The sequence below is a fragment of the Natrinema soli genome, from assembly GCF_028618695.1.
In genome coordinates this window covers 22,693-80,363 of the sequence record NZ_JAQIVI010000297.1, presented here as the reverse complement: position 1 = coordinate 80,363, position 57,671 = coordinate 22,693, and the positions used below count along the sequence as shown (strand labels likewise).

47 protein-coding genes and 10 pseudogenes (1 of these 57 running past the window's edge) are annotated in these 57,671 nt (G+C 58.5%); 23 read left to right on the top strand and 34 right to left on the bottom strand.

The features are described from left to right. The 5 genes and pseudogenes from PGX04_RS18080 to PGX04_RS18065 form a co-directional block, all read left to right on the top strand. Nucleotides 1-23, top strand: partial view of a DUF7519 family protein gene (locus PGX04_RS18080; protein ID WP_273739788.1) — the 3' portion only. 511 nt of this gene lie to the left of the window's left edge; the window shows 23 of its 534 coding nt (coding positions 512-534); its start codon lies beyond the left edge, outside the window; the stop codon is at nucleotides 21-23. Between the two features lie 54 nt (nucleotides 24-77). Beyond that, entirely contained in the window at nucleotides 78-1,040 is a 963-nt protein-coding gene (locus tag PGX04_RS18075; protein ID WP_273739787.1) for an AAA family ATPase, read from the top strand. Nucleotides 1,041-1,896: 856 nt separating this feature from the next. After that, nucleotides 1,897-2,721: an IS5 family transposase gene (locus tag PGX04_RS18070; RefSeq protein WP_273739786.1), complete on the top strand. Its 825-nt coding sequence runs from the start codon at nucleotides 1,897-1,899 to the stop codon at nucleotides 2,719-2,721. A 1,031-nt stretch (nucleotides 2,722-3,752) separates the two neighbouring features. Next, a pseudogene (locus PGX04_RS34715) lies at nucleotides 3,753-4,124 on the top strand (DUF7718 family protein); the annotation flags it as partial. A 93-nt stretch (nucleotides 4,125-4,217) separates the two neighbouring features. After that, nucleotides 4,218-4,376 (top strand): hypothetical protein, encoded by a 159-nt coding sequence (locus PGX04_RS18065; RefSeq protein WP_273739785.1) that lies wholly within the window; start codon nucleotides 4,218-4,220, stop codon nucleotides 4,374-4,376. 57 nt (nucleotides 4,377-4,433) lie between these two features. On the opposite strand, the gene PGX04_RS18060 is transcribed toward PGX04_RS18065, so the two are convergent. The 5 genes and pseudogenes from PGX04_RS18060 to PGX04_RS18040 all read right to left on the bottom strand — a co-directional run bounded on the left by PGX04_RS18060 (nucleotide 4,434) and on the right by PGX04_RS18040 (nucleotide 8,471). Further along, complete coding sequence (locus PGX04_RS18060; RefSeq protein ID WP_273739784.1) at nucleotides 4,434-5,426, bottom strand: transposase; 993 nt, start codon at nucleotides 5,424-5,426, stop codon at nucleotides 4,434-4,436. Nucleotides 5,427-5,478: 52 nt separating this feature from the next. After that, nucleotides 5,479-6,154 (bottom strand): annotated as a pseudogene (locus PGX04_RS18055) (RNA-guided endonuclease TnpB family protein); the annotation flags it as partial. After that, nucleotides 6,058-6,344 (bottom strand): annotated as a pseudogene (locus PGX04_RS18050) (P-type ATPase actuator domain-containing protein). The pseudogenes PGX04_RS18050 and PGX04_RS18055, both read right to left, overlap by 97 nt. 490 nt (nucleotides 6,345-6,834) lie before the next feature. Further along, nucleotides 6,835-7,854 carry a polyprenyl synthetase family protein gene (locus PGX04_RS18045; protein ID WP_273739783.1) on the bottom strand — a complete coding sequence of 340 codons (1,020 nt, stop codon included), beginning with the start codon at nucleotides 7,852-7,854 and terminating at the stop codon, nucleotides 6,835-6,837. An 11-nt stretch (nucleotides 7,855-7,865) separates the two neighbouring features. Then, the gene (locus tag PGX04_RS18040) at nucleotides 7,866-8,471 is read right to left on the bottom strand and encodes a TetR/AcrR family transcriptional regulator (protein ID WP_273739782.1); all 606 of its coding nucleotides are present in this window, start codon (nucleotides 8,469-8,471) and stop codon (nucleotides 7,866-7,868) included. A 159-nt stretch (nucleotides 8,472-8,630) separates the two neighbouring features. On the opposite strand from PGX04_RS18040, the gene PGX04_RS18035 reads away from it, so the two are divergent. Next, on the top strand, nucleotides 8,631-8,951 hold the full coding sequence (locus PGX04_RS18035; protein WP_273739781.1) for a TetR/AcrR family transcriptional regulator: 321 nt from the start codon (nucleotides 8,631-8,633) through the stop codon (nucleotides 8,949-8,951). Between the two features lie 584 nt (nucleotides 8,952-9,535). After that, nucleotides 9,536-10,213, top strand: a complete 678-nt coding sequence (locus PGX04_RS18030) for an IS6 family transposase (RefSeq protein ID WP_273739780.1) — start codon at nucleotides 9,536-9,538, stop codon at nucleotides 10,211-10,213. A gap of 6 nt (nucleotides 10,214-10,219) precedes the next feature. Here PGX04_RS18030 and PGX04_RS34710 read toward each other — a convergent pair. Next, nucleotides 10,220-10,315, bottom strand: a pseudogene (locus PGX04_RS34710) (PadR family transcriptional regulator); the annotation flags it as partial. Nucleotides 10,316-10,608: 293 nt separating this feature from the next. Here PGX04_RS34710 and PGX04_RS18020 point away from each other — a divergent pair. Beyond that, entirely contained in the window at nucleotides 10,609-11,280 is a 672-nt protein-coding gene (locus PGX04_RS18020; RefSeq protein ID WP_273739779.1) for an IS6 family transposase, read from the top strand. 29 nt (nucleotides 11,281-11,309) lie between these two features. Here PGX04_RS18020 and PGX04_RS18015 read toward each other — a convergent pair whose 3' ends face one another. The 10 genes and pseudogenes from PGX04_RS18015 to PGX04_RS17970 all read right to left on the bottom strand — a co-directional run. Further along, nucleotides 11,310-11,771 carry a DUF4383 domain-containing protein gene (locus PGX04_RS18015; protein WP_273739778.1) on the bottom strand — a complete coding sequence of 154 codons (462 nt, stop codon included), beginning with the start codon at nucleotides 11,769-11,771 and terminating at the stop codon, nucleotides 11,310-11,312. 617 nt (nucleotides 11,772-12,388) lie between these two features. Then, nucleotides 12,389-12,697, bottom strand: a complete 309-nt coding sequence (locus tag PGX04_RS18010) for a transposase (RefSeq protein ID WP_273739777.1) — start codon at nucleotides 12,695-12,697, stop codon at nucleotides 12,389-12,391. Between the two features lie 32 nt (nucleotides 12,698-12,729). Continuing rightward, nucleotides 12,730-13,050, bottom strand: a complete 321-nt coding sequence (locus tag PGX04_RS18005; protein WP_273739776.1) for a hypothetical protein — start codon at nucleotides 13,048-13,050, stop codon at nucleotides 12,730-12,732. 422 nt (nucleotides 13,051-13,472) lie between these two features. Next, entirely contained in the window at nucleotides 13,473-13,838 is a 366-nt protein-coding gene (locus tag PGX04_RS18000) for a TetR/AcrR family transcriptional regulator (protein WP_273739775.1), read from the bottom strand. Nucleotides 13,839-13,925: 87 nt separating this feature from the next. Beyond that, nucleotides 13,926-14,285 carry a gas vesicle protein GvpJ gene (gene gvpJ / locus PGX04_RS17995; RefSeq protein ID WP_273739774.1) on the bottom strand — a complete coding sequence of 120 codons (360 nt, stop codon included), beginning with the start codon at nucleotides 14,283-14,285 and terminating at the stop codon, nucleotides 13,926-13,928. Further along, nucleotides 14,275-15,042, bottom strand: coding sequence for a gas vesicle protein GvpL (gene gvpL / locus PGX04_RS17990; protein WP_273739773.1), 768 nt, complete (start codon nucleotides 15,040-15,042; stop codon nucleotides 14,275-14,277). Before gvpL ends, gvpJ begins: the two co-directional genes overlap by 11 nt. Next, nucleotides 15,035-15,439, bottom strand: a complete 405-nt coding sequence (gene gvpK / locus PGX04_RS17985; protein WP_273739772.1) for a gas vesicle protein GvpK — start codon at nucleotides 15,437-15,439, stop codon at nucleotides 15,035-15,037. Before gvpK ends, gvpL begins: the two co-directional genes overlap by 8 nt. After that, entirely contained in the window at nucleotides 15,436-16,011 is a 576-nt protein-coding gene (locus tag PGX04_RS17980) for an aldehyde dehydrogenase family protein (RefSeq protein ID WP_273739771.1), read from the bottom strand. Before PGX04_RS17980 ends, gvpK begins: the two co-directional genes overlap by 4 nt. Nucleotides 16,012-16,044: 33 nt before the next feature. Next, nucleotides 16,045-16,485, bottom strand: coding sequence for a gas vesicle protein (locus tag PGX04_RS17975; RefSeq protein ID WP_273739770.1), 441 nt, complete (start codon nucleotides 16,483-16,485; stop codon nucleotides 16,045-16,047). A gap of 374 nt (nucleotides 16,486-16,859) precedes the next feature. Beyond that, nucleotides 16,860-17,027 (bottom strand): annotated as a pseudogene (locus tag PGX04_RS17970) (ISH3 family transposase); the annotation flags it as partial. Nucleotides 17,028-17,091: 64 nt separating this feature from the next. On the opposite strand from PGX04_RS17970, the gene PGX04_RS17965 reads away from it, so the two are divergent. The 5 genes and pseudogenes from PGX04_RS17965 to PGX04_RS17945 all read left to right on the top strand — a co-directional run bounded on the left by PGX04_RS17965 (nucleotide 17,092) and on the right by PGX04_RS17945 (nucleotide 22,689). Then, nucleotides 17,092-17,496, top strand: coding sequence for a zinc ribbon domain-containing protein (locus tag PGX04_RS17965; RefSeq protein WP_273739769.1), 405 nt, complete (start codon nucleotides 17,092-17,094; stop codon nucleotides 17,494-17,496). 184 nt (nucleotides 17,497-17,680) lie between these two features. Continuing rightward, nucleotides 17,681-19,550: pseudogene (locus PGX04_RS17960) on the top strand (cation:proton antiporter domain-containing protein). A 169-nt stretch (nucleotides 19,551-19,719) separates the two neighbouring features. Next, entirely contained in the window at nucleotides 19,720-20,592 is an 873-nt protein-coding gene (locus PGX04_RS17955) for a transcription initiation factor IIB family protein (RefSeq protein ID WP_273739767.1), read from the top strand. After that, nucleotides 20,589-20,903, top strand: a pseudogene (locus PGX04_RS17950) (prephenate dehydratase domain-containing protein); the annotation flags it as partial. The gene PGX04_RS17955 and the pseudogene PGX04_RS17950, both read left to right, overlap by 4 nt. A gap of 949 nt (nucleotides 20,904-21,852) precedes the next feature. Next, nucleotides 21,853-22,689, top strand: coding sequence for a DUF92 domain-containing protein (locus tag PGX04_RS17945; protein ID WP_273739766.1), 837 nt, complete (start codon nucleotides 21,853-21,855; stop codon nucleotides 22,687-22,689). 94 nt (nucleotides 22,690-22,783) lie between these two features. Here PGX04_RS17945 and PGX04_RS17940 read toward each other — a convergent pair whose 3' ends face one another. Continuing rightward, nucleotides 22,784-23,305 carry a universal stress protein gene (locus PGX04_RS17940; RefSeq protein WP_273739765.1) on the bottom strand — a complete coding sequence of 174 codons (522 nt, stop codon included), beginning with the start codon at nucleotides 23,303-23,305 and terminating at the stop codon, nucleotides 22,784-22,786. A gap of 252 nt (nucleotides 23,306-23,557) precedes the next feature. Here PGX04_RS17940 and PGX04_RS17935 point away from each other — a divergent pair. Next, a pseudogene (locus PGX04_RS17935) lies at nucleotides 23,558-24,748 on the top strand (RNA-guided endonuclease InsQ/TnpB family protein). A gap of 152 nt (nucleotides 24,749-24,900) precedes the next feature. Here PGX04_RS17935 and PGX04_RS17930 read toward each other — a convergent pair. Both PGX04_RS17930 and PGX04_RS17925 read right to left on the bottom strand, forming a co-directional pair. Further along, nucleotides 24,901-25,911, bottom strand: a complete 1,011-nt coding sequence (locus PGX04_RS17930; RefSeq protein WP_273739764.1) for an MBL fold metallo-hydrolase — start codon at nucleotides 25,909-25,911, stop codon at nucleotides 24,901-24,903. Nucleotides 25,912-26,415: 504 nt separating this feature from the next. Next, nucleotides 26,416-27,409 (bottom strand): annotated as a pseudogene (locus PGX04_RS17925) (IS630 family transposase). 138 nt (nucleotides 27,410-27,547) lie between these two features. Between PGX04_RS17925 and PGX04_RS34705 the strand changes: the two are divergent. Then, the gene (locus PGX04_RS34705) at nucleotides 27,548-27,823 is read left to right on the top strand and encodes a DUF7344 domain-containing protein (protein WP_425498449.1); all 276 of its coding nucleotides are present in this window, start codon (nucleotides 27,548-27,550) and stop codon (nucleotides 27,821-27,823) included. A gap of 717 nt (nucleotides 27,824-28,540) precedes the next feature. Here PGX04_RS34705 and panD read toward each other — a convergent pair. Beyond that, complete coding sequence (panD, locus tag PGX04_RS17915; RefSeq protein WP_273739762.1) at nucleotides 28,541-28,894, bottom strand: aspartate 1-decarboxylase; 354 nt, start codon at nucleotides 28,892-28,894, stop codon at nucleotides 28,541-28,543. 125 nt (nucleotides 28,895-29,019) lie between these two features. After that, nucleotides 29,020-29,985 carry an MBL fold metallo-hydrolase gene (locus PGX04_RS17910; protein ID WP_273739790.1) on the bottom strand — a complete coding sequence of 322 codons (966 nt, stop codon included), beginning with the start codon at nucleotides 29,983-29,985 and terminating at the stop codon, nucleotides 29,020-29,022. Nucleotides 29,986-30,249: 264 nt separating this feature from the next. Between PGX04_RS17910 and PGX04_RS17905 the strand changes: the two genes are divergently transcribed. From PGX04_RS17905 to PGX04_RS17895, 3 genes are all read left to right on the top strand, one after another. Beyond that, on the top strand, nucleotides 30,250-30,651 hold the full coding sequence (locus PGX04_RS17905) for a cupin domain-containing protein (protein WP_273739761.1): 402 nt from the start codon (nucleotides 30,250-30,252) through the stop codon (nucleotides 30,649-30,651). Nucleotides 30,652-30,904: 253 nt separating this feature from the next. Continuing rightward, on the top strand, nucleotides 30,905-31,879 hold the full coding sequence (locus PGX04_RS17900) for a DUF4872 domain-containing protein (RefSeq protein ID WP_273739760.1): 975 nt from the start codon (nucleotides 30,905-30,907) through the stop codon (nucleotides 31,877-31,879). A 592-nt stretch (nucleotides 31,880-32,471) separates the two neighbouring features. Further along, nucleotides 32,472-33,971, top strand: a complete 1,500-nt coding sequence (locus tag PGX04_RS17895; protein WP_273739759.1) for a class I adenylate-forming enzyme family protein — start codon at nucleotides 32,472-32,474, stop codon at nucleotides 33,969-33,971. Nucleotides 33,972-34,129: 158 nt separating this feature from the next. Here the strand turns inward: PGX04_RS17895 and PGX04_RS17890 are convergent, their stop codons facing one another. From PGX04_RS17890 to PGX04_RS17860, 7 genes are all read right to left on the bottom strand, one after another. Continuing rightward, a complete protein-coding gene (locus tag PGX04_RS17890; protein WP_273739758.1) occupies nucleotides 34,130-35,734 on the bottom strand; it encodes an AMP-binding protein in 1,605 nt (534 codons plus the stop codon). A gap of 49 nt (nucleotides 35,735-35,783) precedes the next feature. Continuing rightward, nucleotides 35,784-36,989, bottom strand: coding sequence for an acyl-CoA dehydrogenase family protein (locus tag PGX04_RS17885; protein ID WP_273739757.1), 1,206 nt, complete (start codon nucleotides 36,987-36,989; stop codon nucleotides 35,784-35,786). Nucleotides 36,990-37,028: 39 nt separating this feature from the next. Beyond that, a complete protein-coding gene (locus tag PGX04_RS17880; RefSeq protein WP_273739756.1) occupies nucleotides 37,029-38,684 on the bottom strand; it encodes a long-chain-fatty-acid--CoA ligase in 1,656 nt (551 codons plus the stop codon). Between the two features lie 151 nt (nucleotides 38,685-38,835). Continuing rightward, nucleotides 38,836-40,008 (bottom strand): thiolase C-terminal domain-containing protein, encoded by a 1,173-nt coding sequence (locus tag PGX04_RS17875; RefSeq protein WP_273739755.1) that lies wholly within the window; start codon nucleotides 40,006-40,008, stop codon nucleotides 38,836-38,838. After that, nucleotides 40,005-40,439 carry a Zn-ribbon domain-containing OB-fold protein gene (locus PGX04_RS17870; RefSeq protein ID WP_273739754.1) on the bottom strand — a complete coding sequence of 145 codons (435 nt, stop codon included), beginning with the start codon at nucleotides 40,437-40,439 and terminating at the stop codon, nucleotides 40,005-40,007. Before PGX04_RS17870 ends, PGX04_RS17875 begins: the two co-directional genes overlap by 4 nt. Before the next feature lie 99 nt (nucleotides 40,440-40,538). Beyond that, complete coding sequence (locus tag PGX04_RS17865; RefSeq protein WP_273739753.1) at nucleotides 40,539-42,509, bottom strand: 3-hydroxyacyl-CoA dehydrogenase/enoyl-CoA hydratase family protein; 1,971 nt, start codon at nucleotides 42,507-42,509, stop codon at nucleotides 40,539-40,541. After that, entirely contained in the window at nucleotides 42,510-44,198 is a 1,689-nt protein-coding gene (locus tag PGX04_RS17860; protein WP_273739752.1) for a class I adenylate-forming enzyme family protein, read from the bottom strand. It abuts the gene before it with no gap. Nucleotides 44,199-44,345: 147 nt separating this feature from the next. On the opposite strand from PGX04_RS17860, the gene PGX04_RS17855 reads away from it, so the two are divergent. Then, complete coding sequence (locus tag PGX04_RS17855) at nucleotides 44,346-45,521, top strand: thiolase family protein (protein ID WP_273739751.1); 1,176 nt, start codon at nucleotides 44,346-44,348, stop codon at nucleotides 45,519-45,521. Nucleotides 45,522-45,601: 80 nt separating this feature from the next. Here PGX04_RS17855 and PGX04_RS17850 read toward each other — a convergent pair whose 3' ends face one another. From PGX04_RS17850 to PGX04_RS17835, 4 genes are all read right to left on the bottom strand, one after another. After that, entirely contained in the window at nucleotides 45,602-46,726 is a 1,125-nt protein-coding gene (locus tag PGX04_RS17850; protein ID WP_273739750.1) for a thiolase C-terminal domain-containing protein, read from the bottom strand. Nucleotides 46,727-46,767: 41 nt separating this feature from the next. Then, a complete protein-coding gene (locus PGX04_RS17845; protein WP_273739749.1) occupies nucleotides 46,768-47,214 on the bottom strand; it encodes a Zn-ribbon domain-containing OB-fold protein in 447 nt (148 codons plus the stop codon). 110 nt (nucleotides 47,215-47,324) lie between these two features. Further along, complete coding sequence (locus PGX04_RS17840; RefSeq protein WP_273739748.1) at nucleotides 47,325-47,651, bottom strand: AtuA-related protein; 327 nt, start codon at nucleotides 47,649-47,651, stop codon at nucleotides 47,325-47,327. Between the two features lies 1 nt (nucleotide 47,652). Continuing rightward, a complete protein-coding gene (locus PGX04_RS17835; RefSeq protein WP_273739747.1) occupies nucleotides 47,653-49,011 on the bottom strand; it encodes an acyclic terpene utilization AtuA family protein in 1,359 nt (452 codons plus the stop codon). A 160-nt stretch (nucleotides 49,012-49,171) separates the two neighbouring features. Here PGX04_RS17835 and PGX04_RS17830 point away from each other — a divergent pair. Next, nucleotides 49,172-49,498: pseudogene (locus tag PGX04_RS17830) on the top strand (transposase); the annotation flags it as partial. 277 nt (nucleotides 49,499-49,775) lie between these two features. Here the strand turns inward: PGX04_RS17830 and PGX04_RS17825 are convergent. Beyond that, nucleotides 49,776-51,386: a class I adenylate-forming enzyme family protein gene (locus PGX04_RS17825; RefSeq protein WP_273739746.1), complete on the bottom strand. Its 1,611-nt coding sequence runs from the start codon at nucleotides 51,384-51,386 to the stop codon at nucleotides 49,776-49,778. A gap of 50 nt (nucleotides 51,387-51,436) precedes the next feature. Between PGX04_RS17825 and PGX04_RS17820 the strand changes: the two genes are divergently transcribed. Continuing rightward, nucleotides 51,437-51,883 (top strand): transposase, encoded by a 447-nt coding sequence (locus tag PGX04_RS17820; RefSeq protein ID WP_273739745.1) that lies wholly within the window; start codon nucleotides 51,437-51,439, stop codon nucleotides 51,881-51,883. 457 nt (nucleotides 51,884-52,340) lie between these two features. Here the strand turns inward: PGX04_RS17820 and PGX04_RS17815 are convergent, their stop codons facing one another. Then, nucleotides 52,341-54,056: an acyl-CoA carboxylase subunit beta gene (locus tag PGX04_RS17815; protein ID WP_273739744.1), complete on the bottom strand. Its 1,716-nt coding sequence runs from the start codon at nucleotides 54,054-54,056 to the stop codon at nucleotides 52,341-52,343. A gap of 108 nt (nucleotides 54,057-54,164) precedes the next feature. On the opposite strand from PGX04_RS17815, the gene PGX04_RS17810 reads away from it, so the two are divergent. Both PGX04_RS17810 and PGX04_RS17805 read left to right on the top strand, forming a co-directional pair. Next, nucleotides 54,165-56,039: an acetyl-CoA carboxylase biotin carboxylase subunit gene (locus tag PGX04_RS17810; protein WP_273739743.1), complete on the top strand. Its 1,875-nt coding sequence runs from the start codon at nucleotides 54,165-54,167 to the stop codon at nucleotides 56,037-56,039. A gap of 291 nt (nucleotides 56,040-56,330) precedes the next feature. Next, entirely contained in the window at nucleotides 56,331-57,317 is a 987-nt protein-coding gene (locus PGX04_RS17805) for an LLM class flavin-dependent oxidoreductase (RefSeq protein ID WP_273739742.1), read from the top strand. The last annotated feature ends 354 nt before the right edge of the window (nucleotides 57,318-57,671 follow it).

The following is a 57,671-nucleotide window of genomic DNA, read 5'->3' as shown; positions in this document are numbered from 1 at the left end:
GGGAGCTACTTTCGATTGAGTAGCCCTCGTGAGGAGCGAGCAAAACTGATTTATCGCGTCACGCGGTGGCGATCCCCATGGACGTATCCCGAGCGAGCGAGTTGAGCGACACCATCTGTGACGCGGTCGGCGATGCGGTGATCTGCGACCGAGACGTCCTCGAGACGATCCTCCTCGGCGCCGTCGGCCGCGGCCACGTCCTGCTCGAGGACGTCCCCGGCACCGGAAAGACCCTCACTGCCCGCAGTCTCGCCGACGTGCTCGGGCTCTCGTTCTCGCGCATCCAGTTCACCCCCGACCTCCTGCCCGCCGACGTCACCGGCACCCACGTCTTCGACGAACGCGAGGGCACCTTCGAGTTCAACGAGGGCCCCATCTTCGCGAACGTCGTGCTCGCCGACGAGATCAACCGCGCGCCGCCGAAGACTCAGGCCGCCCTGCTCGAGGCCATGGAAGAAGGACAGGTGACGACCGACGGCGAGACCCGACAGCTTCCGGAGCCGTTCTTCGTCGTCGCGACCCAGAACCCGATCGACCAGGACGGCACCTTCCCGCTCCCAGAGGCGCAGCTCGATCGGTTCCTCGTCAAAACCTCGCTCGGCTATCCCGACGAAGACGGCGAAGCAGACCTCCTCCGCCGACGCGCCTCGCGCGAACGAACAACCCCCAGCGTCGAGACCGTCCTCGAGGGCGACCAGGTTACCGACCTCCGAGCCGTCCCCGAGCAGATCCACGTCGACGACGACGTCCTCCAGTACGCCGTCGCCATCGCCAGAGCCACGCGAACCGCAACCAACGTCGATACCGGCGTCTCCCCACGCGGCACCCAGCGACTGTTCGAAGCAGCCCGCGTCGCCGCGACGATCGCCGACCGCGAGTACGTCACCCCCGACGACATCAGACGCGTCGCCCACCCCGTACTGGCTCACCGCCTCGTCCTCACACCCAAGGCGACCGTCAACGACGTCGACACCGACCACGTGCTCGAGACCGTCCTCGAGGCCGTCCCCGTCCCGACACTCGAGCAGCAGGCCCACTGATGGTCGCGTATCGATAGACTACGTCTAATTGGTGCGAACATGGCTGAGTACGTCTGTTCACCCCACGACTGCCAGATGGTCGGCGAGATCCAGGTCGAATAATACCCCACCCGCGGTCCCATAGCCACCGGCCACCGACTTCTCACAGCAGCCCCACTCATTGTCCACCCAAGAGTTCGGAACTCTGCCGTTCCCACACTGGTCGATCGGCTTCCCCGTCCGAACTATAGCTATCGTTCTCGTCGTCAGACCCTCCTAAGTGAACGGTGCAAACGTCTACCCCTTCAATCGGGATTACCGGATTCTTGCACCGGCTTCCGTCCGTATTTGGATGGTTGCACTTCGGACGGTCACAATGCGCAGACGTCTCTGCTTGCTCGAACTCTCCTAACGTGGCCTGCTCTGCGCTCATGCTATCGCCCCCTTGGTTCCGTAACCGCTGTCTGTGATATAGACGGACCTATTGAGACAGTCGCCTCAGTATCAGGTTCACCAGTGCCGGTCAACCGAGCGGCCAACTTGATCCACTTTCCAAACTCATGATTATTCAATAAGGAGAACGGATCCTGTGGGTAGAACAATACGCCGCCTACGTCGTCGGGATCTCCCCATAGCACCCCGGTGGTAGCACAGTCTCGAGGAACGAATCAACCGCTTCGATGAACTCTGCATTGACGAACTCAGAGACGACTTGGTTACGGCGTTCCTCTGCCGTTTTGAACGAGATATTGAGCCGCCAGCCAAGCGGACCGATTGAGACAAGCGAGAGTCCTTCTAAGGCGGCCGTGTTCAATAGCGGTCTAATCAGCTGTTATCATGGAGTAGAAGGGCGAAGCCGAGGAAATCGGTTCTGTCTATGGAAGCCGATCTCCTCAACTTCGTTGAGCAGTGTCGTCGTCTAGTCAAACAAGCGTTGGGGAAGCACGCGGGCGAGCCCGCCAGCGGCGGGTTCGCCCGCTGTAAACACGTCGTGCTGCACTGTCTCCGGCTCGAAGACGACCACAGCTACCGCGAAACACCGAATCGGCTGAAGTACATGGCCGAGATTCGTGACGCACTCGGCTTAGACCGGGACGACCTCCCGGACTACAGCACAATCTACAAATCGTTCGACCGGCTGAAAATGTGGGTGTGGCGGGCGCTGCTGCGCGGAAACGCACAGCAGCACCCGCAGTCTGGCCACGCGCCACTCGACAGCACGTTCTTCGACCGCCGCTCGGCCTCGTCGTACTACCGCCAGCGGTCGGGAAGTAACGTCCAAACACTGAAAGTAACGACACTAACCGATAGAGAGTCTCTTGCTGTCCTCGACGTACACATATCTGCCCGGTGGAAACACGATACGAAGACCGGGCTGCAGGTCGTCCGCCGGAATGCGGACGACCTGCTATCTGTCGCCGCCGACAGAGCCTTCCACAACTGGGTCACGAAGTACGAGTTCTACGCGCTCGGTGTCGAACCACTCATTCTCCAGCGTGGGTCAAGGCCGTTGACGCTAGGACACAACGCACTCATCCGGGCAAAAGACTACTCTCAGCGCTGGATGGCCGAAACTTCGTATTCGACAACGAAGCGCTCGCTCGGCGATGCCGTGCGAGCACTGGGCTGGTATCGGCAGTTCCGTGAAATTGTCCTCATGTTCGCCCTCTCGAACATAGAACCACTCTGTGAGCCACTCTAACCGTGACTCAGCATCTATTCAACACGGCAGATAATGGGTAGCTGGGAGCGGTTCATCTCATCGATCGGTACTGGCCGCATTATCGTTGTTCTCGGTAGCCTGTATACTCTACTGGCAGTCACATTGAGGGCGTCATAGAACAGTTCGCATACCCCTGTCTCGAATTGATAGATACAGAGGAACGACTGAACGCTAACTACAGGTAGAAACCAATTAATAAGCCGTCTACTTATCTATTCTATGAAACGCCGTCGGTTTCTCGCTGCCTCCAGTTTTGCTCTCCTCCCGCTGTCAGGTTGTATCGCCAAACCGGGTGAGAATGGGGGACTACTAGAGATATTGGAGACACAGGCGCCGCCTGAGGCAACGATTACGCCATCTAGTGGCAAGCGGATTCGTACTGTAGAACCTATTCAGACGGCCCTTGACCGAGCAAGTGCAAGTGAGAGTGGGACAGCGGACCTGCAGGTTAATAAATCGGAATTTGATACCACTGCGACTGCACTTTCCTCGTTGCCGTGGTACGAACGCGAAGACGATTCCCCATCCGGGATATATCTTCGCCACGACGGTTCTACATACGTTGCATCGCTGTGGCCCTACTGCGTCAATTCAGTTCTCGGGAGCGCAGAGAGCGAACGAGGCGTCTACGGTCGGGGTGGTTGTCTAAATCCCGAAGAACGCCCCGGTAACTCCTGAACCCACGGCAACTCCTCGGATGTTAATCGTCTCCGTTTGATGTGTTTGCGATCTCTACAAGGAGTTGTTCCGGTAGATTCGCAACACCCACTGAGTAGAAGTCTTGTCCTCGATAGTCCTGAAATCAACCGCCTTGTGAACTCTTCTATAACACCCTCCAAAGGAGTACAATCCCTCGTCAAGGTCTGACTCACGCGAAATGCGCAAGCGGCTCGAAGAACTTGATCCAGATGATGTCGGGTGACCAGCGATGGTGGGACTTCAGGCACGCGAAGGAACATCGGCAGTGCGAATGAGTAAGACCCATCAAGCGGTTGTGAGTGCATTTTCCCATGACCGGCCCCACTCCCCCGACAGGATACGATGTTTCTAAGGCCGTTCAGGCTGGCCGACGCGACTGCCAGATCACCGTAGGGTTCGATCGGCAACAGGGGCATATCCCTCGCTTTCTCGTACAGCTCCACTACATCAAATCCACGAGCCCGCTCCGGTGGAAGGACATCGCCCGAATAGACCATAACGAAACGTCCACGACAGGCCACAACGTCTATCGAGAGGGACTACACGTTGACGTTGACCGACGCTCAAGCAAAGAAGTGCAGTTGAAGTTGCGACATGGCCCACTCCCACGGCTTTGTGGGACTGTTATCCGTGGCTGTGTGGACTATTTCAAACGTGAGGCTGCCTATTTCATCAACGTCTACGAAGAGCAGCAGGCACCCGGCGGTCCACCTGGCTGGCCCGATGGAGGAGAGCCGACACGCAACTTTATCCGTCCGGATACGGTAAGGAGAGATATGGATAGGAAGTCGAGTGCCGAAGAACCACTTTCGTCCAAGGAGCTTACTGAGCTACTGGCTCAGTCGGAGGACACGACGCCCGAAGAGATTGAACAGGGCGCTGCTAACCTCGAGATCGCCCCGCCGGAAGAGGCGATGGTCGTCGAGGACGAGTAACTTTGATTTGCTGCCGTGGTTTTCTGCTTGTGCCTTGAGGGAGTCATAGAACTCTTCTCACACCGTGATGATCGTGCTTCCCGGATTGTCTCCGCGTTCGTAGTTGGTGATTGCGACGACAAGGCGAAGGCACAGCGCGAGGAACACCTGCGCTCGTGCGTGGACGCGGCCTCGGGCGAACGCACGCCCGAGGCCGCAGTCCTTGACTGATTCGTTAGTTCGTTCAACTCCTGTGCGGCGATTGTACGTCTCGTCTAGCGTCGATTGCTTCAGTTGAACGTCTTCGCTGTGTTCGTCGATGCGGTCTGCGATTCTATACTCGATGTCTTTCGGCTCATCGGTGTTTCGCGCGTTGTACGGGGCGACTGGCACGACCCCTGCGGCCAGCAGGTGGTCGTGCCAGTCGAGCGTGTCGTAGGCGCTGTCACTGACCATCCAGATCGGCTTGGCGACGGTGAGCGCGTCACGTGTGACGCGCATCGCCGTCTCCTCTGGCGCTTGTTTACTCTCTGTGAACTCCGCCGTGATCGGGATCTTTTGCCCGGTCGAGACGATCGTATAGCCGTAGCCGTAGTAGTACTCGTCGTCGGTTGGATCGTAGCATTTTGAGGCGTCTTGATCGGCGGGCATCGCCCTCACGTCAGTTGAATCGATACAGTAGGTCACGTTGAGCAGGCCGCCCGCCGCGGCCTGCTCGACGAGTTGGTCGAAGACCTCGTCGACGACGTGTTCGAGGTCGGTGAGAAAGCGATCGACCGCGTCTCTCGACGGCAGTCGATCGAACCCACAGCTCAGCCAGACAACCGTGTTCCGAAGCTCTCGTTCAACGGGATGAATGCCGTAGATGTCGTGGTAGTAGCAATGGAGGAAACCACGCATCAACTCTGGTGGTTCGTGGTCTCGTGTTCGCCCCGTCTCCGCCGGGGCGAACACGTCGAACTCTTCGAGAAACTCGAAGGAAAGGTGTTCAAACAACGCTAACGTCTCGGTCTCCGCGACATTGAAGAACGACTCTACCGAAGGATCATCTTGCAGGGTCGCTGAACTCATCCACCTCAGCGTTCACCCTGCTCTTTGGTGTGCCACTCGTTCTATGACACCCTCAGCCGTTACTCCTATCCTCACCGTGAGGTCTCGGAGTTATCTTCTGGCGCATGTTCTCCGCCCCGTTACAATCGGCGTTCCCGACTAACTCACACGATGAGCAGACGTACAAGCCACGTTCGACACGGTTCGACTTCGTGTCATCACCACACCGTGAACACGTCTTCGAGGTGTCCCACTCGTTCTCCTTCAGCACTTCAACGCCACGTATCTCGCCCTTGTATGCGAGGTACTGGTAGATGCGGTCGAACGCCCAGGAGTGTAACTTCTTGTTCCCGTCTTGCCCCAGTCTGACGCACGTACGTCCTCAGGCCAACTCACCGCAAGCGTGCCAACACCGCGTTCGACACACTCGGTGATGATGGTGTCCGTGAGAACGTGGTAGAAGTGCGTCTCGCAGTCTGCGAGTTTCCGACGCGCCCACATCGACGTCTCTGACAGGCCATTTCACCCTCGGTGTCGTACTCTGCGCGGGTGAAGTAGTGCTTGTCCTGCTTGAGCGAGTTACCGGGATACAGAACGTATTCGTCGGGAAACGCGACCGTGGCGATGTTCGTGATGCCGAGGTCGACGCCTGCTACTCCATCGCCTGCGGAGTCGTAGGTTTCGAGTTCGACTTTACAGACGAAGTGCAGTTCCCACCCATCGCCGTTCCAGACGGCTCGAACTCGAGGACACCTTCCTGATTGACAGTACCGGCAAACACCTGGTCATCCTCTTGCTTATCGACGGTGGTGGATTCGCCGGTGACAGCTGCCTGATAACAGTGGAGCGACCATCGATGACCCGTCCGTAAGTCGGAATCGATTTACCGGGTTTGACGCGGAAGACGTCACCCACGTCAAGCTTCCGTGCGGGAACCATCTGTGTGCTTCCGTCTGTGATGAGCCGAGCCTATTCGAGATCGAGATCGAGTAGGCTTCGGATCGATGCTCGCGTTCACGTGAACGTGTATTCCTCGACGCCTTCTGCAGCGCCGTAGAGAATGACGAGGAACACTGCTTCCTCCCAGAGCCCGAGGAACGCTGCACCGGCGATCGTGGCTAACATCAGAATCTCGATATCAATCTCGAACTTACCAACCAGTTCCTCGATTCCTTCTTATGCCCAGTGGAATCCACCGAGCAGCATCGCTGTCACGTATAGCCCGTTCTCTGCCACCAATGGCAGGGAGGCGAAGTTGACTGGCACGATGTTTTATGAATATCCTGGCCGTCTGAAGACCTGGGACCGTGAATCAAGGCATCATCCGGTGGTACGGGTCACCTGCAGCACTTCGTAGTTGAGGCACGGTCCCCCTCTCTATTTGGCTTCTCTCCGCTTTGTTTGTCACTCGCGGGCGAATACTCGACGTTCAGGAGAGCGTTGAGCGAGCTCGATCCACGATCTCCGTAAGCATGAGTTGTGGCCGCGAATTTCCAATGTGCTCGACGTGAGCTCTCGCATCGTCTAACCGTCGATCGACACAATGCCGGAGGTTGTTTGCATCGACGCGACGAACCGGAATGTGAGCTGTAGACTTGAACACGGGTGTCCCAGCGAGCAATGCTTCGCCACCCCTAATGTCCCCGCCTTCACAAGTTCCAGCGGTATCATGAGCGTCACAGCGTGAATCTCCGGTGTCGCTACGGTGAGTTCCTCCCCGTATACTCCACGGGATATCTATATTCCCCCTATAGTCGTTAGTGGAGGATGAGTGGGCGAGACTGTTCGCGTCGACTGCTAATCGGATCGCTGCGCCGAGATTTCGACCGAATGACGCAAGATGTGTGAGCAGTTCGTCCTCGCCGTCACCAAGAAGTCCGCCGATTGTTGCACTCCCCCACCAGAGGGTAGCATCCGCTTCGATGAACCGGAGATAGTCGTCCAACTGGACGATGGGTTGCCCCGCCAGCTCCTGTCTAAGGGCGTTGCCTTCGCAGATCTGCCGGCTCACAGCGAGGAATCGTTGCAGGCACGATTGACGCCGGGTATGCGGCGTCTCGGTTTCGAGAAGGAGTTCGACCGCTCTGGTGTGGAGAAGATCGCCAGCCAAGATTTGATTCGATATCTGACAGTTATCGTCCGTGTCTGAATCGCGGACGTCACTCGTCTCTACTGTAATGATATTCCCGTGCGTACGGGCAAAGGCGGCGAGATATTCGACTGCGAGCGCGGCGGATGTCCACTGATCGTACTCGGTGGCGTCGGACGTACACGCTTCCGCAGCTGTCAGAAGCGTGACGCCGAGGAGATGGTTCGTCTGTTCGAGCCACTGTTGGGCGGTTGTATAGATTGATGGCGAAGAATTGGCAGTCGGCTGGTCGGCAAGCACGGACTGGATCGTAGCTCTCCGATCTGCAAGCGCATCGTCTGCAGGAATGTCACTCTCCATTTCTGGTGAGATTACTTGACCAGCTCTTGGTCGTCGACGAGGACCCGCTCGGCGAGATAGTCCTGGAGCTCCTCGTTGACCGTGGTCAGCACGTCGTCGTCATCAAGAACGATCCTCCGCGTTCGTGCGCCGTCGATCGTCGAGAGCAAATAGGTGGCTGTTCGATCCGGATCGACGTCCTGGAAGACGCCGTCTTCGATGCCGCGCTCGATGATTCCCGCGAGGAGGGCCGTGAGTTCTTCATCATTGGCCCGGAGCTGGGCCCGATACGCGTCACGATAGGGTGCTTGCGAGCGCAGCTCCAGCATCGCCGTCTGGAACTCCTTGTAGTCGTCCGGGCCGAAGACCAGTTTCTCCAGAATCGTGGTCAACTGTGCAGCCGGGTTCTCGTCGTCACGTAACTGGACTTTCTCGTGGAAACTCTCGAGGAGGTATTCGAGGAAGGCGACGAGCAGGTCTTGCTTCGTGTCGTAGTAATAGTGGAGGATCGCTTTGCTTTTTCCCGTCTCCTCGGCGATTGCCTTCATCGTGAGGTCAGCATATCCGTGCTTGCAGAGGGCCCGGTACGTCGCCTGCATGATCGCTTCGTGGGCCGCTTCGGTGTCGCCCTCGCTCATCTTAACTGACCAGTTAGTCAAGGATCCTCAAAGGCATTTCGGTTGTAGGGTGCGCAGTCTGTCGCCATCTTTTCCTGAAGCAACGGAAGGGTTCTAAAAACTGGGAGTGACCCCTCTAATGGACAAGAACTATCCCATTCTCCCTCTAAGATCGATGCCATGACGAGTTCTTTCCGTGAGAGAGTCTCCTCCGATACGGAAGCAGAATTCGCCGCGGCCACCTATCGCGCCCTTTGCAGGCATGGTCATGCGAATCTCACAATATTAGGGATAAATGGCGAATATTCGAAGAGTCCGTCTCTCATCTACCACCACTCCGACAGCAAAGATGAACTGGTTGCCACCAGTCTCGATGTACTCCTCGAATATGTCGAAACCACGTTCGAAGAGCACATGCAAGCCCGTAACAGCGGCGACGCTGGTAGTCGATTGGAACGGGCGTTAGACTGGCTTTTTCGAGAATGGTCCGCTGAGAAATGACTATTCACCGTCCTTCTGCTCTAACTTCGAGCCCAGGCACGACACGATGACCGACACCACGACCGCATCACGGACTCCGAACAGGTGTTCCACGAATATCTTGCGACAAGAATCCAGCAGGATACCGAGGTCGATGTGCTCTAATCCGCCGATCCTGATGCTACAGCCACCTTCATTTTGACGGCAACAAGCGAATTCCTTGTTCAGCAACGAAGAGATCCAACCAGCATCTGTGCGTACTGAACTCGAACGATATCTCGATACCGTCTCTCAGAGGTGAATCGCATCAGCTACGTTGGAGACCTTCTCCCTCGTTTGATGTATCCGATTTGTTCTGTACTCACTCGACGAAGACGTGTAGTCCGCTCGCGTTGTTTGAGAGATACTAGTTTTCCCAATACATTGCGCCTGAAACGTTCGTCGTGCCTGTGGCGTCAAAGTGTAGCTGTTCGTTCGGTCGTCGAGTTTTCCCTTTTCTAAGCCTTCCTCGACGAGACTATCAAGACTCGAATACAATCGATCGAGGGGCACTGTCTAGTTGAGCCAGTTTGAGAAGTGAGTAGGTCGTACTGTTGAGTTGGTTGATGCTCGCAGACCTGCTCAGCGGGAGCTACGAGGCGGATTTAGAAGAATCTTGGGAGAACGAGCGGACGGCGACGCCCGTCAGGGCGTTCGCCGTCCGCTTCCATCAGACCGGTTGTTCGCTTCGAGAGACAACAACGATTCTCGCTGAATTAGGCGTTGAACGCTCTCACGGTGCGGTTTGGAACTGGGTACATCGACTGGCTGACAGCGGACGCGACCCGCCGACGGCATCGCCGTCGCGGGTCGCTGTTGACGAGACTGCTGTCAAGATTAACGGCGAGTGGTCTTGGCTGTACGCTGCAATAGACATCGAGACAAAGTTGATTCTCGATGTCGCGTTATTTAGTCGGCACGGTACCGATCCGGCAGCTGCGTTTCTGCATGGACTCCGCGAGAAACACGATCTCTCAGATGCTGAGTTTCTCGTCGACCAATTCGGCTATCGGACTGCCCTTGCTCGATTAGGATTAAGCGGTCGGACCAACTATACCGAGCGAAACCTGATCGAAAAGTGGTTTCACACCCTCAAAATGCGGATCGACCGCTTCCATAATTCATGGGTGGGCAGTCGGACGAGCGTCCGAGAATGGCTTGAACAATTCGTGCATTACTACAACCACCAGAGACCGCATCAATCTCTCGGTGGAAAAACGCCGGTTGAGAAGGTGCAGAACTAGACAGTGACGATCGAGGTTTACTTTCGTTTCGTAATACGCGTCGAGTTCTTCCTTGATTGCAAGGCCGTATAGTTCATCAAGTCCTGCGTTCACGTACAGGATGTCACGCTAGAAGGCTGTCATCCCGTTCATCGTGTCTGACTGACAATCGGTCGTGAGGTAATTGTTACGCTATCGAAATCCATATCCTGCTGGAATTACAAGCCCCAATTGGTACGCTTGAAAACAGCGTGCCAACCCGACGCCAGTCAGAGGCACCCCCTTCGTTCACATCCCGTCGCAGTCGGCCCATTACCCTCACCCGACTGTCTTTACGAGCTTTGGTTTCCCTCTTCGGGCACCGTCTAGTTAGCGCAGTTTGAGGAATGAGCAGGTCATAGAGTTAGTTTGAATCCATGCTCACAGACCTGCTCAGAGAGAGCTACACGGCGGAATTTGATGAATGTTGGGAGCGTGAGCGGACGGCGACGCCCGTTAGGGCGTTCGCCGTCCGGCTCCACGCGACCGGTTGTTCGCTACGAGAGACACAAGCAATTCTTTGCTCACTCGGCGTTGAACGGTCTCACCAAGCAATCTGGCACTGGGTACATCGGCTGGCTGACAGCGTTCCAGACCCGCCGACGGCAAAGCCGTCGTGGGTCGCGGTTGATGAAACCGCTGTCAAGATTAACGGCAACCGATCTTGGATGTACGCTGCAATAGACCTTGACATGAAACTCATTCTCGACGTCGCGCTCTTTGGACGGCGAGGCACCGATCCAGCTGCTGCGTTTCTGCATGGACTTACCGAGAAACACGATCTCTCTGAGGTTGAGTTTCTCGTCGATGGTGCTGGCTATCTGACTGCCCTCTCGATTAGGATTGAGCGGTCATCTCAACTACATCGATCGAAACCACATCGAAAAGTGTTTCACACCCTCAAAATGCGGGTTGACCGCTTCCACAACTCGTGGGTCGGCAGTCGGGCAAGCGTCAGAGAGTGGCTTGAACAGTTCTCACACTACTATAACACGCAGCGACCACACCAGTCACTCAACGGACAGACGCCAGCGGAGGTGCTAAACTAGACAGTGCCCGCCGATCACTCGAGTGTCTGTTACTGAGAGTCTGACTGGATGACGGTAAGGAAGCTGAATGCAGAGAGCAAGATGTGGCCGAGATTCGCCCACCAATTCATGGCAACTCCTCCAATTATATGGATATCTCGATCAAACTTGACTTCCTTCCAAACGGCGGCAGAGAACAGACCGAAGAAGGCTGTACAGAATCCCATATACTGATAGGATGACTCAGCGTTGCGGCTCGCCTGCACACCGAGCACCCCAAACATAATATGAAGCAGATTATGTCCAGCATTGACCGCGACCAGACCTAAGAACAATCCAGGTTTCATGTTAATCAACCCCCGATCGTCGTTACCCTTCACTGCTGGACCAGCGAATCCAATTATCCCGATAAGGGCGTTCAGCACGCCGATTCCCCGAGCTCCAGTCTGAATGTCAGACAGTTCATCTTTCGTCTGTTGGTCTTCGCCAAGAAGGGTACGCTCGAAAGACATAGACCTCTGTATCGAGTATACAGGATCAGTTGTGAAGTACCTTCGGTCCTTCACTGAATTCGCCGTAAGTGAACTACCCCTGCTACTCGTCTGCGGTGACGCGTTCGCTCCTTGGGGCAGGGGCTTCTGTCGAGGGTCACCCATATCCGGGAGGCATATTCGGCGTGGGGTGTCCACAGTCCGCTCTACACTCTCATCGGACTCGAACAAGTCCAAATTGGACTTACCTGTAGCCTTTCGAGCCATGTTCCCCGCATCATTCACGTCGGCGTTATAGCGTATCACGTCTGACGCCTCGAACAGGCTAGACACGCTCGCCAACGTACTCGTCGTGATGTTCGACAGATTCCACGTCATAGAACGAGCATTTCGACGTGTAGGATTCGGCACTAACTCGAACGCAATGCCTCGGGCGTCGAGTTTGTGCTTCAGCTTCTGTTTCAACGTGTCGAACGGAATCTGGACAAAATTCTGGTTCGTCCTATCACCGAGGTTCCGTTCTGTTTCCACCCTTTCCCATCACCGACGTACACCGTCTCGATATGGTTATCGATACAGTAGTCGATGAGAGTACGAACCGTCTTGTTGAGGTAGTCGTTGACGACGTACCGACGCTTCTAGTATAATCGTTCGATACGACGAGTCGTGCTCTCGATACCTTGCTTGTCCTTGATGGACTGGTAGTGGGCGATACGTTTGTTGAACCACCGATTTTGAGATATAAGGTGCCGACCACCCACGATGAACGAGTGGCCTCGATGGTCAACGCACATCGCCAGATTGACAACGCCAAGGTCGATACTGAGCCACGACCCATCAATTGCCGCTACTTCCTCTACGTCCTGCTCGTACAGCACACGGTACTTGAAGTATTGCGTGTCGGCCTTCGGGGGAATTTGGACAGGCTTGATGTTCACGTCCTGCACCGCGTCGTAGGTGAACAGGATTTGAATCTCGGTCAGGTCGCAGTCGAACTCGTCGCGGTACGCTCGCGGAACTCCGAGCCGAATGTGGTCGTCGTTGACCTGAAACGACTGTGGGGGGTATCGAGCGTGTAGAACCCGTCTTTCGGCAGGTACGATGGGGGACTCACGTCGGCGTCGTACTTGTTCTCCCCAAGATTGAAGAACGACGTGAATCCCCTATCGACCTGCTTCATCGTCTGTTGAGCGACCTGACTCGGGAGTACCTCGTAATTCCAGGTGCTCTTCAACTGGTCGTAGGCGCCGTAGTAATTGAGGAACTCGCCGTTGTCGAAGTAGCTCTGTCGAACTTCCATCGAGAGGATGCCCACGAGTTAGAGCGTTTTGTTGGAGAGGTTTTCAAGAGATGGCTCAGACTCCGCAGTACCTTGTACTCGTCGGCGGACAGCCCACGAAGGTTCTGCTAGAGTGTCTGGACTAGTCTATTACGCTATTTGTTAAAACCAATGGTGACTGTTTAGATTCAGGGCGTTCGCTGGTTAATGACGGCGGAGAAGACCCCTTCCTCAAGGAGCAACGCAGGCCGAAGGCCGAGTAGCGCAGTAGGGCGGGGTCTTCTCCGCCTACATTTAGATAAACCGGCGACCGGTTCCGGATCGACGTTGCGGAAGACGCCGCTGTTGATGCCCTGTTGGATTATCCGAACGAGACGAGTCCGAATCATCTCGTCCTCACAAAGCAGTTCAGTTCAGAACGACTCGTCGTGAATTGCCTGCGCCTACAGTTCGACGAACACATCGGCCACCGCCATCTCGAGGGTGCTGTCCGTCGACGAATCGGCCCCTTCTGAATCGACTGAAAGGAGGTCAATAAGCCGCTGCAACTCCGCTCGTGGGTCCTCTGCAGTATCATCGAGCGGGGAATCGAGGTACCACTTGAGGAAACGGCTCAGAAAGTCCAGTAGCAGGTCGTTCTTGCCCTTGTAGTGATTGTAGAGCGCGGACTTGCTCAGGCCCGCTTCGTCCGCGATCTTCGCGATCGAGAGGTCCGCGTAGCCGTATTCCAGCAGAACCTGGTACGTCGACTGCATGATGACGTCGACGGTGTCCGTCGCTTCCGCACCGAACCGAGTGGAGTCAGCCATAGACTAGTACGTGTCGTAGACCTTGCTTAGGACCTTAAGAGACGGATCGACTTACGACAGGACATCGATTAGTCGAGCGGCACCGAGCTACTGTCGATTCCCTGTTTCAGGGGTCGATTCGACCGACTTCTCTCGAGTGTTGCGTTCATCGCCACCGTCAATCGGCTCGCCGTCCGCGTTGATTCCGTTGACCGTCTTGTCATCGGTTTCCAGCGTCTCGGCGAGATAGTCGTTATCGATGTGAGCCATCGCGGGCTCCCACTCGGTCATGATGCCGTACTCGATCATCGTCTCGACGTTGGCGATTGCCGCCTGCAGCCGTACGGCGACGAGGGGAACGTCGTTGACGGTGATTAGCAGATCGGCGTTCAAGATCGCCCCCTTGTTTAATGCACGATTCAGCAGTCCGGCGAGGCCCTCGTCGGCCGATTCGGTTTCAGGTTCCATGATTCTTGGTGGCGGTTCCGAGTGAGCCAACGAACGAGTACGGGTGCCACGGGCCGGTGAAAACCACGTCGACGCCCGGTTCGTCGTCAATCTCGCTCAGGACTCGTTTCAGGCCGTCGATCTCTCCGTCTGCGACGAGACACGATGCCGTGAGAACGTTTTGACCTCGGTCGTCTCCGCCACGATCGAGTTCCTCTTCCATGATCTCGTCGACGACCGCCTCGATTCGCGGGAAGTACGTCTGAAAGCGCTCCTTCGTGCGTTCGGCGCGCTCTCGTTGGCGCTGCTTCTCTCGTTTCTTCTGGTCAAAATACGCCATCCCGGAATCACGAGCCCCCGTCGAGTCGGGAGCTGGCTCGGTCTCCTCGAGCAGTACGTCTTCATCACAGTAGATCCGGACGCCGTACTCCTCCGTTCCGGCCAGAACATTCAATCTGTTCCTGATCTGGCTCCGATGCTCGGTGAGAAACGTTCGGAGGGACGCTTCGTCCTCGAAGATCGTATCGAACGTCATCGGGAGCGGCGTTCCGAGCGCGTCCGCCGCGCGTTCGATCGTTCTATTGTGCTGTTTGACCCACATTTCTGCCTGTGCTCGGTCGTCGGTATCGTACGCTTCCGATGGACAGTCGTTGACGACGGCACCGATGCCGTCCTGAACGAGGACGGACACCGGCTCCTCGTCGATTCCTGTCCCGAGTGTCTCTCGGTCCTCGTCCGTCGAATCGACGATACAATAGGTGTACTTGCTCTCAGTCATTCGTCTTCCCTTCGTTAGCCTCTGGTGGTGATCGCTCTCCCTCAGAGACACCGTCATCGACTGCTCGGACGGAGTCTCCCTCCTGTGCTTCGATCTCACGAGCCCACTCGGCTGGGTTGAGCGCCGTGTTGAGGACGTCGTCGACCGTTCGGTCGAGCTGGTCTTTCGTCTCTGAGGCCGTCTCCTCGATATTCTGTTCCTCCTCGATCTGCTGGATGGTCTCCTCGAGGTCCATCAGCGACTGGCCGAGCTGTTCGGCCGACTCGTCGTCGAGAACGCCCTTCTCGACCAATTCGAGCGCCTGCTGGTCGATTACCTCCTTGATTATTTCGACGAGCGCCATAATGAGCCCGAGCAGTCCCTGCTCGAGTTCCTCCTCATCGACTTCGATCGTCACGAAACAACCACCTTCTCGTCGCGGAGCGACTCGAGAGCGGAGTGATCCCTGGGTTCGCCAGTGAACCACCACTCGAACGTGACGACCGTACCGGTCCGGGAGTCGACCCCTCGCCGTTCGAACTCGAGTACCGACTCGTCGAGGGTTTTCTGCGCGACCGCATTGAGCTGCTCTCGGACCACGGTGAGTGTTTCCGTGTCGGTCACCGCGCTGATCAGCGTCGTCAGCTCCCGGATCGATGCGTGTTCGTTGTGCCAGCAGTACTCGAGAACGGCGAGACTGCGATCGTCGAGCGCTCGCAGGAATTCGTACACCGCCGCCTTCCGGGACACGCCGAGTGCGGATTGCAACGCGTCGACCGTTCTGGAGACTCGAGTAATCGTTCGTCTGGCGGACTCGGACTCGGCGTACGCTCGGGTGACGATTCGACGTCGCTCGTCCCGAGTAAGCGGTTCCGGCGCTCGATCCGGACCGATCGGCTCGCTCGCCGTCGTTCGGAGGTGGCGGCGATACTGTCGGAGCTCCGCTCGGGAGAGGACGCAAGAGACGCGGTCGAGTTCACTGCTGTTCATGGGTTCGGTGAGAGTGTGCGTTCGACCGGCGGTTCATCGGTCCGCCCCGTCGACACCGGTCGGTGGTCGTTCCGCCTCGATCGACTCCGTCGGCCGGTCGTCCCGCTCCGTGAGTTGTTCATCTTCCGTCTCCCGGCGCTTCGAGCGAGCGCTTCGCCAACCACACCACGGACACTCGTCATCGAGCAGGACCTCCTTCTCGACCCGTTTCGCACACTGCGGGCACGTCTCGTTTCGGGCTCGAGCTTCGGCGTAGGCTTTCGTCTCTTCTGTCCCAGCCGGAAACTCGAGGCCGTACTCTGCCGCTGTTTCGAACGACGCCAGCGCCGCCCGTACCTTAATCCCAAGGAGTTCTGTTCCGGCGACATCGATCGTGACGTCCGCATTGATGACCAGCCCCTTATCGAGGATGCGATCGACGGCACCGGCGAGTCCAGTCTCTGATTCGTGGGTGTTGGTGGCTTCGATGCTCATGAACGATCGTTCATTCACCAGTCCAGCACCAGCACGGAAAAGGTCAGAGCACTAATTTGCAAGGAGAGCGGACGGCCGTATTCGCTGATGGTGCTCCTGCCATGAGAAGTGGTACTCGGATCTGCATTGGTCAAGAGGACAACGAGGGGGGACACAACTTGCCAGACGCTCATCCAACAATGGTAGACGTTATAAGAATGAAGTTTCAGTGCTTCACAATGCGTCTTGGCTGACTACTTCTGAAGTATAAGTTCGGACGATCAAGGCGAGGAGGAGCTATTGCTACGGGGCCGCCACAGCAGGAGCAGCGAAGGGCGTCGCAGTCTGCGGCGTTTCGCCGCCGACGCGACAGCGATACCACTCACGAGGAGGGCTCACTCGGCCGGTGATTGCCGCTGGCATCGGTCATCCGGTGGCCGGTTCGCGGGGACAGCCCGACGCACTGCGAGAACCGTCTACGCTGCCCGCATCATCATCTCGATGAATTCCTCGAACGGCCAGTGCCAGAGGCGACGCCCGCCACGGCGGGGCGTCGCCACGTACTAGATAGGGTAGTACGAACCGGACAGGAAAAGGTTAATATTGACTGGCTGGTTAGTCAACGGTATGGGCACGGAAACGTCCGAACGGCGACCGTGGCTCGCGTTACTCCTCGGAGCACTCGTCACCGGGTTGGGGCACGTCTATCTCCGCCGCTGGCGGCGCGCAGCCGGGTGGGTTCTACTCGCAGTCGGTGTGGCGTGGGTATTCGTTCCTCCCGAAGCACTACAATCGATCCAGTCGAGCACGCTCTCCGCCCTGCTTGCTGTCGTCCCACTCCTCCTCGTGAGTGCCCTCAGTCTTCTTAACCTGTACGTGCTGACTCGAATCCAACAGCAGCCTACAGCTATGCAAGCCACCGAGGAACACGACGATACCCTGACGTGCCCGAACTGTGGCAAAGAGACCGATCCGGACCTACAGTTCTGCCAGTGGTGTACGACCCGCTTCAATCCTCCGGAGGAATCGTAGGGATGCGTCTGCTGGACACCGATACTAACTCGAACTCGTTTTACAGGGGTGTCCAGCACCGAGTTGACAGCGTGGCTGACAGGGGCGAGACCGAACCCCGACACCAGGCACGCCCAGGGAGGAATCAGTTAGTCTGCCGCACGCACGTCCACATAGCTGACCGACGAACGGATCGGCTAATACGATGAGTGGGTCAGCGTTGCTCCCGGTGGTCGCTATTCTCGGGGCGGGGGTTGCCGCTCAAGTCATCGCTGACCGAGTCCAGGTTCCGAGTGTGCTGTTCTTACTGCTTGCCGGCCTCATCATCGGACCGACGAGGCTCGGGCTCGTGACGCAGGCGACGTTCGGCGGTGCGTTACCGACAATCGTCGGCCTCAGTGTGGGCCTGATCGTATTCGAGGGCGCGTTCCATTTGACACTCGATAAACTCCGCGAGGCACCAACCGAAACGCTCCGCCTGGTGACTGTTGGAGCCGGACTCGCCTTCGTCGGGACCGCGCTCGTGGTTCGCGTCGCCCTCGGCGTCCCGCTGGATCTCGCGTTGCTCATCGGCGCCCTGCTCGTTGCGACTGGCCCGACCGTCATCACCCCTATTCTTGATGTGGTGCCAGTTCGAGATCGCGTAGCCGCTGCACTTGAAACGGAAGGGGTTCTCAACGATGTCACGGCCGCAATCCTCGCCGTCGTCATGTTCGAACTCGTCGTGACGCGAGATGGGAGTGCGGGCACCCTCGTGCAGAGCTTCGTCAGCCGGCTTGGTATCGGCATCCTCTGCGGCGTCCTTGTGGCCGGGATTGTCGGCTATCTACTCCGCCACGTCGACCTCTCGGCGGATAACGCTCCCCGGAACGCCAGACTCATTGTGCTCGTCGCCGCCTTCGCGGCCTATGGGGGTGCTGAAACCCTTGCCGGTGAGGCCGGGATCGCTGCCGCCGCCACGGCTGGCATCCTCCTCGGGAACATGGACCTGCCCTACGAGGACGAAATCGCGGCATTCAAAGGCGACATCACGCTTCTCGTCCTCACGTTCGTGTTCGTCGCGCTCGCAGCCCTCGTGTCGATCCGGGATCTCGCCACCCTCGGAATCGGCGGCCTCCTCGTCGTGGCAGCCGTCGTTCTCCTCATCCGGCCCGCGATCGTATTGCTTGCCACGCGAGGCGGCCGGTTCACGCGACGCGAACAGGTGTTTCTCAGCTTCGCCAACCCACGGGGAATCGTCCCTGCCAGCGTCGCCACACTATTTGCGATTGAACTCCAACCGACGGCGCCAGCCGCCGCGACGACCCTCGTCGGAACCGTCTTCCTCGTCATCGTCGCGACGGTCACCCTCGAAGGCGGGCTCGTCCGCCACCTTGCAGAACGACTCGACATCATACCCATACATGTACTCATCATCGGCGGCGGCCGAGTGGGCCGTGAACTCGCCACCCGCCTCAACGACCGTGGGGAGAACGTCGTCATCATCGACAAGGACGACGAAGCAATCGAACAGGCCCGCAAAGCCGGCTTCACCGTCGAGGCCGGCGATAGGGCCGATACGGACGTCCTGCGCTCGGCTGGTGCAGCCAACGCCAAGATCGTCGCTGCAGCCACGCGTGACGACGACGTGAACCTCCTCGTCACACAACTCGCAGAGACGACGTTCGGGGTCGACCAGATCGTCGCACGCGTCAATACTCCCGACAACGTCGATGCGTTCGAGAAGTTGGGCGTTCGGACGATTTCGGCCGGACTCGCGGTCGCGTGGGCGATGGATAACGTCATCGAACGACCGGCACTGACGACGTGGATGACCGGACTGGGCGAGGATGGCGACGTCCAGGAGGTCGAACTCACTGCTGACGACCTCGTCGGCAAAACAGTGGCCGAGGTCGCACGGGAACTCCCGCATAACTGCATGATCGCACTCGTCGGCCGCGACGGTGAGTCCAATCTTCCTGACTCCGATATGACTCTCGCGCACGGCGATCACCTGACGCTCATAGGACAGAAAAGACGCCGTGAGAACCGCCCTCGACCGCTGTCAACCTACCGCCACCGGCGAACTAGCATGACGCTCGACACCAGTTCCACTGTGACCGTGAGAAGCCACCCGGTATGGCGATGTCGCGGAAGCTGTCGATATACATGGCAGAGTCTGAACGGTGGTGATCCCGACGATAGCAGGGGCACACACCCACCACGTTCACGGGCAAATACACAACAGTTCGAGGTGTTCCACTGGTGTCACAACCAACGGACACACTACAGACGGCTCTCGAAGCGGTGACTGACCAGATAACGCGGATTGCGACGGCCCTCGGTCTCGGCAACCCAGTCCGGCAATCCGCAAAACTCCTTGCTGAGGAACTTGCTCAGCACGAGCTACGAATCCCCGCACCTCAACGCACCGCCGCCGCATGCCTGCTCATCGCGTGCCGGCTCCGGGGGGAACCGGTTCGAGTCACCGTCGTGGCTGAGCAGACGTCGGCGACGAAGGCGAACATACTCAACGAGATGCAGCGACTGTCGAACGAACTCGACATCGGGATTCCACTCGACGACCCGAAGGCAATTATTGAGGCGGCCTGCCGCGAGCTTGCCCTCCCCGCGACCGTTCGTAACCGGGCGATCCGCCTCGCCGACATCGGTGCCGAGGCCGGCGTCACGAGTTGGGTCTCTCCGTACACGTACGCGGCCGCCGTCCTGTATATCGTCTGCTCGCCGCTCGACGAGGAACTTTCCCAGGCTGAGATCGCAGCGCATCTCGACGTGTCGACTGCAACCCTTCGCGATCGTCGCGACGATCTGCTCGAAGCGACAGGCAACAAGCTATTCGACCTCCAATTCCCGGATGCGCCTGCTGGGGGCGCATCCGACGTGGACGACCTCCTGCACGTGGCCCGGACGGCCGACTGGGCAACCAACAAGCGGTTTCTAGGACTGCTCGCAGGCGCGTGGTTGTACGCCGCGCGAACGTACGATATCCCCACCAGTGCCGCGGACCTCGCAGCGCTCACCGGCGTCAGTGAATCCACGATTCAGGACCGATACGAACAGTTCGGCGAGCACATCGACACGACTTCCACGAGCGCGACCGAACTTGATCGACCATGACCGCTGGCACACTCGGCCCAGCCGGGACGTGTTCACATCGCGCCACACAGGCGATTGCAGACGAGATCGAGTTCCATGCGCCGGTCACGCAGATCGTCGAGACAGTCACGACCAGCACCCACGACCGAGGTATCATCCCCATCGAAAACCGTATCGAAGGCAATGTAACCGAGAGCCTGGACGCGCTCCATGACGTCGTCATCGCAATCGTCCGTGAGCTCGGGACACCAATTCGGCATGGCCTCCTCGCCCACACGCCCGAGTTCACCACGGTCGCCAGCCATCCGCAGGCAATCGCACAGTGTCGAGCGTTGGGAGACGACGTGTTCTATCTCGATATCGAAGCTGGCCTCTCCGAAGATCGCCTCCAGGCCGCCCTTGATACCGTCGACGACCGCATCTCCGAGGGGGGTCCGCCAACTCGATTCCTACGACCGAATGCACGTCCGTCCGGAAGACAACGACGGATGCCTCGTCATCGAAGGGGGGCAACAATGACCCACCGGTGGGAACCATGAGCCTCCTCGGGCGACTCAAACGCCTTCTGCCGTCGCGACGTTCGGTGATTCATTATCGATGTGCGAAGTGTGGCGAACGAGTCGTGTATCGTGCGGATGTCAGCGACCCAGACTGCCCGTACTGTACCCCCACAGAGTTGATCGATCTCGATGAATAAACCCAGTGCCCAATGCAGCCCCACCGGCTACGTCACCGTAAGCGCAATGTGGGCGGCAGCAATCACTAAACCGATCTGGTTCATACCCGAACCATGCCCACAAGCACCGTGATCCGATGAGTATCGATCCAAGCACGAGACGAGTGGCACTGCTCTCGATCGTTTCCGTTCCGATCTCTGCCATCGGGCGCGCTGTAGCCATTCCGCTTACACTCGTGGGCATCCTCTCGATGATGTCACTGACCTCGAATCGAGGGCTTCCCCGATTCATCCCATGGCAGCCGTGGCGTGATGACCAGCAGACCGCTGCAGTCATCGGTGTGGCGGCTGTGCTTGGCCTCCTGTCGCTACTAGTTGGCCGACCCCTATATCTGCCCGTCACCGCACTCCTCGTGTATGGCTGTGGTACACTCGGGGCGACGGCGGTATCCGTTCTGCCGAGGAAATCAACACGGTCGGTACTTGGCTTCTGTGCTGGCTCATGGACGGCGAGTCTCCTCGGCCAGCTGGTCTATCATCGTCTCACAGGAGGGCTCCCAGTACCCATCGCTGAACCCGTGGTTCTGTCCACGGTCGGGACACTCGTGGGGGCACTCGCATACGTTGTTCTTCTCCCCGGCGACGAGTGGCTGAGCCTCCCCGTCGTTGCTGGCTCGCTCTGGCTGGTTGAGCTCGGTATCGGGCCACTCCAGCCAGTCCTCGTCCTCGTTGCGCTGGGCCTCACGATCACGTTCGGAGCGGTCGCTCTCCGACTCGACGTAGCGACCGTGTCTGGCGCCCTCGCTGGCGGGCTCTGTCTCGTCGTGACAACTGTTCTGGGCGGTATTGAATGGGCGTTCGTCCTCCTCGCGTTCTTCGGAAGCGGTAGTCTGTTATCGCGCGTCGACCCCCCGCGAACGCAACTCCCACATCTCTCAGACCCATCGGATCAGCCACGGTCAGCTGGAAACGTCCTGGCAAACGCGGGTGCCTCGACCGGTGCCGTGGTGCTGTATGCGCTTGCCGACCCCGTTCTGGGAGCCGATCCGCGTGCACTGGTCTTCGCGTTCGTTGGCGGGATTGCGGCAGCGACGAGCGATACCGTCGCCAGCGAAATCGGCGAACGATACGAGCACGCCTGGCTCATCACCTCGCGTGAACGCGTGGACTCGGGCACCGACGGAGCAGTATCGATCCCGGGCACACTCGCCGGAATCAGCGGTGCCGCGACGATTGCCGTCTGTGCAACGCTCGTCTTCACGCCCCTCGTGCTAACTGATGGATTGCTGTTGACCGCGATCGGGACACTCGGCATGCTTCTCGATAGTGTTCTTGGGGTCACTGTCGAAGGCCGATGGATCGCGAACGATGGGGTGAATTTGGTGGCAACGACAACGATCGCACTCAGTAGTGCCGTCCTCGTTTGTTCACCCATATACTGAACGGGAGTCACAGACGGCCTCCGGGCACACCGCGTACTGTGAAAGTCGGGGATTCCGCCCATTCGTATCAGGAGATGTCGGCTACCCAATTCCGTTATGTTTCGTCGTTCTGCTCGTGGACTGCGAGGACGGGCGTTGTTGCGCGCCGGAGGACTCGTTCCGTCGTACTTCCGAGGAGATACCGCTGGACGCCACGGCGCCCATGGGTCCCCATCACGATGAGGTCGATATCCTGCTCGTCGACGTATGTGAGAATCTCCTCATCGGGGTTCCCCCGTCGGACCGCCGTGACGATGTCAACGCCGCGTTCGGCTGCCGTCGCCCGGATGTCCCCGATCGCGTGTTCGCCGACCGCTTCGAACCGATCGAAGAGTCGGTGGACATCGGCGTCGAGACTCACCTCATTGAGACTCGCATCGGTTGCGGGTTCGGCGATCGCCGCATCGTCGACAACATACATGACGTGAATCGTCGCATCGGTTAGCCCAGCAATTGTGCGTGCCTCCTCGAGCGCTCGGCGCGCCAGCTCGCTGCCATCCGTCGGAACCAAAATCCGTGAATACGCCGAGTTATTCATTCCGCTCACTCCATCGTCGTCGGTGTGAGTATCAATCATTGTCAGTACTTCGGTAGTGCACCGCTCACGGCATATACCTCGTTCACGATCGCATCCCGCTCGGCTTGCCAGGTGTCGAAGCCGGCGGTTTCGAGGCGGAGCCTCCGGCCTCAAGGAGCGAGGACTTCCGACGCCGGTCGGAAGGACGACGCGAGTAGGCCGGAGAGGAAGCCGACAACTCCGCAACAGACCACGGACCGTTGTCGCCCTTTCTCCCCGACATTAATAAACTACCAGCCATACATCTGACGTATGGAGGTGCGGCGCACTGTCCCGGTCAAACTCGACGTGGGCAGTGAAGACGCCGCACTTCTCCGAGAGACAGTCGATGAGTTTCTGTGGGCCGCTAACTACGTCATAGACCACGCATGGCAGGGTGAATACAAGACCACGAGCAAGGCCCAGTTGCAGGAAGAAACCTACGACGACGTGCGTGAACAGACGCGGTTGCACGCGAATCTCGTGCAGAACGCTCGCAACAAGGCCGCCGACGCCGTACAGGGCGTCGTCGCTCGCTGGAAGCAAGGTGAGTACGCTGGCAAACCACACTTCTCGAAGCCGACAGTGGTGTACGACAAACGGTGTGCGACCTTCCACGACGAGTCCGTGTCGCTGGCAACCGTCGATGGACGTATCGAAATCGAGTACGTCCTGCCCGACGAGGACCGCGACACACCTCACAGCCGGTATCTCGACAACGACGACTACGAGGTAACGGGGGCAGAACTCTACCACAGAGACGGCGAGTGGTTCCTTCATCTCCGCACAAAGGCGGAGATGGAGTCCGACACGCCGGAACAGGCAACGACTGGGCACAGCACAGTCCTCGGCGTTGACCTCGGCGTGAACCAGCTCGCAGTTATTTCGACGGGCACGTTCTGGAGCTCCAGTCGGTGGGTCGGAAAGAGACGGGCCGGTTCAAGATGATGCTTCACCGTATTGCGAACGGCGTCATCGAAGAAACCGTCGAGAACGGTTGTACGGTCATTGCCTTCGAGGCGTTGACCGGCATCCGCGATCGCCTCTCGGGTGCATCGTGGGGGGCACAAGTGGGCGTTTGAGCGGTTGTACGAGTACGTCGAATACAAGGCCGAACTCCACGGCATCGACGTGGAGCAGGTGGACCCGGAGAATACGTCACGCCGTTGCTCACACTGTGGGTTCACCCACCCGGACAACCGCGACGGCGAGGACTTCGAGTGTCTGAAATGTGGCTACGAGAACCACGCCGACTACAATGCCGCCAAGAACATCGGACTGCGGTATCTCCGCCGTAACCAAACTGGGGATGGCAGAGGCGCACCCGTAGGCGTGCGCTTGAATCGCGGGATGTTGAACGCGAGCGGAGGATATGAAGCTCCTGCCGGGAATTCCGGCCAGAGCGGGAGTCCACGCGAAAGCCCTACCCTCAACGAAGCGAACGGCGAAGCCGTGAGCGAGTAGGGTGGGGTAGTTTACATTGGAATCTCAGAATCGCGAGTACTGGCGGATCATGCCCAGCAAAGCATGATACATGAGTCCAGCACATCATATAAGGTGGCCAACACCAATATCGGTTGTGTATGTCGTGTGTATGAACTCTCCTACTTCTCTGTCTAATCTCTGATCGCGAGTGGCCACGTATCGACGTCGCTGTCGAGCTCAGCTCGAACCTCGTCCATGACACGGTACGTGCCATCGACGCACTTGACGTCCCCCTGTTGCTGGAGGTGTTCGAGGTGGGCGTACGCTTCACCTGCGCCAACGAGGATGTGGAACTCGTCGAGTTCGCCGAAGAGTTCGGTGCAGACTGTCCAGACATCAGCAGGCCCGATACGGCCCAGAATCGACAGGACTCGACCCGCACGCTGTTCATGGTGTGCGATGATCTCGCGTGCACGATTCGATGGCTGTGCGATCGGTGTCTGATGTCCTGGCCACCCGCATTCGTAGTCGGCTGTGTTGAGGAGACGGAGGGACGAGAGGTACCGATTGAGCGGTTGGTCTAATCGGGCGTCAGTCCCGCCGACATTTGGTGTGTAGTTCGGCAAAAGTGTGTCACCAGTGATAATTTCCTGTCTCCCCGTGGCGTCAGTCGTGTTCCTCTCAAGCGCAAAGCAGACAGATCCGGAAGTATGGCCCGGTGTATGGCGGACGTGAAGAACCTGATCGCCGATGGTGAATGTCTCACCGTCTCCGAACGTCGTCACCGACGAAAGCGAGGGGTACTCGGCGACGGCCGCTCGTTCCCGATGTGCAAACAACTGTTGGCGTTTCGCTGCTGGTACTCCCCACGATTCTAGTCGTGACTCTTGCATACTCGCGAACGACGTCCACGCTTCCGCGTCGCCCTTGACCAACGGTGCATCGAGTTCGTGGATACGTACCGTGGCTCTACTCGTTTCCTGGATCAATCCCGCGAGGCCCGAGTGATCGGGATGCCAATGCGTAAGGAATACTTCGTCGACGTCGGCGAACGTTACTCCGTGGTTCTCGAGGGCAGCCCGGAGGTCCTGCTCCCGAGACTGTTCTCCCGTATCGATAAGCACTGTCGCAGTAGCAGTATCGAACAAGTAGACGTTGTTGGCGCCTTCGAGGTCGTCGTTCTCTAAGGAAATTCGCTCCATTTGCTGTGAGGTTGTTGCTTGGTCGATGTGAACGTTACCATGCGAGCCCGGAACTGAACGAATCTGGGTCGAGACGAGTCTGCAACGATCCACACTGGTAAGAATTTACGTGTGAGGAGTCGGCCTTGCTATCGAGCGTGGCTAGTTTCATCGAGTGCCGGCTTCCTACCCGTCCTCAAGGGTCAGGGCCTCCGCCTCGTACCGCCTGTGAACAGTAGAATGAGTTTGATCGAGTGTCGCGAACCGGTGATCAGTGGGCGGCCTTAGAAGAGCGTGTGGACCGGCTGCAGCGGTGGACGTCATCGACACGTTTCTCGAGGAAAAGCGGGTGTTGGAGCGCGACCTCGTGCGGTCACGCAGGGAGTCGTGGAACTGGAAGCGATCCTCGAGGAGAGGTAACTAGTAGGGTTTCCCGGTGCTACGTCGCGTTTCCGCTGAAGCAAGAGGGTAGGAGTGCCCCTCCGGTGCTACCTCAGGGTGAACCTTCATGGACTATAGTAGGAGTTAGAAATAGTTGCTCACTTTGGGAATGGAGAGTTGATCAAGAGCGGTATCGATCGCTGTTGTGAGCTCAGAAAGTGAGTCAAAGAACCGGTTGCTAAGAGCTGATTGCAGCTGTCTCCAGCACTCTTCGACTGGATTGAGTTCCGGTGAATACGCTGATAACGTGACGAAGGCGAGGTCGTCACGGGCCGCCAGGTCCGTGACGGCTGACGCCTGGAAATACGGCGCTCCATCCAACACGACGATCAAGTTATCTTGGAACTCGTTACATAATGCGAGAATGAAATGTTTCGCATGTGCGGCGGTTACGTACTCTTCGAATCGAGAGAAAAAGCGATCACCGTCCTCGGTGATCGCGCCCAAGAGACACGTCCAGTCACGTTGCCCGGACAATTCGACGGCCGGCCGCGTGCCGCGCGGAAACCACGCGGCTCAACTTGCACGGATTTCTTGGTTTGATCGATACAGACTACTGTGGCGTCCATCTCCCGCCGCTTTTTTTCAGTTCTTCGTGGAACGTCTCTTGTTCGTCAGCCTCAGCTTCAGCGGCTGTGCGGCGTGGTTTTTGATAACTCAATCCCACCTCTTTCAGCAACCGCCGGCAACTCGGGATTGAGTACTCGACATCGTAGGTCTCGTCGAGATACTGCTGGACGAGCGCCGGCGTCCACGCCGGCGCGTCAACCCCAACTTCTTTCGGTGAGTCGTGGACAGCTTCTTCGAATTCTTGTTGCTCTTTTTCCGAGAGCTTTCGCTTTCTCCCAGATCGGTGAGCATCAGTGACAGCCTGTTCAAGCGACTCGTCGGTGTCGAGTCGCGTGAGCCAGCTATAGATTGTGCGTCGCTGAACGTCGTACCACTCGGCCAGTTCGGTCTGTGTAACGCCGTTTTTGTACGCTATTGCCGCTAAAAGTCGTTGTGCCGGCTTCTTTCCCTCCACATTGTCGAGGGCAACTTGCAATTCCTCGACAGAGATCTCGTCGAGATGATCCACTACACTTAGCAACAATCTTTGAGTAGAAAGTTCTAACGGTTACTATAGTACCACATTATCGATGGTGAAGGTATTATTGCATCTGACTCTAATCGTGACAGTGACGAATCAATCAGTAGGATAGGGTCACAATCAGATATGCTGGGGATTTCCCTCTCGGTGGATGCCGTTTTCGAGGTGCTTGCGCATCATCATCGCCATGTTCTCTTACGGTTTCTGAGTAATGCCCCGGAGCGTACGGCGACCGTTGACGAGGTCGCCGCGCATCTCATGAAGCAGGAGGCGCAGCGGATAGGGGAACAGCCAGGCCGTGATCAGGTGGAGATGGCGATTCACCATATTCATCTGCCGATGCTCACGGAGGTAGGCATCGTGGAGTACGATGTGCGGTCAACAGAGTTGCGGTACTGGTAGCACGACCAGGTGGAAGACCTGCTCGAGTATATCCAGTCGTACGATACGGACTGAGGCGCAGTATGAATACGACTGCGGTTACCACGAGAGACGGGGAAAGCAGACACGGTCGACGGCTACTTTGCCCGGTCCCCTTCAGGTTGGTGTCGCTCTTACCGTCACAGGAACGTTTATCTCCTTATCGATCGCTGTCGTTTAGCACAGAGGTGATCCACCAATACAATACTCTCCGCTGATGATCAGCGGGTTTTCGATTGGATCCTTGCCATGGTGCTGCGCCATCAACTCGTAGCTCCGCATTGATCGCTCTGCCGGGTCCCTCCTCGTTTTCGTCATGTACGCCGATGATGCTGCAATCGCGTGCTCTCTAACTGATAAACGAAAGTGTTCCTCTGATGACTGTTTGGACTGAAAGACCGTGGCCAACAAAGCTATGCGGTGCTGGTGGCATCGCCTACGTGGCGAGGAGCGCAGGTTCGGTCGTTGCCCGATGGAACCTGTTCACCATCCGAGACAGTATCAGCACCTCGTCATCACCGGTCATCGTCCAACTTCGTGGTGGTGAACCCGATGGTGAACTGGTCGCCCTGCAAACTCGATACGTGGCGATAGCGAGTGAGAACTCTTGAGAGTTCGCCTCCCCCGTAACGGTGCGGATCTGCGGTCCCTCATGCAGATGAATCATAACTCGGAGACTATCCAATGATACGTCGTAGTTCAGTCGCCGTTTGTCTGCTCGGTGATTGTGTTCATCTCGTCAACAAAGACGATCGACGGCTCGTGACGCTCGTCTTCGGCATACCTTGCATACGACATGATGATAACGATGTCGCCCGGCTCGGCGAGCCGGGCGGCGGCTCCGTTCAGACAGACCTCACCATCATCCCCGGCAATCGCGTACGTCTCGAACCGGCCACCAGTCGTCACGTTCACGACCTGCACGCGCTCGTGAGGGACGATATCAGCAGCCGCCAGCAGTTCAGTATCGACGGTGATACTCCCCTCGTATGCTTTGTCCGTCGCGGTCACCCGCGCCCGATGAATCTTCGATTTCAACAACGTTCGATGCATGGATTCCTCTGCGTTCCCTGTAGGTACTATCGATCAGAGGGGTCATTAATAGCGTGGTTCTTCGAAGGACACCGATTTACTGCTCTACTCGATCTGCGGACAGGTCCCCCTGCGGCTGCCAACGGCTACATGATTGTCTCGAGCGCGGGGCGCTCAGGACGCACGCGGTAGCCGTCTTCTGTGCGCTCGACGAGCCCGTGACGATCGAGGTGGTCAAGGTGCGCGTACGCTTCACCGGGCCCGTGCAGGATGTGGATCCCCTCCAGCTCACCGAACAGGTGGGCGCTCACCGTCCAGGCGTCGGCGGGTCCCGCCTTGCGGAGGATGTCGAGAATCCGGCTCGCACGCTCGCGGTGATGGGCGATGATCTCCCGAGCGCGGCCAGTAGGGTTCTCAATCACGTCGCGGTGGCCCGGCCAGACCCGCGCGAGCTCCTGATTCGCAAGTCGCTCGAGCGTATCGAGATACGTCGCGAGCGGTGCGTCGACGCGGACGTCCGCCCCGCCGACGTTCGGGGTGTACTTCGGGAGGATGGCGTCACCGACGAACGCCTCGCGCCCGGCGGCACCGTCAAACGTGAAACAACAGAGGCCGGCTGCGTGCCCTGGCGCATGGAGCACGCGAAGGTCCCTCTCACCAACGTCGATCGTCACTCCCTCGGCGATGGACTGGACGGTCGGTGGCTGGCCAACGAGGTGGTCATCCGCGAGCGCCGATCGGAGTTCGTCCTGCGCAGCCGGTGGAATCCCCCACTCGTCGAAGTACACACGCTGGCGGCCGTGGAGTTCGTCGAGAGCATCTGCGTCCCGCCGGACGAGTGGCGCATCCGCCTCGTGAACGTACACGGTCGCTCCGCTCTGGGCCTGGATGTCTCCGGCGAGCCCGGTGTGGTCGGGGTGCCAGTGAGTCAACACGATCTGATCGATGTCCGCGAAGCCGAGGCCGCGCTCGTGAAGTTCGGTTGCGAATTGCTCGCGGATTCGTGGTGTCGCGATTCCGGTGTCGACGAGCGTGACCGTTTCTGTGTCGGACAGCAAGTAGGCGTTATTCTGTCCCTCGAACTCGTGATTTCCGAACGTCAAGACGTGCACGTGTCCGTACACGACTCGGAACGATGATAGTGGTATCGAATACGGTCATCTGTTCTTCGGCGGATGAAGGCGCGACCGGTGTGGGGCGCATCGTCTCTGTCTCCTCGATTTGGCCTGCGGTCGGGACAGTGAACGCGAATGGTGTCTCACGCCTGCCACGGCATCGTCGTCAGAGCGGGTGTTGACCGATACGTCCCGCTGTTCACGGCAGATGGCGGTGTCTGGTACACTAGCTTTATCTGTCGGTTCGTAGTATCGTGTTACATGGAATACGAGTGCGTCCACGAGGACGACGTACCGCGCGTCGACCTGTCTGAGAACGACGACATGCCGCCGGATCACGATATGCGTTCGATCAACGAGGCCCTGGGCCTCGAGAACGTGCGGGCGAAAGTATGGTACATCGAACCGGGTGACGAGATCGGCTACCACGCACACAGCGAACAGGAAGAGGTGTTCTACATTCTGGAGGGCACGTTCAGTTTGAAACTCGGCCGGTCCGGCGAGACCGAGACGGTAGAGGCCGAGCACGGAACGTGGTGGGCAGCGGAACCGATGGTCGGCCACGGCCATCGGAACGTCGGCGACGAAACGGGCATCGTCCTCGCATTCGGCGCACCGGCCGTCGACGATCCAGGCCTGAATCCCCACCAACTCGACGAATGAGCGCTGACGACGGCTACCAGCCGTAGGACGTCGTCTGTCCCGCGACGACAACGCAACAAACAACGACCCGCTCCCGACCGTGACCGAGGTCGACCATCGAACACACTCCCCGTTCGCGTCGAGTACCAACGCGGCGTACTACTCCCGAACCGGCCAGCGCACCATGTTTGACTGTACGGCCGAACTGCGCCGGAGCGTCGACGGACCCCGGACGACCGGTAACGTTTTTTCGGTCGCTGCCGCACCGACGAGCATGCATGGATACACGCACACGCCGGGAGACCATTGCGGGTCCGCGTCTCTCCGGAATCTAAGCGCATTCTACGACTGGGGGTTCGACGAACCCGCCTGTTTTGGACTGGGAGCGGGCATCGGCTTCGGCTACCACCAGGAGGGTCCCACATCACGGATGATCATTGGCCGGAATGCACACCTTGAACCAGCGTTCTTCGATCACCTCGGTCTCCCCGTCACCCACAGGGACGGTCAGCCTCGCGACGCCGCCTGGAAGGCGCTCGAGACACGTCTCGAGTCGGGGCCGGTCCTGTGTTTCGTCGACCTCTACTACCTCCCAGACTTTGGGAGTGACACGCACTTCGGTCCCCACACGGTCGTCGTCGCTGGGATCGACGCCGACACCGTGACGATTTCGGACAGCGAGTTCCCGGAGCCCCAGCCGGTCACAAAAACCGAGTTCGACGCCGCATGGAGTTCGGAGTACGGGTTCGGCCCCCTCGACCGTCGCTGGCTCGCCGTCGACAATTCGGGCGAACGGACAGCCGTCGAAGATGCAACCCGCGACGCCGTCGAGTCAGCGACGAAAACGATGCTGGAGGGTGGCCGAGGGTTCGGTAGCGGTGGCGTGGATGCAATCCGGGCGTTCGCGGACGAACTGCCCGAGTGGACCGCGTTCGAAGACGTACAGTGGATGGCGCGGTTCGCGTACCAGAACATCGAGCGTCGCGGGACGGGCGGCGGCGCGTTCCGCCGGCTCTACGCCGACTTCCTCGACACCCTCGGGACGGACGCCGGTTTCGATCCCCGGTTCGGCGAGCGCATGCACCGCATCGCGGACGACTGGACAGTCCTGGGCGAGGAGTTGAAGGCCGTCAGCGAGACCGACGACGGGGACGAACGAGCGGGACGTCTCAGTGATGCGAGTGAGCACGCACACACGCTTGCGGACCGCGAGGATGAACTGTTCGAGAATCTCGCGGCGGTGATGTGACCCGCTCCGGGACGCGGTTCGAGGCACAGCGGATAGAGAGCGCCGTGCACTCGGTGCACGCAAATTTAGGGGGCTGTCAAGCATCCAGTTACTACTCCTATCGTCTCGTTCACAAAATCAACTAGCTGGCAAAACTGACATCCTCCGAACCCTGAGGGGCGCGGTTTCCCGCACCGCAGTTTGGGATTGTGCCGGTCTACAGTCCCACGACTTGTTCTTGTAGGGCTATTCTCCCCGTAGCACTGTTTAGTTCTGCACCTCCTCGGTCAGAGTGTTGCCATCTAATGCCTGATTCGGTCGATGACGGTTGTAGTTCTTGGTAGGAATCAGTCGGCTCAGGACATGAGACGACCGAGAACAGACGAGGAATTAATTATCAATTGGCACCACTGTATGGGGAATTTCGTGAATCAGCGAACGGCATTGGGATTGTCGAACTCGCCCCAGTAAAACGCCGAATTGGCGTGTCAACAATATCTTCTCGCTACCTTGTAATCCGCTGGAGGTGAACATATACGTTCGATAAAATTCCACGTGCTGACTTCTACAGATGAGCGGAAGCTATTTTACACTCAAGATAGACAAGTGTTCTATGAATCTGTGCGAATACCTAGCACGCCAAGTCAAACAACAATCAGATTCGCCGGCTATCAAACGCAGGGACGTTGACGATCTCACTTATAACGACCTGGAAGCACAGGTACACCGTGTTGCAGCTTTGCTCGACGAGCGTGATATCGGAGAGGACGACCATATCGCCGTCTACATGCCGAACTGTCCCGCGTACGTTCCACTGATTTTCGGGATTTGGCACGTCGGTGCTGTCGCATCGCCGTTGAACATCCGGTTCGGTGTCGATGATCTCGTCTTCGTTCTTGAAGACATCCAGCCGACGGTCTTATTCACATCGGGAGTCATTGCTGACAAGACTGACGAACTCGAAAGTCGAGTTATAAGCCTCGAACACGTCGTTGAAGTCGACGAAGAAGGCGAATTTACAGAGTTCCCAGCAGCAAACGAGGCCCCATCGCGTGTTAAACGGTTAGACGAAGATCCCGCGATTATCATGCATACCTCCGGGACAACAGGGGACCCGAAAGGTGTGGTCCAGACCCACCGAAACATCGGCGCACAGGTCGATTCGGGAATCGCCGTCTTCAGGCTGGCCCCGGACGACACAGCCGTGGTCGCCATGCCACTGTTCCACGTGGGTGGACTCCACGGCCCCGCACTCATGCCACTGTTCTCCGGTGGTACTGTCGCAATCCTGCCAAAGTGGGACCCCGATGAGTTACTTCGAGCTATCGAGGACGTCGGCGCCACCTATACCGGCTTGGTTCCGACGATGATGGTCGATACGCTTGAGGCGGCTGAAGCGTCCGAGTATGACACTACTTCATTGAGGTTCTGTTTCTTCGGCGGCTCCCCTGCGCCGGAGCCGCTTCTCGACAATTTCAGGGAGACATTCCAGGTCGAACTCAGTAACTACTACGGTCAGACCGAAAACGCGGGCGTCAGTATCACGCTCGACCCCGAAGACGACCTTCCGCCCGGTGCACTCGGGAAGCTTACACCCGCTGTCCGGGGGAAGGTAGTCGACATCGAGACGGGCGAAGAAGTCGAACCGGGCGAACAGGGCGAACTCCTCTTGCGTGGGGACATCATCACACCAGGGTACTGGGAGCGTCCGGACCGCAACGAGGCGCTGTTTACAGACGGCTGGTTACACACGGAAGACATCGTCCGCCGAGACGAAGACGGATACTTCTACTACGTCGACCGGAAAGACGACATCATCCACTCGGGCGGAGAGAAGGTGCCGCCGAGTAAGGTCGAGAACGTCCTCCAGGACATGCCCAACGTCGAGGCTGTAGCTGTCTTCGGGACTGATCACGATCGATGGGGCGAAGCCGTTACTGCGGCAATCATCGGCGATGATATTACGGAAGAGGAGGTGGAGGCGTTCTGCGAGTCCCGAGAGGACCTGCCGGGATACATGAAACCCCGGCGAATCGTCTTTGTCGACGAGTTCCCGCGCACTGGTTCACAGAAGATCGACAAAGTAGCCCTTGCAGACCAAGTCGAACCATAGCACTGAGGCAGTCAAGAGGGGTCACAGGGATGATTGAAGTCCACGAGGTCCCCTCACTGGCCGAGAAGAGAATGAGATGGCAACATCGACCGACTCGCCAACATCTAAGCATGATATCCCAGGGCCTGGGATGGGTGAATTCTTAGCAGACGGAGTCACTAACCCGCTTCTTGATAGATATCTGCGTATGCGTCACGAAGTTCGTACTTTTGGATTTTCCCCGTCGCCGTTCGGGGAAACTCTTCGACGAAGATGACCGTCTTCGGCACCTTAAACCCGGCCTTCCGTTCGCTAACGTAGTCGATGATGTCGTCCTCGGGCAGGTCGTCCTTCGACGAACTGACGACGGCGGTGATGCCCTCGTTCCACTTCGGATGCGGGACACCGATAATCGTCGCCTCTTCGACGTCAGGGTGTTCCATTAGCACTTCCTCGACTTCGATCGACGCGACGTTCTCGCCGCCTGTCTTCACCATGTCTTTCTTCCGGTCCTCAAACCAGAGGACACCGTCCTCGTCGAGGCGGCCGATGTCGCCGGAGTGGAACCACCCATACTCGAAGGCCTCAGCGGTCTTCTCAGGGTCATTGTAGTAACCCTTCATCACCTGACCACCCCGGTAGACAATCTCGCCCTTCTCTTCACGCCCGAGCATGTTCCCGTCGTCGTCCATGATTCCGACCTCCACGTTTCGTACGGGGATGCCGACGGATCCCGCCTTCGTGTCGTGGAGTTCCGGGGGGAGGATGGTCGTCACGGGCATCATCTCCGTCTGGCCGAAGTAGATCTCGAACCCGGCACCGAACTGTTCCATCATCTCCTGTACCTCTGATCCGGGCATCGGAGCCATCGCATAGACACAGAGTTCGAGCGAACTAAGATCAGTTTCTTCGAAAGCATCGTGGTTGACGAGTTCTCGATACATGTTGGGAAGGCCGAAAAGCCGTGTTACCTCCTCGTCCTCAATGAGTGATAGGACGCGGTCTGGATCGAAGCCCTCAAGGATGATCTGGTGGGCCCCATTGTAGATGTCCGCCACGGTAAGGGCGTGCATCTGGGCGACGTGGAACAGCGGCATCATGGTGATAGCCGTGTCGTCGCCGCCGAGCCCACCGTCGATAATCGAACTCGCGTACTGGGAGAACAACGTCCGGTGGGTCATCATCACACCCTTCGGCTTCGAGGTCGTCCCACTAGTGTAGGAGATCTGGATTGTGTCCTCAGCATCGAGGTCCTCGACCCCCGGTTCGTCAGCTAACCCTTGCTCCATGAACGTCGAAAGGCGTGTCGCCTGCGGCCGGTCCGTGACATCGTCGGTCTTGTCGATAGTGACGATGGTATCAACGGGGCCCCAGTCGTCGAACTTCTCGGCGACGCTCTCGTATAGCTCGTCGTCGACTGCGAGCCCCCGGGGTTCGGCGTGGTCGATGTAGTAGTCCAGTTCGTCTGCTTTTAGCTCCGGGTTCAGCGGGATGTGGATGACGCCAGCTTTCGCACAGCCGAACCAGATTACGACGTATTGATAGGAGTTGATTCCGAGTGAGGCGAAGCGATCGCCTTTCTCAAAGCCAGCTTTAAGCAATGCGTTCGCCAACCGATTACAGTCCGCATTAAACTCATCGAACGTACGGGTCACACCTTGGAACGTGATGGCTGGTCGATCCGGGTAGTTGTGGGCCATCCGATGTGGGATCTGACCGATGAGGTCTTGAACGTCGCGTTTCGCCATTCCTTGCCACGGTTCGACGTTGGCTTTCTGAGCCATGGTCCATGGTACCCATCCACATTAATAACTCTAGGGATAGACGGACCGGTTACAGGAGTCCGTTCTGCTTCGCGATCGTGTTGAGTTGGATTTCGTCGGTCCCTTCGACGATTCGGAGCACTCGCGCTAGGTGAAGGTGGTCGACGAACGGGTTATCTTCCGAGAGCCCGTTAGCCCCGTGAATTTGGACCGCGTCGTCTGCGATCTGCCAGAACGCGTTGGTCGCGAACCAATGGAAGATGGAAACATCTTCAACGACATCGTTCTCCTGATCCATGTTCCATGCACAACGCAGTCCGCCCGCGTCGGCCATGTACGTCTTCGCGCGCCCCTTCGCATACATCGTCGACACCTGCTGGAACGTGCCGATCGGCTGTCCGAACGCCTCTCGGTCCTGGGCGTACGCTTTGCTCTGCTCAAGCAAGTACTGGGAGTACCCCACTGCTTCTGCACCGAGTTCGAGGCGCCCCATCGTCAGGAGTGCCATTGCATCCCGAAAAGCCCCATCGACGGGGCCGAGAACGCGTGATTCCGGAACGACGACATCGTCGAGCAGAATTTCGGCTTGCCAGCCTTCCAGACCGATGGCGTTGTTGACCGAGCCGAGTTCGAACTCGTCTTGCTCGACGATGAAGCACGTAATTCCCTCGAGTCGCCGGTCGACGTCCTCTAGTGGCGTCGTTCTCGCGAGAACGAGGGCGAAATCACAGAACGCCGCGTTCGTAATCCACTGCTTCCGTCCATTGAGGACCCATTCGTCACCATTCTTCTCGGCCCGAGTTCGCATCGCCGGCGAGTCGGACCCCACGTCTGGTTCGGTCTGTGCGAACGCCGTTGACTTCTCGCCGCGCACCACCGGTTCGAGATACCGTTCGACTTGCTTGCCTTCGGCGTGTAGCAACAGTGGATTCGGCCCCTCGGGGCCTTTAAGTACGTGTTCCGCAAGCCCGCGTCCCTTCGAGGCGACGTGACGCTTCGCAGCATACCAGGTGCGTGTGGAGACGCCCTCTCCACCCGCCTCCTCAGGCATAACCATTCCGTAGAACCCGGCGTCACCGCTCTTCCGCCGAACCTGCTGCACCGCGTCGAGCACCTCCTGGGTCGGTTGCCCGTTCGGCCGTCGTCCGAGCCGCGGATTCCTGACCGCCTCTGCAAGGTCGGCCTCGAGCGGGGCCACTTCCCGCTCGATGAACTCGTCGAGACTGTCGAGGATGAGCCGCGTCTCCTCGTCTACGTCGAAACTAACACCCGTCATTGGGTCGTCCTCCGGTATCGTTGTCGAATCGTGCTGTGTTCAATCAAGGTAGGCCTCCGCATACTGATCACGGACGGCTTGCTTGTTGTTCTTTCCCACGCTCGTCTTCGGAATGTCGTCGACGAACTCGATCTCGTCGGGGAGTTGCCAGTCCGCGAACCGCTGGGACAGTATCTCGTCGAGTTCGGCTCTGTCCACAGAGGCGTCACCTTCGATTTCGACGAGCGCGAACGGTCGTTCCTCCCACTCCGGATGCTCGAGACCGACGACGCAGGCGTCCACGACCTTCGGGTGTTCGACGAGGAGGTTCTCCATGTCGACCGACGAAATCCATTCACCACCACTCTTGATGACGTCCTTGATCCGGTCGGTGATCTTGAGATAGCCGTCTTCGTCGATTGTTCCCGCGTCGCCGCTCTTCCAGAACCCGTCGTCAGTGAACGCCGCGTCCGTCCGGTCGTCGTCGTAATAACTGCACGTTACCCACGGGCCTCGGACGAGAATCTCTCCGACCGACTCACCGTCGTGGGGGGCTTCCTCACCGGTTTCGGGATCGACGATTTTCGTCTCGATGCCTGGAACGGTCAAGCCTTGCTTTCGCCGTAAATCGAGTTGTTCCTCATCCGAAATATCTTCCTGAAGCGACGGTTTGATGAAGTTCATCGTCACCAGCGGCGTCGTCTCGGTCGCACCGTAGGCATGTACAACCTCCGCCCCGGTGAGTTCCTTGTATCCCCGCATCATGTCCAGCGGCGGCTCTGTGGCGCCGGACATCATCTGCAATCCCTCCCAATCAGGCGCGTCATCTAGGTTACGAATGTAGTCGAGCATCGGCATGAAAATGGCCGGTGCCCCGTTCGTCACCGTGATGTCCTCGTTACTGAGAAGTTCGACGAGCGGTTCGGGATCCTCCGCGCGGTATCGTCCAGGAAATGCGAGTTTCGCTCCGGTGTACGTCGCACTATAGGCCAGTCCCCAGCCCTGGCCGTGGAACATCGGTGTGATCGCAGCGACCGCGTCGTCGTGCGACAGACCGATGGAATTCGCCAACTGCATCGTGTGCAGGTAGATGTTCCGGTGCGAGTAATAGACGCCTTTGGGTCGTCCCGTCGTCCCGGTCGTGTAGCAAGCGCTGTAGGCGGCAGTCTCGTCGATGAACGGCCACTCGTACGCTGGGTCGGCGTCCGCCAGCATCGCCTCATAGGAGTACGTTGGTTCGAGGTCTGTGTCCACTGCCTCCACGTCGCGGTCTGTCATGACGACGTAGCCCTCGATGGAGTCGACCTCGGGTGCCACTCCTTCGGCGACCTCGAGGAGCGTCTCGTCGACGACCAGAAACCGGGGCTCGGAGTGGTTCAGTACGTACCGGAGTTGATCCGGGTGGAGCCGGAGGTTGAGCTGCAGGAAGACCGCACCGATTCCGGGGATGCCGAAGTAACACTCGTGGTGGCGGTGATCGTTCCACGCAAGCACCCCTACGCGATCTCCGGCCTCGACACCCAATTCTTCGAGGGCATTGGCCAAGCGCTGCATCCGTTCGTACGCCTCTCCGTAGGTGTACCGGAACTGGTCTTCGCCTGTTCCTGAGACGATTTCCCGGTCAGGAAAGTTTCGTGCTGCCGCCTCGATGAATCTTGTCGTGTTGAGGGGGTACTCGTCTCCACTAGTTGATGGGAATCCACCTAGGACATCCATGAATTATTGTTACGTAATCCATTGTATATAAGTTTGGGTGACAACCACACGTCTTCTGTTGTTACCGCTTGGAAATGAGTTTCAGATGGGTCTGCTGACAGACCTTCAGACAGAAGGATGAAACCGGATTTCCATCAAAATATCAGAAAATTCAGCGGTTACTGAGGATCGTTACTGTCGAAACGCCGCCTTCACCTACGAGTGCGCCACCGGAGTTCTGGGCTAATCCGATAGACGGATTTTCAACCTGCCGGGCTCCCGCCTCGCCACGGAGTTGCCAGACGAGTTCACAGATCTGGGCCACCCCCGTCGCACCAACGGGATGACCGCGTGACTTGAGTCCACCACTTGGGTTAACCGGAATACGACCATTGAGCATCACGTCACCACTCCGGACGAGTGAGGCACCTTCCCCCCGATCCGCTAACCCGAGCCCTTCGTAATGCATTAGCTCGCCGATGGTGGCCGCATCATGTACTTCGACAACATCCAGATCATCCGGGCCGATACCGGCCTCACTGTAGGCCTTTTGAGCCACGCGTTCGTCGAGTTCTTCACGCCAGAATTTGACCTCTTCGAGATACTCGCCGCTCAACATTTCGGCAGCATCGACGTAGATCGGTTCCTCGACTAACTGTTCGGCGATTTCGCCGCGTGCGATGACTGCCGCTGCTGCTCCATCTGACATTGGACAGGCATCAAGCAGCCGGATAGGATCGGAGATCATGCGGGATTCCAGGACGTCGTCGCGGTCAACGTTGAGCTGAAGATGTGCCCGTGGGTTTTTGAGCCCATTGGCATGGTTTTTGACCGCGATATCAGCCAGTTCCTCGCGGACATTACCGAATTGATCCATGTAGGCGTTAGCGCGCATCCCGTAGAGACCCATGAACGTCATCCCCATCGCACCCTCAACTTCTGCGTCCGCCCCACCAGCCATATCTTTGAGAGCGACCTCCGTCGGGACACCAGTCATTTTCTCAACACCGATAGCGAGCACGATGTCGGACTCGCCTGATTGGACTCCCTTATAGGCCTCCTGGAACGCACAGGTCGAGCTGGCACACGCGTTCTCAACTCGGGTAATCGGAACGCCTGTCACCCCTACTTCTCGGAGTATTGCTTGGCCAATAACACTAGTTTGGTCCTGGGCGGTAGTGGCGACATTACCAATATACGCTTCCTCGATGTCGTCTGGTTCGACGTTCGAAGACAGGAGCGCTTCCCGAACGGCTCTGCTCCCGAACTCAGTCACCTGCTGTCCCTCCAGTTCGCCGAAGTCTGAATGACCGACGTTGACGACAGCTACTTCGTGTTCAGTCACTGTTCTTCCTCCATGGGGCGGAACATATGGCCAAACAACGGTTCACCGGTCTCCGAGTCCGTCCTGATCTTTTCGAGCACCAGTTCCACCGGGTCGCCGACTTCGAGTGATCGTTCTTTCCACTCGGTGAGAAGGGAGTAGATCTGTACGTTTTCCAGGTTCACAAAGCCGAACGCGTACGGCGGTTCGATTCCTTCTTGACCAGTGTGTGCGACGGTGTAGGTCTCGAGTTGTCCTGTTCGTGCAAGTTTGACATCAGCAACGTTGTCCGAAAGACAACTGCGGCAAAACGATCGAGATGGAAAGACGATGAACCCGCACTCGGAACATTCGGTCCCTATCAGTACTGGATTGCCATCGGCGGCAATACGAATCGACCCGTCAACGACGAGGCCCGACGACTCATTATAGTCAGGATGCACTTGACACATACGCTCCCGTATCGATGCTATGCCTATAAGTGTTCGCTCATGGAAGAGCGTTCTGAGAATACGTGTCCTGCTGGAGACGTCACGCCTGCGGTCGTACGATCAGCGCTCCCACGGCGGCGACTCCTTGTCGAGGAACGCCTGGAGCCCCTCTTTCGCTTCCGCCGACTGCGTGCGGGCTACCAGCGTCTCCAGTCCTTCGTTGACCCACTCGTCGAGGAGGTCGTCCTCCATTTCGACCCAGAGGTCGATGATCGCTTCGATGGACCCCGGACTCGACCCGGTCGTCGCACGAGCGAGTTCCCGCGTGACGTCCTCGACCTGCGAGCTATCGACGACGTAGTTGACGATCCCCATCTCCCGGGCACGCTTCGCGGACACCTGATCGTTCGTGAGTGCCAACTCCATGATGTCTTTCTTCCCGAGACTCGTCCGACCGTATGTGAGCCCGATCGGCGGGAGCGCGCCGATTCGCGCTTCCGGCAACGCGAAGTCGCTGTCCGTGGCCGCAACCGCGAGGTCGCACAACAACACCAGTTCGCAGCCTCCACCGTTGGCGACGCCGTCGACGGCGGCGACGAGTGGCTTGGGGTGTTCACGGATCGTCTCGATGGCTGGTTTCATGACCGTCTCGACCATCGTAGACGCGTCGTCGGTCGACTCCCAGCTCAGAATCTCGGCGATATCGTCGCCGGCACAGAACGCCCGGCCGGCACCCCGAAGAACTGTGGCTCGCACGTCGTCGTCAGCCGCTGCCTGTTCCAGCGCGTCGTTCAATCCCGTCCACGTCCGTTCGTCCAACGCGTTCAAGCTGTCCGGGCGGTTCAGCGTGATCCACGCGGTGTACTCCCGACGCTCGTACACGACGGTATCAAACGTCTTGCGTTCGTACTCGTACTCGTAGAACCCGCTCCCAGCGGCGAGCCCGACTTCGTCGTTCTCGACCATCTCGCGGAGGTGCGGGTGGGGTTCGTACTCCTCCCAGCCCGTCCGCTCGTGGAGGTCCTCGAGCGTCTCGACGAGTCGATCGATGCCGTACTCGTCGGCGAACGCCAGGAGGCCTCGAGGCCAGTTCATCCCGATCTGCACCGATGTGCCGATCTCGGATTTGGTCGTGACGTCATTGTCGAGCAGCCACGCGGCCTCGTTGACTGCCGGCGCGATCACTTCCTTGGGGTCGAAGTCGTACTGCGGTTCACGTGGGATGTCGACCCGCGAGTACTCGCCGGCTTCGGGGTACTCGTAGAACCCCTCGCCCGTCTTCATGCCGTATCGCTCCGCTTCCACCGTCTCGGTGAGGAGGTCGGGGATGTGCAGGGCCACGCCGCGCTCGCGCATCGACCGCGCCGCCATCTCAAAGACGTCGATGCCGGCGAAGTCGAGTACTTCGAACGGTCCCATCGGGAATCCGAGCCGGCGAATCGCGGCATCGATCGTTTCCGTGTCATGGATGCCCGCGTCGACCTGCCGGAGCGCCTCGGTCCAGAACCGCAAGTTGATCCGGTTGATGAGGAAGCCCGGAACATCCTTCTCGACGAGGACGGGCGTTTTTCCGATGTCTTCGCCGACCGCCTGCGCCGTTTCGAACACCGTGTCCGTCGTCTCCTCGCCGCGGATAACTTCGAGAATTGGCATCATCTGTACCGGACTCGAGAAGTGCATCCCGACGACTCGTTCGGGCCGCTCTGTCGCTTCGGCAATTTCCGTAATCGGGAGCGTGCTGGTGTTCGTTGCGAGGATCGCGTCGGCCGGCGCAAGCTCGTCGGCGGTACTGAACACGTCCACCTTCAGATCGATGTTTTCAGGGACGGCCTCGACGACGAGATCCGCACTTGTAAACGCAACCTCGTCGTCGGTCGTGGTTTCGAGTCGCTCCAGGACTGTGTCGGGCTCATACTCGTCGAGTTTCCTGAGACTTCCCTCGATCTTCTCGAGTGCCGTCGACAGGATCTCCTCGTCGACATCGTTCAGTACGACGTCGTACCCTGCTTGGGCGAACGTCTGGGCGATACCGTGGCCCATCGTTCCCGCGCCGACGACCGTGACGCGGTCGATTGGCGTGTCGGGAGCCATTCAGACCTCACCTCCATTGGTAGCGGTGTCGGCGGTCTCCGCAATATCCTCGCGAAGTTCCGTCTTCCGTATCTTTCCGACGGGGTTTCGCGGAATCGTCTCGACGACCTCAAGGCGTTCGGGGTGTTTGTAGATGGCGAGGTCGTCCTCCAAAGTGTTGGTAATGTCCTTAAGTGAGAGGTCGCTCCCCTTGACGGGGACTGCGTACAGGCAGACGCGTTCGCCGAGATCTTCGTCCGGCATGCCGACGACGGCCGCGTCGGCCACGTCTGGATGCTCGAGCACGACGTTCTCGACTTCTTTCGCCGAAATCGTGTATCCACCACGAATGATTACGTCCTTCTTTCTATCGAAGAAGCTGATGAAGCCATCGTCTTCGATCTGGAAGAGGTCGCCGGTGTAGAAGTACCCCTCGTCGTCGAACGCGTCGTCGGTGAGGTCGGGCTGGCGGAAGTACTCGGCGATTACGCCCGGCCCCTTGTAGGCCAGTTCGCCCACCTCGCCGGTCTCGGTCACGATGTCGCCAGTGTCGTCAACTATCTTCGTCCGGATGGTGTCGACCCGGGGATCCGAGAACGCCCAGTCGGTGTCATCTCGATCTGCTCCGAACTGGGGGAAGTCCGTCGCCCGACGCGCCATCGGCGTCGTCTTCGGTCCGCTAATGATCGCCGTTCCCTCGTTCTGCCCCCAGATGTTCACGACCTCGATTCCCCACCGATCCCGGAACTCCTCGAGGGCCCACTCCGCGGGCGCCGCCGAGCCAGTCGCGATCGTGTCAACACCGCTTAGGTCGAAGTCGTCAACACCGGGGTGTTTCAGGAGACGATTCATCACCGTCGGCACCAGAATCGTGAAGGTGACCCCTTCGGTCTGGATCTGATCGACCAAGATGTCGAAGTCGAGCGGGTGGTGGATGACGAACGTCCCGCCGGTGAGCAGCCACGGAATCAGATTGACGCCGACTGCAGTCATGTTCACCAGCGGTGCAGTACACAGCACGGTCTGTGGCTCGCCGATTTCGAAGTCGAGAAGCGGCAGGATCGGCATCCCGTGCCAGTTGTTATGCGTCATCGGACACGCTTTCGGCGCCGCGGTCGTGCCGGACGTCCACTCGAGGTTGAACACTTCGTTCGCCCCGATGGAGACGTCGTCCAGCGCCGAGGGATCGGGTTCCTGTTCGCTCATCTCCCGAATCTCTGTCAACGTCACGATCTCTTCGAGCGAGTCGAGATCCGTGACTGCGTCCCGGGCCATCTCGACGTGATCGAAGCCATTGAATTCGTCGAGCGTGACGAACAGTTCGGCGTCGGTCAACTCGACCACGTGGTCGAGTTCCCGCCGTCGCCACTGGACTGGCAGCGGTGAGATGACACCACCGGCGCGGGCCACGGCGAGGTAGAGCGCGGCGAGTTCCCACGTATTCGGCAGTTGCACGACGACGACATCGTTCTTCTCGACGCCGTGGTCACGGAGGCCGGCAGCGATGCCGCCGACGCGCTCGGCGAACGCCTCGTAGGTAAATTGCTCGGGGTCACGGTCCACTAGCTCGGCCGCGTTCGGCGGATCGACGACTGCTTTGCGGTCGGGCGCTGACTCGACCGTATCGGAGAATCGGTCAAGTAATGTCGTCTCTCCCCAGACGCCGGCCTGCTCGTATCGGTCGATCTGACTCTGAGAGTGCACCTTCATAGGAACACTTCTAACAGTGTTCCTTTACATAATGAATGTTTGGGGGGGGGGGCCGTGCTGCGGTATGTTGCGAAGACGACCAGATTACGACTCGAACACGCGGGGGTCGGAGAAACACTCAAATCAATCGACTCTCATGGTTACGTTATGCAGGAAGCAGTCATCGTCGACGCCGTCCGGACGCCGTTTGGAGACCGAAACGGTGCGTTTCAGGATACTCACCCACAGGATCTCGCAGCAGAGCCGCTTCACGCGCTCGAACAACGCGTCGGGTTCCATCCAGCCGACATCGAAGACGTTGTATACGGGTGTGTTTCTCCAGTGGGCGAGCAGGGACTGAACATCGGGCGAATCGCACCGATGGTCGCCGGCTGGGGCGATGGCGTGCCAGGCGTCCAGCTGAACCGGATGTGCGGCTCGGGCCAGCAGGCCGTCAACTTCGCCGCCGGCCAGATTCGTGCCGGGTATCACGACGTCCTCGTGGCCGGTGGCATCGAGCATATGACCCGGGTGCCGATGGGGAGCGACGGCAATGCCGAGGAGGGTGTTGTCGACGAACACGCCGTGACTGACACCTACCTTGAGTACTACGACGAGATTACGAGCCAGGGAGAGGGCGCCGAGCGAATCGCCGAGGAGTACGGCTTCTCTCGCGAGGACGTCGACCGCCTAGCCGTCGATTCACAGCGTCGGTGGAAGACTGCCTGGGACGATGGGCAATACGACTCCCAACTCTGGCCGGTCGAGACGACGCTTGACGGTGACGATATCACCGTTGAAAAAGACGGACACCCGCGCCCGAACTCAACGACAGAATCACTGGGGAAACTCCCCCTTGCATTCCGCGAGGAAGGCGACGGCGTCCATCACGCAGGCAACTCCTCTGGCATCGTTGACGGGGCAAGTGCCCTGTTAGTGACGAGCGCCGAGGCCGCCGAGGAGCATGGGTGGGAACCGATGGCACGCGTTCGGCAGACTGAAGTCGTCGGCGTCGACCCGATCACGATGTTGACCGGTCCCATTCCCGCGACCGAGCAGGTACTGGATAAAGCTAATCTCACCGTCGACGACGTGGACCTGTTCGAGGTGAACGAGGCGTTCGCATCAGTCGTGCTCGCATGGCTCGAGGAGACTGGCGCGGATTGGGACCGCACGAACGTCAATGGCGGCGCTATCGCACACGGCCACCCACTGGGAGCGACCGGAGCTGCGCTGCTCACCAAACTGGTACACGCTCTCGAGGAACGAGACGAGGACGTTGGACTCTCAACGATGTGTATCGGGTTCGGTCAGGGCATCGCAACGATCGTCGAGCGACTATAGGCTGCATCGCTCGACAGAGACGGTGGCACCACACGTTGGTTTCTCGACGACGACAGATTTCGAATCTCCGCCGCGAAGAGTCAGCGGGTGCTCAGGATCGTCACCGTCGAGACGCCCCCCTCCCCAAGGAGTGCACCACCGGAGTTCTGCGCCAGCCCGATCGACGGATCTTCGACCTGACGTGGGCCGGCCTCCTCGCGCAGCTGCCAGACGAGTTCGCAGAGCTGCGCCACACCAGTTGCGCCGACCGGGTGGCCCCGGGACTTGAGTCCACCACTCGGATTGACCGGGATTCGTCCGTCACGCATCACGTCACCGTTTCGGACGAGTTCGGCTCCCTCACCGTAGTCCGCCAGTCCGAGCCCTTCATAATGCATCAGTTCGCCGATCGTCGCAGCGTCGTGGACCTCGACGATGTCTAGGTCGTCGGGACCGACACTGGCTTCATCGTATGCTCGCTTCGCAACGCGTTCGTCGAGTTCCTCGCGCCAGTACTCGCGGTCGCTGTCGAGATAGTGGCCACTGGACATCTCGACCGCGTCGACGTACACTGGGTCGTCGACTAGTTCCTCCGCGACCGCTCCGGGAGCGATAACGGCCGCCGCTGCGCCGTCGGACATCGGGCAGGCGTCGAGCAGGCGAATTGGGGCGGCGATACGCCGTGATTCGAGCACGTCCTCGCGGTCGATATCCAGGTGGAGATGCGCGTGTGGATTCGCCCGGCCGTTGGCGTGGTTCTTCACCGCGATATCGGCCAATTCCTCTCGTACGTCACCGAAGCGGTCCATGTATGTAGAGGCACGCATCCCATAGACACCCATGAACGTCATCCCCATCGCTCCCTCCACTTGTGCGTCGGAGGCACCACTCATATCCTTCAAGGCGACCTCGGTCGGGACACCACTCATCTTCTCGACGCCGAGAACGAGCGCGATGTCGCAGCTTCCCGATTTGACTGTCTTGTACGCCTCTCGAAACGCACACGTCGAACTCGCACACGCGTTCTCGACGCGCGTAATCGGAATCCCGGTGACACCCACTTCACGGAGAACTGCCTGCCCGATGACCCCGGTTTGATCCTGTGCCGTTCCAGCGACGTTGCCGACGTAGGCCTCTTCGATGTCGCCGTTGGAGACGCCCGAATCGAGAAGTGCCTCTCGGACGGCACGGCCGCCGAAGTCGGTCGCGCTCGCCCTCGAGTTCACCGAAGTCCGACTGACCGACACCGACGACAGCGACATCTCGGTCAGTCATCAGCATCCCCCGCACCGAGACGGAAGCAGTGACCGAACAACGGTTCGTTGCTCTCCGAATCCACCGTGATCTTGTCGAGTATCAGTCTCACGGACGTACCCACCTCGAGACCGCCGGACTCCCATCCCGTGAGCAGGGAGTAGAGCCTGACACCCTCGGGAAGGCTGACGTACCCGCACGCATACGGCGCCTCGAAGCCTTCCTGGCCGGTACGGACGATCGTGTACGTCCGTAACTCGCCCTCCCGCGAAAGGTCGACGCTGGTGACGTTTTCGGAGAGGCAGCGTCGACAGAACGAGGTGGGCGGAAAGCCGACGTAGTGACAGTTGGTGCATTCTGTGCCGACAAGGACGGGAGCACCGTCCTCGGCGATACGAATCGTGCCGTCAACGACGAGTGATGCAGATTCGCCGTACTCGGGGTGAACTCGGCTTCCCATACCCTATTCGATTCCTACGTCCGATTAAGTATTCGGGTCGCTGCGGCCGGAGGTTCCGGTGTGCCAATCGGTGCGAACGCGGACCGTACGTCCGGTCGGCCGGAGGGTGGTCAGTCGTCGGTGTCGATACTGACGTCCAGTTCCATCCGGAGGACTGCGCCGCTGTAGGTCTTGCCCTGATTGTCGAGGTACAATGATCCTACGCCACCACCCCCAAGCGCTTCGTGGAGGACGAAATTGAATGCGTGGATGTTTTCCATCGGGTATCGGTCGACCTCGCCCTCACACAGTTCCCCGAAGTGATCTTTGACCCGCGCTGCCGTGACGTACTCCTCGATGATCGGGTAATATTCGGGTTCCTTTGCGATTACGCCGATGTTGGCGATGTTGCCTTTATCGCCCGAGCGTGCATGTGCGATCTCGCGTAATTCGATCACGTCAGTTCACCCCCGTCGACTCGACAGTGAGTGTTGGTTCGACGGCATCGCGAGGAATAGTGCAGGGCCAGAACGAGAGGACGGGCTCGGGGTTCGGTCTCCCCGACACGAGCTGCGTGACGTTCGGCGGTCCTGCAATCGCAATCGGGATCGCGGTTTTCCCGAACGAATCGATCGCCTCCTTTCGATCGGCTGTTACGGCGATCCGGAGTACGATCTCGTTTGGATCCTCCGGACGGGGGCTGATCCCGCCATGGCAACCGTTATATCCGACGTATTCCGTCCGGATCTCGCGCAGGTCGACGTCATCACGTTCGAGTCGCCTACGGATGACGTCGTCGGCTCGCTCCGCCTTTTTCAGCGCATCTGGCCACGAGTAGGTAAGCAGCAGTTGCGCTTTGTATCCGTCGCGATAGAGCGCACTCACTTTAAGCGATTCCGGTGGCGCCTCCCCCTCGCACCCAGTCACCCGGACGCGGTTCTCGCCGATCCGGTCCAGCTGTGGTGTCGTGAAGTCCGCTGTGACGTCGGGCGTGTGGTAGGCGGTCGGATCCTTGATCTCGTACACGAGTTGTTCCTTAACAGTCGCTTCGTTTACGAGTCCGCCCGTCCCGTTGGGCTTGGTCACGACGAATTCGCCGTCCGCGTCCATCTCGACGATCGGGTACCCCATCTCCATGAAATCGACTTCCTCCCAGTCCTCGAGGAAGACGCCACCAGTCACCTGCGCACCACATTCGAGGAGGTGACCAGCGATCACCCCGCTCGCCAGGTTGTCGTACTGAGTGGGGCTCCATCCGAATTCATGGATCATCGGTCCGATAGCGAGGGCGGCGTCGATACACCGGCCTGTCACGACGATATCTGCTCCCTCGTCGAGTGCCTTCGCAATTGGAAACGACCCGAGGTAGGCGTTGGCAGCAACGAGGTCGTCGGCGACCGTCTCGAACGACTGTCCGGAATCCATATTGTCGAATTCAATACCTTGTTCGCGGAGGTCCGGGATGCGTTCGAGGATCTCGTCGCCGGCCACGGCCGCCACCGATATGTCGGCGTCAGCGTTCGCTGCGACATCCATCACGGCATCCTTACACGACTCCGGGTTGACGCCGCCCGCGTTCGCCAGTAGCGTCACGTCTTGTGCCGCGAGGTCCTCGAGTAACTCCCCGACCAGCGGTGGAAAGTCCCGAGCGTATCCCAGCGTCGCATCCCGTTCCTGTTGGCGTTTGAGAATGGCCATCGTAATCTCCGCGAGGTAGTCCATCGCAAGATAGTCGAGGTCGGCCGCCGACTCGAGCATCCGCGATGGTGCCGCTTGATCGTCGCCCCAGTAGCCGGAGGGGTACCCGATCCGTATCATGCTGCTACCCATGTTAGGGTGCCTCATCTTAAAGATTCTGGGGTGGCGGCGGTCAAACTGTTTAGCTCCATTATTATAGATACTGAAAATATACGAAAACAATTGGTTTATTGAGAAGAATCTCCGTCTTAATCTGAGAACATACCTATTATTTTACCATTCCGAAGTCGGCGAGGTTGATCGGTTCGACCGACACGAAGAGCAAGTGAGCTACGCTGGCCTTGATCCTGTAGTGCACCAGTCTGGTGATACCGAAGTTCATGGGAGCATCAGCAAAGAGGGCTCAGCGTCGCTGCGCTTGGCCCTCGTGCAGGCTGCTTACAGGGCTATCCGCTATGATGACTATCTGAGGGATTTCTACACACGGCTGAAGCAGCGGAAGAACAAGTAAATAGCGATTGTCGCAACAGCACGGAAGATGCTGGTCTCGATCTTCTACATGCTGAAGCGACAGGAGCCATATGATCCACCGGAGGTGAGTGCCTGAGCGATCTGTGAATCGCTCAGGCACGGCGTGCTTTCGTCCGCACAGCCACCGCTACCGCAATCACGAGTTCCCCGCCTGCCGGGATTCCCGGTTCGGTATACCGCTGCTTTCTGGTGATTCTTCAGTTGTGTCCAGGTGAGCTACGGCTCACCCAAACAATTATAGCCTGGAAATCGTGATTTCTTGGTACGGGATTTTCATAGGAGCTGAGTAATCTACTGATGAACGCGATCTTGTCATCACAAAGGCGTTTGGGTGGGGTATGGTCGAACGATAATTATTCGTCGCGCTCCTCCCGGAGCTTCGATAGAGTAGTGAAACTTACGTCCTGAGGGACTTCGACCCACTCGGGTAGCTTCTCCTCTAGTTTGGGAGAGATCTTGGTTTGTTTGGCCGGCGTCCGTGGGATTTCGTCGACAATGGTGTACAGTCGAGGACGTTGCCAGTCGGCAAGGTTATCTTTCATATGTTTATCTAGTTTATCAGCTATTTCTTCCTCCGTTATATTTGAGTTGTGCGGAACAACTAACGCGGCAGGCACGGTGCCGAATCGTTCGTGGGGGACGCCTACCGTACCGCCATCGTCGATTAACTCCGATTTGAGGAGGGCATCGTCAACCTCAACTAGCGATAGTTTCTCGGCACCACTGAGAATCATATCGTCTGCGCGGCCAGTGATAAACAAGTAGCCGTCCTCATCGAAGTATCCCATGTCGTCGGTGTGAAACCATCCATCGTTGTCAAATGCTTGGTCCGTCCGGTCTGGATCGTTATAATATCCGGGCGTAACATGATCTCCCCGAATGCACAATTCACCCTCCTCGTTGGGATCAGTAATTTCTTCACCCGTGGTGATGTCAACAAGTTTTGCTTCTATGAGTTCATCTAGTGGTTTCCCAACGGAGCCAGGAGGCATCTGGAGGTCTTTATCCTGTGCTATTGGGGACGCAGAGATTGGCGTTGCCTCGGTCATCGCTAACCCTCCTGAGACCCGCATACCCTTTTCTTGCAACGCTTGCTGGAGATCTGGCGTGAGAGGACCACCACCTGCAAGGGTCTTGATACCACTTAGGTTAACATCGTCCCACCAATCTTGATTCATCATATCTCGAATCATGGTCGGGGGGAAGTATGTATACCATGTTGGGTTATATTTCTGAGTAAGTTCCCTCACCCGTTGAGGGTCCCATCCACCAGGGATGATATGTGTCCCTTTACACCCGACAGCGTACAGTGCGCTAGTTATCCCCCCGATATGATAGATAGGCGTGAATAAAACGAGGGAATCCTCTGGGGTAAGTCCCCGGTAGGCGTCACAATCAGCCCGGACGGATGACTGGAGCATTCCATGAGTCTGCATTGCTCCCTTCGGTGATCCCGTAGTGCCAGCCGTGTAATTTATAATTGCTACCTCATCGCGTTTCTTAGGTGTTGGATAAAGTTCTGTAGAGTAGTCGGTGACCGCTTCCTGAAGAAGCGGGGCTCCGCCCTCCCCGGACCAGACAAGGTGTTCAATGGAATCAACGTCCTTGACCAGCTGTTCCGCCTCATCAAACACCCGTTTGTCCGCGATGACGACCTTTGCTTTGGAGTTTTCCACATTATCCCGCAGTATTTCGTATGGGAGCGTATGATTTTCTAAAGTAATAATACCGCCCGCTTTCGGCACGCCAAACATCACTGCCTGTGTCCATTCTGATGCAGGCATGAAGCCACTAATGACGTCACCGTCATCTATGTCGTATTCCTCCCTGAGGAGATTTCCAATCTGACTCGTCAACGAGTTAAATTCCTCATAAGTGTACTCATTTTCATTCGGACCGACAACCGCTAGATTGTCAGGCGCTTCACGTGCTGCCGATTCTAGTAACCATGCAATGTTAGTCATCCCGTTTCACTTCATAATCTCTATTTACGGAGCCTAGTATAAAACTTTCGGTGGCCTGTATCTGTTGTTCGGTGACGACGGCGATGCCCCTCCTGTACGATTTGACGACCGTCTTCTCCCGCAGCCAGAACATCAAACGGGCCGAGGGCTACAATCCCGATCGTCTCTACGTCGACCAGCTGGGCGTGATCCTCGCGTTCTCGGCGGCCACCCAGTTCCCCGCCGGCGTGGACGTGTTCTGGGGCTCAATGAAGGATATCACCACCTTCAAAGAGTTCCTAGATATGCTTGACCCCAAGGAGGTCGTCTTCATCGTCGACCGTGGGCTGTTCAGTCAAGACCTCATCAAGGACTTCAGCGACGAGGGCATCAACTACGTCGTCCCGCTTCGCAAGAACAGCCAGCCGATCAACCTTCGATGGCTGCGCAGGCAAGAAGCGTTCATCTGCCGGAATCGGGCAGTGCGCTGGGCCCGACGACCATTCGTCTTTAGTTAAGACTCACACCTCGGTTGCGTAGCGGTAGTCGAACCGTTCGCTCAACCGATGCATGTTCTTGATGACGCCAGGGATCTGGAGGTCGAGAAGTGCGATTGAGCTGCTCTCCACGTCTTCTCGACGGTTCCCAGGAGGAGCCATCCCATCGCGTCGTGAACAATGGCTGGTACCGACGAAGGAACCGTTGCTGGGGGTACAGGAATGTTCGGTCCGTCGAGCTACCTTGCTCGTCGAGCGTGATTGGTGTCATGGCCGGTCTCTTTGTGAAATCCCAGCGAACGCTGGGGGTTATATCTTCGTCAGACGAGAGCGCCAAAATATGACTTCTGGCGTCCGGCCGGCTTACAGTCGGCTATAGTTCTCCGCGGGAGTCCAGCTACCTGTACTGATCCGACCAACGAATAGAATCCTAGCTCGTTCGTTCGGATTGAGCGGAATTAGCCTAGAACGGTTGGGCCTAGAATAACATCGCTCCGTGTTTTCGGTCCGGGCGATGCTTCTCCTTCCCATCGTACATCTCGAACCGATTGGCGATCTCTGCCCGGAGGCCTCGTGGCGGGACGAGTTCGTCGACGACCATCTCGGATGCAAGTTTGTGGATATCGATGTCCTCGCGGTACTCTTCGCGGAGTTCTTGCTCCCGTTGTGCTCGCTGTTCCGGGTCGTCGATGTCGGCTAACTTGTTCGCGTAAACCGCGTTGACCGCTGCCTTCGGCCCCATCACCGCGATTTCGCTGCTCGGGAGCGCAAGTGTCGCGTCCGTGTCGAACGCCGGGCCGGCCATCGCGTAGGTCGCCGCACCGTACCCTTTCCTCACGAACACCGAGACCTTCGGCACCGTGGCACAAGACGTGGCATACACCAGTTTCCGTCCCTTCTGGAGAATCCCCTCCCGCTCGATCTGCTCTCCGATCATATATCCGGGCGAGTCACAGAGATACAGCAACGGGATGTTGTAGGCGTCACACTGCCAGACGAATCCGGCGCCCTTCAGGCTGGAGTCCGGATAGATGGCGCCGGACTTAACATCCGGCTGGTTCGCTAGCACCCCAATCGGCCTGCCGTCGATGCGGGCGAATCCCGTTATCATCTCCGGCGCGAACTCGGGTTTCAATTCCAGGAACGACCCCTCGTCGACGAGGTGATCGATGAGTCGGTGGACATCGTAGGGGGCGTTCGGTTCATCCGGGATGATCGTGTCTACAGCCGCGGGATCCGCGGCGGGTTGGCGGCCGCTCACTCGTTGGGGCTGCTCGCGGTAATTTTGTGGAAGGTACTCGAGGAGTTCGTGGACAGTTCCTGCCGCCTCGGCTTCGTCGTCTACGACGATGTCGACGCTGCCGGTATGGCGGGCGTGCATGTCGGGACTCCCGAGCTCTTCGATCGACGTCTCCGTTCCGGTGACCATCTCGACCATCCTGGGGCTTGCGATGGCCATCGCACTGATGTCCCGGACCATGATGAGGTAGTCGCTAAAGACGGGCTGATACGCCGTTCCGGCGAAGTTGGGGCCGTACATGATGGCGATCTGCGGGACACGGCCGGACATGATACACTGGTTGTAGAACTGTTTGCCGCCGTGATACCGGTCGGCGTAGAACCCGGCTTGAACGTCGATTCGGCCTCCGCTCGAGTCGATGAGATAGACGATCGGAGCGTTCGCTTCGATCGCATGTTCTTGCATCCGGACGAGCTTCTCGATGGATTTGTCGGCGATCGTCCCGGCCTTGACCGTGTAGTCGTTGGCGGCGAAAAACACCTTTCGGTCATTGATGAGCCCTGCTCCGGTAACCATGGCGTCGGCCGCGAGGTTCTCTTCGGCGTCGTAACTGGCGAAGGTACCGTCCTCGAACAGGATCTCGTCGAACAGCCGGTCGATACGCTCCCGGACGAACAGCTTACCGATCTGTTCAAGCTTTTCGTGTCCCCGCTCCGGACCACCCTGGAGGATCGTCTCAATCTCCTCAAGGACCTCGCGTTCGCGTTCGGTTGCGGGCTCGACAGTGTCAGGTGACTCCCGCCGGGGAAGACCGAGCCGGTCCTCCGAAGCGACGACACGTCCGCTGCCCGCCTCAACGAGAGACACATCGCTTCCGAAGTGTTTCGAGAGTGCAGTCGCCATCGCGTCTAGTTCTTGGTTAGTGGTCTCCGAAAACTCACCTTCGATGTCCATAGATAACCATCTGAAGTCAAGCATAATAATCCATCGCTAAATTCGATTCAGATCCGATCCTAGGTCAGAAGAAAAACTAAATATGGGTGGCCGGTCTGATATCCCGTAATGTTCGAGAAAGTCCTTGTCGCCAATAGAGGGGAAATTGCCGTGCGCGTCATGGCCGCATGTCGGGAACTCGATGTGACGCCGGTGGCTATCTACAGCGACGCTGATGAAGACGCGGGCCACGTTCGGTACGCCGATGAGTCCTACCGCGTCGGACCAGCGCGTGCTGCGGAGTCGTATCTCGATGGAGACGCCATCATTGACGCGGCTCAGAAGGCCGACGCCGACGCAATCCACCCCGGCTACGGCTTCCTCGCCGAGAACGCGACGTTCGCCCAACAGGTAGCGGAGACTGATGGTATCACGTGGATCGGCCCTTCGGCCGAGGCCATGACCCGGCTCGGAGAGAAAACCGAGGCCCGACAACTGATGGACGCAGCTGATGTACCGATCGTTCCGGGAACGATTGAGCCCGTCCAGACACCCGACGAGGTCCGGGCGTTCGCCGAGGAACACGGCTACCCGATAGCGATCAAGGCCGAAGGAGGTGGCGGCGGCCGCGGCATGAAGATCGTCCGAAGCGGAGACGAAATCGAAGGACAACTGACGAGTGCCCAACGTGAGGGGGAAGCATACTTCGATAACGATTCGGTCTATCTGGAGCGATATCTCGAAGCGCCGCGCCACGTCGAAGTACAGATCCTTGCTGACGACTATGGGAACGTCCGGCACCTCGGGGAGCGAGACTGTTCGTTGCAGCGCCGTCACCAGAAAATCATCGAGGAAGGACCAAGTCCTGCCTTGACCGACCAGCTCCGGGAACGGATCGGCGAGGCTGCCCACCGGGGTGTCCGCGAGGCCGGCTATACGAACGCTGGTACCGTCGAGTTCCTCGTGGACGAAAATCCCACCCGTGACCCCGATGAAAAACTCGGTGCTGATACGGATTTCTACTTCCTCGAGGTCAATACCCGTATCCAAGTCGAACATACTGTCACAGAGGAGTTGACAGGCATCGACATCGTGAAGTGGCAGCTCAAAGTCGCCGCCGGCGAGGAGCTGACCTTCTCGCAGGACGAGGTCGACGTTGACGGCCACGCGATGGAGTTCCGAATCAATGCCGAAGACATCGCCGCCGACTTCGACCCGGCTACAGGAACCGTCACGCAGTACGATCCCCCGGGTCGAATTGGCGTTCGTGTTGACGATTCCATCCGGAAGGGCGACGAGATCAGCGGCGAGTACGACTCGATGATCGGAAAGCTCGTCGTCCGTGCATCGGATCGCGAGGAGTGCATCCAGCGTTCTCGACGCGCTCTCGCCGAATTCGACCTCGCTGGCATCCCCACTACCATCCCGTTCCACAGGCTCATGCTCATTGACGATCCGTTCGTTGACGGCATTCACACGACGACCTACCTCGACGAGGAACTCGAGGGCGAACGGCTCGAGCGTGCAGTCGAGCGGTGGGGGCAGGACGCGACCGAAACCGACGACCCGGCACGGACACTGACAGTTACGGTCGGCGGCAAACAGTTCGACGTCAGGATCGCCGGGGGCGCTCACACCCAAGCGGGGGTATCGGTAACGGCCGACCGGACCGCCGGATCGACGCGGCGTGACGTGGCGTCTCGTGACGGAGCAGCCGACGACCGCCCGGACAACGAAACGTCCTCGTCCTCCTCGGCGGGAGCCGGGGCGGTCGACAGTGACGACGAAAACGTTGTCACGGCCGGGATGGACGGAACGGTGCTCTCGGTCGAGGTCGAGGCCGGTGACACGATTGCCGCCGGTGACCGTGTGTGCGTTCTCGAGTCGATGAAAATGGAAAACAACGTAGTCGCCTCACAAGCCGGCGACATCGCGGAGGTGCTCGTCGAGGAAGGAGACAGCATTGTAACAGGTGATGCAATCGTTCGCCTTTCGGCGAAGTGAACGTATCCCCGTGGGAGACCAATCTCGTCACGAGGGATGTAAATCGTCGCTCACGAGGGGACACAGATTGGCTCCCCAACGACAGTATAGGAAACGCGTGCTGGAAGGGCATTTGCGGCCTGTCCTGCAATTGTCCGGCACGGACGAGATCCTTCCCCGAAGGTGAGTTGGGGTCTCGAACGATGCGTTACCGAGCAATGATATCCACGCGGTTCTTGGGCATCAATCAAATAGCCTTGCACGTCTATCGTAATGGAAATAACTTTGTACGTCTATCGTAATAGCCAGACGATGTCACAGATCGGATTCGTCATTCCCGACGAACTGGCAGGCTTCAGCATCGACGAGATGGTAGCGTTTGCTCGACACGCCGAGCGACGGGGGTATCACTCGGTATGGAAAGGCGAAACGTCTGGGACGAACTCGATTGCAGTCCTCAGTGTAATCGCACGTGAGACGGAGGATATCCGACTCGGAACGGGAATCGCGAACGTCTTCTCCAGATCACCGACTCTCCTGGGGATGAGCGGCGTTACGCTCGATGCGATATCCAACGGACGGGCGATACTCGGGGTCGGCGTGAGTTCCCCACCGATCGTCACTAAGTGGCATGGACTCGAGTTCAAGCAGCCATTGCGACGAGCACGCGAAGCGATCGAGATTATCCGGCAAGTCGTCGATGGCGACACGGTGGAGTACCACGGCGACGTGTTCGATGTCGGGCCGTATTCGGTCGGCTTTGACGGACTCCCGGACCAGCTCCCGATTTTCAATGCTGCAATGGGGGAACAGAATCGCCGCCTCACTGGTGAGTTTGCCGACGGCTGGATGCCGGTCTTCACTCCGTTTTCGAAACTCGAGCAGTACGCCGACGCACTTACATCGACTGCCGAAGACGCTGGGCGGCCTGCCCCAACGATTGCCCCGTGGGTCCCCGCAGCGGTCGCAGACGAACCTGCGGTCGCCAAACAACGCGTCAAAGACCTGCTTGCACAGGAGATGGCGATGGGATACAATCGCCTCCTCCACGACCACGGGTTCAGAGAGCCCGCCGACGAAGCCCATGAACTATGGCGCTCTGGCAACCGGGAGGCAGCCGCTGACGCCATCACCGACGAACTCGTCGACGAGTTCGCCGTCTATGGAACCCCCGAGACCTGTCGGGAGCGCCTCGCTCCATACTACGAAGCCGGCGCAGATCTCCCAATCCTGTGGCCACCGTTTACAGCCAGTCGTGACGCTGTCGAGGATCTGATCGACGCGTTCGCCCCTCGGTGAGTTATGCATTCGGCAAAAAGCGATTCGCAGCCGACCGTCAGACGAGCGACAATTGGAGGTGAGGCGTCCGGCTCGATATCCACCAGTAGCGAAAGTTGTTCTCCGCCTCTATCTCGGCCCCAATTCGCCGCGATAGTCGCCGGCGTTCGAGAGTCACCAGGGCGCGACCGCCATCGTCACTACTAGCCGTCCGTGGCTACCAGTACAATGTCGTCGAACCGTTCTCGCACTACTTTCTTGTCAACTCCCCCGTGATAGTTTGGGGAATCTGGTCCAGGAATTCGTAATCGTCCAAGAGCCACTAGTCCGGGACCGATTTAGCGAAGTGGGTTTCCAGTTCCACCGGAGTCGCGT

What these genes read in the sequence shown, in the direction of transcription:
- PGX04_RS18075 (WP_273739787.1), top strand. Translation starts at nt 78, where the DNA reads ATGGACGTATCCCGAGCGAGCGAGTTGAGCGACACCATCTGTGACGCG.
- PGX04_RS18070 (WP_273739786.1), top strand. Translation starts at nt 1,897, where the DNA reads ATGGAAGCCGATCTCCTCAACTTCGTTGAGCAGTGTCGTCGTCTAGTC.
- PGX04_RS18065 (WP_273739785.1), top strand. Translation starts at nt 4,218, where the DNA reads ATGGATAGGAAGTCGAGTGCCGAAGAACCACTTTCGTCCAAGGAGCTT.
- PGX04_RS18060 (WP_273739784.1), bottom strand. Translation starts at nt 5,426, where the DNA reads ATGAGTTCAGCGACCCTGCAAGATGATCCTTCGGTAGAGTCGTTCTTC.
- PGX04_RS18045 (WP_273739783.1), bottom strand. Translation starts at nt 7,854, where the DNA reads ATGGAGAGTGACATTCCTGCAGACGATGCGCTTGCAGATCGGAGAGCT.
- PGX04_RS18040 (WP_273739782.1), bottom strand. Translation starts at nt 8,471, where the DNA reads ATGAGCGAGGGCGACACCGAAGCGGCCCACGAAGCGATCATGCAGGCG.
- PGX04_RS18035 (WP_273739781.1), top strand. Translation starts at nt 8,631, where the DNA reads ATGACGAGTTCTTTCCGTGAGAGAGTCTCCTCCGATACGGAAGCAGAA.
- PGX04_RS18030 (WP_273739780.1), top strand. Translation starts at nt 9,536, where the DNA reads ATGCTCGCAGACCTGCTCAGCGGGAGCTACGAGGCGGATTTAGAAGAA.
- PGX04_RS18020 (WP_273739779.1), top strand. Translation starts at nt 10,609, where the DNA reads ATGCTCACAGACCTGCTCAGAGAGAGCTACACGGCGGAATTTGATGAA.
- PGX04_RS18015 (WP_273739778.1), bottom strand. Translation starts at nt 11,771, where the DNA reads ATGTCTTTCGAGCGTACCCTTCTTGGCGAAGACCAACAGACGAAAGAT.
- PGX04_RS18005 (WP_273739776.1), bottom strand. Translation starts at nt 13,050, where the DNA reads ATGGAAGTTCGACAGAGCTACTTCGACAACGGCGAGTTCCTCAATTAC.
- PGX04_RS18000 (WP_273739775.1), bottom strand. Translation starts at nt 13,838, where the DNA reads ATGGCTGACTCCACTCGGTTCGGTGCGGAAGCGACGGACACCGTCGAC.
- gvpJ (WP_273739774.1), bottom strand. Translation starts at nt 14,285, where the DNA reads ATGGAACCTGAAACCGAATCGGCCGACGAGGGCCTCGCCGGACTGCTG.
- gvpL (WP_273739773.1), bottom strand. Translation starts at nt 15,042, where the DNA reads ATGACTGAGAGCAAGTACACCTATTGTATCGTCGATTCGACGGACGAG.
- PGX04_RS17980 (WP_273739771.1), bottom strand. Translation starts at nt 16,011, where the DNA reads ATGAACAGCAGTGAACTCGACCGCGTCTCTTGCGTCCTCTCCCGAGCG.
- PGX04_RS17975 (WP_273739770.1), bottom strand. Translation starts at nt 16,485, where the DNA reads ATGAGCATCGAAGCCACCAACACCCACGAATCAGAGACTGGACTCGCC.
- PGX04_RS17965 (WP_273739769.1), top strand. Translation starts at nt 17,092, where the DNA reads ATGGGCACGGAAACGTCCGAACGGCGACCGTGGCTCGCGTTACTCCTC.
- PGX04_RS17940 (WP_273739765.1), bottom strand. Translation starts at nt 23,305, where the DNA reads ATGATTGATACTCACACCGACGACGATGGAGTGAGCGGAATGAATAAC.
- PGX04_RS17930 (WP_273739764.1), bottom strand. Translation starts at nt 25,911, where the DNA reads ATGGAGCGAATTTCCTTAGAGAACGACGACCTCGAAGGCGCCAACAAC.
- PGX04_RS34705 (WP_425498449.1), top strand. Translation starts at nt 27,548, where the DNA reads ATGCTGGGGATTTCCCTCTCGGTGGATGCCGTTTTCGAGGTGCTTGCG.
- panD (WP_273739762.1), bottom strand. Translation starts at nt 28,894, where the DNA reads ATGCATCGAACGTTGTTGAAATCGAAGATTCATCGGGCGCGGGTGACC.
- PGX04_RS17905 (WP_273739761.1), top strand. Translation starts at nt 30,250, where the DNA reads ATGGAATACGAGTGCGTCCACGAGGACGACGTACCGCGCGTCGACCTG.
- PGX04_RS17900 (WP_273739760.1), top strand. Translation starts at nt 30,905, where the DNA reads ATGCATGGATACACGCACACGCCGGGAGACCATTGCGGGTCCGCGTCT.
- PGX04_RS17895 (WP_273739759.1), top strand. Translation starts at nt 32,472, where the DNA reads ATGAATCTGTGCGAATACCTAGCACGCCAAGTCAAACAACAATCAGAT.
- PGX04_RS17890 (WP_273739758.1), bottom strand. Translation starts at nt 35,734, where the DNA reads ATGGCTCAGAAAGCCAACGTCGAACCGTGGCAAGGAATGGCGAAACGC.
- PGX04_RS17885 (WP_273739757.1), bottom strand. Translation starts at nt 36,989, where the DNA reads ATGACGGGTGTTAGTTTCGACGTAGACGAGGAGACGCGGCTCATCCTC.
- PGX04_RS17880 (WP_273739756.1), bottom strand. Translation starts at nt 38,684, where the DNA reads ATGGATGTCCTAGGTGGATTCCCATCAACTAGTGGAGACGAGTACCCC.
- PGX04_RS17870 (WP_273739754.1), bottom strand. Translation starts at nt 40,439, where the DNA reads ATGTGTCAAGTGCATCCTGACTATAATGAGTCGTCGGGCCTCGTCGTT.
- PGX04_RS17865 (WP_273739753.1), bottom strand. Translation starts at nt 42,509, where the DNA reads ATGGCTCCCGACACGCCAATCGACCGCGTCACGGTCGTCGGCGCGGGA.
- PGX04_RS17860 (WP_273739752.1), bottom strand. Translation starts at nt 44,198, where the DNA reads ATGAAGGTGCACTCTCAGAGTCAGATCGACCGATACGAGCAGGCCGGC.
- PGX04_RS17855 (WP_273739751.1), top strand. Translation starts at nt 44,346, where the DNA reads ATGCAGGAAGCAGTCATCGTCGACGCCGTCCGGACGCCGTTTGGAGAC.
- PGX04_RS17845 (WP_273739749.1), bottom strand. Translation starts at nt 47,214, where the DNA reads ATGGGAAGCCGAGTTCACCCCGAGTACGGCGAATCTGCATCACTCGTC.
- PGX04_RS17835 (WP_273739747.1), bottom strand. Translation starts at nt 49,011, where the DNA reads ATGATACGGATCGGGTACCCCTCCGGCTACTGGGGCGACGATCAAGCG.
- PGX04_RS17825 (WP_273739746.1), bottom strand. Translation starts at nt 51,386, where the DNA reads ATGACTAACATTGCATGGTTACTAGAATCGGCAGCACGTGAAGCGCCT.
- PGX04_RS17815 (WP_273739744.1), bottom strand. Translation starts at nt 54,056, where the DNA reads ATGGACATCGAAGGTGAGTTTTCGGAGACCACTAACCAAGAACTAGAC.
- PGX04_RS17810 (WP_273739743.1), top strand. Translation starts at nt 54,165, where the DNA reads ATGTTCGAGAAAGTCCTTGTCGCCAATAGAGGGGAAATTGCCGTGCGC.
- PGX04_RS17805 (WP_273739742.1), top strand. Translation starts at nt 56,331, where the DNA reads ATGTCACAGATCGGATTCGTCATTCCCGACGAACTGGCAGGCTTCAGC.